This is a genomic window from Shinella sp. GW821-FHT10F02, assembly GCF_058809275.1.
Window position 1 is genome coordinate 1 of record NZ_JBXASL010000016.1, and the last position, 45,431, is coordinate 45,431.

Annotated in this window: 45 protein-coding genes, 2 tRNA genes and 3 pseudogenes; 24 read left to right on the forward strand and 26 right to left on the reverse strand. The window is 61.3% G+C overall.

Going from position 1 to position 45,431, the window contains the following annotated elements:
- The first annotated feature begins 191 nt into the window (after positions 1 to 191).
- From tnpA to AC1RWL_RS31300, 3 genes and pseudogenes are all read left to right on the forward strand, one after another.
- Positions 192 to 626, forward strand: coding sequence for an IS200/IS605 family transposase (gene tnpA, locus AC1RWL_RS31290; protein WP_493097399.1), 435 nt, complete (start codon positions 192 to 194; stop codon positions 624 to 626).
- Positions 627 to 960: 334 nt separating this feature from the next.
- A pseudogene (locus AC1RWL_RS31295) lies at positions 961 to 1,281 on the forward strand (transposase); the annotation flags it as partial.
- Positions 1,282 to 1,625: 344 nt separating this feature from the next.
- The gene (locus tag AC1RWL_RS31300) at positions 1,626 to 1,787 is read left to right on the forward strand and encodes a hypothetical protein (protein WP_493097400.1); all 162 of its coding nucleotides are present in this window, start codon (positions 1,626 to 1,628) and stop codon (positions 1,785 to 1,787) included.
- Between the two features lie 1,434 nt (positions 1,788 to 3,221).
- On the opposite strand, the gene AC1RWL_RS31305 is transcribed toward AC1RWL_RS31300, so the two are convergent.
- Positions 3,222 to 3,311 (reverse strand) — tRNA-Ser (locus tag AC1RWL_RS31305).
- A gap of 367 nt (positions 3,312 to 3,678) precedes the next feature.
- Here AC1RWL_RS31305 and AC1RWL_RS31310 point away from each other — a divergent pair.
- The 5 genes from AC1RWL_RS31310 to AC1RWL_RS31330 all read left to right on the forward strand — a co-directional run bounded on the left by AC1RWL_RS31310 (position 3,679) and on the right by AC1RWL_RS31330 (position 7,222).
- The gene (locus AC1RWL_RS31310) at positions 3,679 to 3,891 is read left to right on the forward strand and encodes a hypothetical protein (RefSeq protein ID WP_256115902.1); all 213 of its coding nucleotides are present in this window, start codon (positions 3,679 to 3,681) and stop codon (positions 3,889 to 3,891) included.
- 199 nt (positions 3,892 to 4,090) lie between these two features.
- Positions 4,091 to 4,615 (forward strand): DUF992 domain-containing protein, encoded by a 525-nt coding sequence (locus AC1RWL_RS31315; protein WP_256115900.1) that lies wholly within the window; start codon positions 4,091 to 4,093, stop codon positions 4,613 to 4,615.
- A gap of 86 nt (positions 4,616 to 4,701) precedes the next feature.
- Complete coding sequence (locus AC1RWL_RS31320) at positions 4,702 to 4,965, forward strand: hypothetical protein (RefSeq protein WP_493097401.1); 264 nt, start codon at positions 4,702 to 4,704, stop codon at positions 4,963 to 4,965.
- A gap of 26 nt (positions 4,966 to 4,991) precedes the next feature.
- Positions 4,992 to 5,339 (forward strand): hypothetical protein, encoded by a 348-nt coding sequence (locus tag AC1RWL_RS31325; protein WP_439630935.1) that lies wholly within the window; start codon positions 4,992 to 4,994, stop codon positions 5,337 to 5,339.
- Between the two features lie 95 nt (positions 5,340 to 5,434).
- Positions 5,435 to 7,222 carry a cation:proton antiporter domain-containing protein gene (locus AC1RWL_RS31330; protein ID WP_493097402.1) on the forward strand — a complete coding sequence of 596 codons (1,788 nt, stop codon included), beginning with the start codon at positions 5,435 to 5,437 and terminating at the stop codon, positions 7,220 to 7,222.
- Here the strand turns inward: AC1RWL_RS31330 and AC1RWL_RS31335 are convergent, their stop codons facing one another.
- From AC1RWL_RS31335 to pcsA, 7 genes are all read right to left on the reverse strand, one after another.
- Positions 7,223 to 7,930 carry a FadR/GntR family transcriptional regulator gene (locus AC1RWL_RS31335; protein WP_435268503.1) on the reverse strand — a complete coding sequence of 236 codons (708 nt, stop codon included), beginning with the start codon at positions 7,928 to 7,930 and terminating at the stop codon, positions 7,223 to 7,225.
- 200 nt (positions 7,931 to 8,130) lie between these two features.
- Positions 8,131 to 9,201: a BMP family ABC transporter substrate-binding protein gene (locus AC1RWL_RS31340; RefSeq protein WP_435268464.1), complete on the reverse strand. Its 1,071-nt coding sequence runs from the start codon at positions 9,199 to 9,201 to the stop codon at positions 8,131 to 8,133.
- Between the two features lie 41 nt (positions 9,202 to 9,242).
- Positions 9,243 to 10,163, reverse strand: coding sequence for an ABC transporter permease (locus tag AC1RWL_RS31345; RefSeq protein ID WP_492649619.1), 921 nt, complete (start codon positions 10,161 to 10,163; stop codon positions 9,243 to 9,245).
- Positions 10,163 to 11,257, reverse strand: coding sequence for an ABC transporter permease (locus tag AC1RWL_RS31350; protein WP_256115893.1), 1,095 nt, complete (start codon positions 11,255 to 11,257; stop codon positions 10,163 to 10,165). The genes AC1RWL_RS31345 and AC1RWL_RS31350 overlap by 1 nt, the downstream gene beginning before the upstream one ends.
- The gene (locus tag AC1RWL_RS31355; RefSeq protein ID WP_493097403.1) at positions 11,247 to 12,821 is read right to left on the reverse strand and encodes an ABC transporter ATP-binding protein; all 1,575 of its coding nucleotides are present in this window, start codon (positions 12,819 to 12,821) and stop codon (positions 11,247 to 11,249) included. The genes AC1RWL_RS31350 and AC1RWL_RS31355 overlap by 11 nt, the downstream gene beginning before the upstream one ends.
- A 50-nt stretch (positions 12,822 to 12,871) precedes the next feature.
- Positions 12,872 to 13,843: a quinone oxidoreductase family protein gene (locus AC1RWL_RS31360; RefSeq protein ID WP_493097404.1), complete on the reverse strand. Its 972-nt coding sequence runs from the start codon at positions 13,841 to 13,843 to the stop codon at positions 12,872 to 12,874.
- A 21-nt stretch (positions 13,844 to 13,864) separates the two neighbouring features.
- The gene (pcsA, locus tag AC1RWL_RS31365) at positions 13,865 to 14,587 is read right to left on the reverse strand and encodes a phosphatidylcholine synthase (protein WP_256115890.1); all 723 of its coding nucleotides are present in this window, start codon (positions 14,585 to 14,587) and stop codon (positions 13,865 to 13,867) included.
- Positions 14,588 to 14,836: 249 nt separating this feature from the next.
- Between pcsA and AC1RWL_RS31370 the strand changes: the two genes are divergently transcribed.
- Positions 14,837 to 16,033 carry a UbiH/UbiF family hydroxylase gene (locus tag AC1RWL_RS31370; protein WP_493097405.1) on the forward strand — a complete coding sequence of 399 codons (1,197 nt, stop codon included), beginning with the start codon at positions 14,837 to 14,839 and terminating at the stop codon, positions 16,031 to 16,033.
- On the opposite strand, the gene AC1RWL_RS31375 is transcribed toward AC1RWL_RS31370, so the two are convergent.
- Together AC1RWL_RS31375 and AC1RWL_RS31380 are read right to left on the reverse strand one after the other, a co-directional pair.
- The gene (locus AC1RWL_RS31375; RefSeq protein WP_493097406.1) at positions 16,001 to 16,963 is read right to left on the reverse strand and encodes an AEC family transporter; all 963 of its coding nucleotides are present in this window, start codon (positions 16,961 to 16,963) and stop codon (positions 16,001 to 16,003) included. The two genes, AC1RWL_RS31370 and AC1RWL_RS31375, sit on opposite strands and share 33 nt — an antisense overlap.
- 42 nt (positions 16,964 to 17,005) lie before the next feature.
- Entirely contained in the window at positions 17,006 to 17,755 is a 750-nt protein-coding gene (locus AC1RWL_RS31380; protein ID WP_256115887.1) for a cytochrome c biogenesis CcdA family protein, read from the reverse strand.
- Positions 17,756 to 17,987: 232 nt separating this feature from the next.
- Between AC1RWL_RS31380 and AC1RWL_RS31385 the strand changes: the two genes are divergently transcribed.
- Positions 17,988 to 18,063, forward strand: a tRNA-Lys gene (locus tag AC1RWL_RS31385).
- Positions 18,064 to 18,226: 163 nt separating this feature from the next.
- Here AC1RWL_RS31385 and AC1RWL_RS31390 read toward each other — a convergent pair.
- The gene (locus AC1RWL_RS31390) at positions 18,227 to 18,421 is read right to left on the reverse strand and encodes a DUF2934 domain-containing protein (RefSeq protein ID WP_493097407.1); all 195 of its coding nucleotides are present in this window, start codon (positions 18,419 to 18,421) and stop codon (positions 18,227 to 18,229) included.
- Positions 18,422 to 18,537: 116 nt separating this feature from the next.
- Between AC1RWL_RS31390 and AC1RWL_RS31395 the strand changes: the two genes are divergently transcribed.
- Positions 18,538 to 18,723, forward strand: coding sequence for a hypothetical protein (locus AC1RWL_RS31395; protein WP_493097408.1), 186 nt, complete (start codon positions 18,538 to 18,540; stop codon positions 18,721 to 18,723).
- 84 nt (positions 18,724 to 18,807) lie between these two features.
- Here AC1RWL_RS31395 and AC1RWL_RS31400 read toward each other — a convergent pair whose 3' ends face one another.
- The 6 genes from AC1RWL_RS31400 to AC1RWL_RS31425 form a co-directional block, all read right to left on the reverse strand.
- Complete coding sequence (locus tag AC1RWL_RS31400) at positions 18,808 to 19,896, reverse strand: calcium-binding protein (RefSeq protein WP_493097409.1); 1,089 nt, start codon at positions 19,894 to 19,896, stop codon at positions 18,808 to 18,810.
- A gap of 696 nt (positions 19,897 to 20,592) precedes the next feature.
- Positions 20,593 to 21,045: a BA14K family protein gene (locus tag AC1RWL_RS31405; RefSeq protein WP_493158600.1), complete on the reverse strand. Its 453-nt coding sequence runs from the start codon at positions 21,043 to 21,045 to the stop codon at positions 20,593 to 20,595.
- Positions 21,046 to 21,454: 409 nt separating this feature from the next.
- Entirely contained in the window at positions 21,455 to 21,676 is a 222-nt protein-coding gene (locus AC1RWL_RS31410) for a hypothetical protein (protein ID WP_493097411.1), read from the reverse strand.
- Positions 21,673 to 21,879, reverse strand: coding sequence for a hypothetical protein (locus tag AC1RWL_RS31415; RefSeq protein WP_493097412.1), 207 nt, complete (start codon positions 21,877 to 21,879; stop codon positions 21,673 to 21,675). The genes AC1RWL_RS31410 and AC1RWL_RS31415 overlap by 4 nt, the downstream gene beginning before the upstream one ends.
- Before the next feature lie 6 nt (positions 21,880 to 21,885).
- Positions 21,886 to 22,038 carry a hypothetical protein gene (locus tag AC1RWL_RS31420; RefSeq protein ID WP_493097413.1) on the reverse strand — a complete coding sequence of 51 codons (153 nt, stop codon included), beginning with the start codon at positions 22,036 to 22,038 and terminating at the stop codon, positions 21,886 to 21,888.
- The gene (locus AC1RWL_RS31425) at positions 22,035 to 22,298 is read right to left on the reverse strand and encodes a hypothetical protein (RefSeq protein ID WP_493097414.1); all 264 of its coding nucleotides are present in this window, start codon (positions 22,296 to 22,298) and stop codon (positions 22,035 to 22,037) included. The genes AC1RWL_RS31420 and AC1RWL_RS31425 overlap by 4 nt, the downstream gene beginning before the upstream one ends.
- A gap of 88 nt (positions 22,299 to 22,386) precedes the next feature.
- Here AC1RWL_RS31425 and AC1RWL_RS31430 point away from each other — a divergent pair, with 88 nt between their 5' ends.
- On the forward strand, positions 22,387 to 22,629 hold the full coding sequence (locus tag AC1RWL_RS31430) for a transcriptional regulator (RefSeq protein WP_493158602.1): 243 nt from the start codon (positions 22,387 to 22,389) through the stop codon (positions 22,627 to 22,629).
- A 10-nt stretch (positions 22,630 to 22,639) separates the two neighbouring features.
- Positions 22,640 to 23,029 (forward strand): hypothetical protein, encoded by a 390-nt coding sequence (locus tag AC1RWL_RS31435; RefSeq protein ID WP_493097415.1) that lies wholly within the window; start codon positions 22,640 to 22,642, stop codon positions 23,027 to 23,029.
- A gap of 84 nt (positions 23,030 to 23,113) precedes the next feature.
- On the opposite strand, the gene AC1RWL_RS31440 is transcribed toward AC1RWL_RS31435, so the two are convergent.
- The gene (locus AC1RWL_RS31440) at positions 23,114 to 24,628 is read right to left on the reverse strand and encodes a Y-family DNA polymerase (protein ID WP_493097416.1); all 1,515 of its coding nucleotides are present in this window, start codon (positions 24,626 to 24,628) and stop codon (positions 23,114 to 23,116) included.
- Positions 24,546 to 25,304 (reverse strand): ImuA family protein, encoded by a 759-nt coding sequence (locus AC1RWL_RS31445; RefSeq protein WP_256119103.1) that lies wholly within the window; start codon positions 25,302 to 25,304, stop codon positions 24,546 to 24,548. The genes AC1RWL_RS31440 and AC1RWL_RS31445 overlap by 83 nt, the downstream gene beginning before the upstream one ends.
- Before the next feature lie 218 nt (positions 25,305 to 25,522).
- On the opposite strand from AC1RWL_RS31445, the gene AC1RWL_RS31450 reads away from it, so the two are divergent.
- Positions 25,523 to 27,592, forward strand: a complete 2,070-nt coding sequence (locus tag AC1RWL_RS31450; RefSeq protein ID WP_493097417.1) for an ATP-dependent helicase — start codon at positions 25,523 to 25,525, stop codon at positions 27,590 to 27,592.
- Between the two features lies 1 nt (position 27,593).
- Positions 27,594 to 28,682 carry a DNA polymerase IV gene (dinB, locus tag AC1RWL_RS31455; RefSeq protein WP_493097418.1) on the forward strand — a complete coding sequence of 363 codons (1,089 nt, stop codon included), beginning with the start codon at positions 27,594 to 27,596 and terminating at the stop codon, positions 28,680 to 28,682.
- Between the two features lie 145 nt (positions 28,683 to 28,827).
- Here dinB and AC1RWL_RS31460 read toward each other — a convergent pair whose 3' ends face one another.
- Entirely contained in the window at positions 28,828 to 29,724 is an 897-nt protein-coding gene (locus AC1RWL_RS31460) for a LysR family transcriptional regulator (protein WP_493097430.1), read from the reverse strand.
- A 101-nt stretch (positions 29,725 to 29,825) separates the two neighbouring features.
- Between AC1RWL_RS31460 and AC1RWL_RS31465 the strand changes: the two genes are divergently transcribed.
- A complete protein-coding gene (locus AC1RWL_RS31465) occupies positions 29,826 to 30,815 on the forward strand; it encodes a zinc-dependent alcohol dehydrogenase family protein (RefSeq protein ID WP_493097419.1) in 990 nt (329 codons plus the stop codon).
- A 146-nt stretch (positions 30,816 to 30,961) separates the two neighbouring features.
- On the opposite strand, the gene AC1RWL_RS31470 is transcribed toward AC1RWL_RS31465, so the two are convergent.
- On the reverse strand, positions 30,962 to 32,590 hold the full coding sequence (locus tag AC1RWL_RS31470) for a sensor histidine kinase (protein ID WP_493097420.1): 1,629 nt from the start codon (positions 32,588 to 32,590) through the stop codon (positions 30,962 to 30,964).
- 216 nt (positions 32,591 to 32,806) lie between these two features.
- Between AC1RWL_RS31470 and AC1RWL_RS31475 the strand changes: the two genes are divergently transcribed.
- The gene (locus tag AC1RWL_RS31475; RefSeq protein WP_493097421.1) at positions 32,807 to 33,082 is read left to right on the forward strand and encodes a hypothetical protein; all 276 of its coding nucleotides are present in this window, start codon (positions 32,807 to 32,809) and stop codon (positions 33,080 to 33,082) included.
- On the opposite strand, the gene AC1RWL_RS31480 is transcribed toward AC1RWL_RS31475, so the two are convergent.
- Positions 33,079 to 33,288 carry a hypothetical protein gene (locus AC1RWL_RS31480; protein WP_256116816.1) on the reverse strand — a complete coding sequence of 70 codons (210 nt, stop codon included), beginning with the start codon at positions 33,286 to 33,288 and terminating at the stop codon, positions 33,079 to 33,081. The two genes, AC1RWL_RS31475 and AC1RWL_RS31480, sit on opposite strands and share 4 nt — an antisense overlap.
- 73 nt (positions 33,289 to 33,361) lie before the next feature.
- Positions 33,362 to 34,087, reverse strand: a complete 726-nt coding sequence (locus tag AC1RWL_RS31485; RefSeq protein WP_493097422.1) for an endonuclease/exonuclease/phosphatase family protein — start codon at positions 34,085 to 34,087, stop codon at positions 33,362 to 33,364.
- Between the two features lie 87 nt (positions 34,088 to 34,174).
- On the opposite strand from AC1RWL_RS31485, the gene AC1RWL_RS31490 reads away from it, so the two are divergent.
- Positions 34,175 to 35,107: a UPF0104 family protein gene (locus AC1RWL_RS31490; protein WP_493097423.1), complete on the forward strand. Its 933-nt coding sequence runs from the start codon at positions 34,175 to 34,177 to the stop codon at positions 35,105 to 35,107.
- Here the strand turns inward: AC1RWL_RS31490 and AC1RWL_RS31495 are convergent.
- The gene (locus tag AC1RWL_RS31495) at positions 35,005 to 36,546 is read right to left on the reverse strand and encodes a phospholipase D-like domain-containing protein (protein WP_493097424.1); all 1,542 of its coding nucleotides are present in this window, start codon (positions 36,544 to 36,546) and stop codon (positions 35,005 to 35,007) included. The genes AC1RWL_RS31490 and AC1RWL_RS31495 overlap by 103 nt on opposite strands.
- A gap of 162 nt (positions 36,547 to 36,708) precedes the next feature.
- Here AC1RWL_RS31495 and AC1RWL_RS31500 point away from each other — a divergent pair.
- From AC1RWL_RS31500 to ligD (AC1RWL_RS31525), 6 genes and pseudogenes are all read left to right on the forward strand, one after another.
- Positions 36,709 to 36,840: pseudogene (locus tag AC1RWL_RS31500) on the forward strand (non-homologous end joining protein Ku); the annotation flags it as partial.
- 85 nt (positions 36,841 to 36,925) lie between these two features.
- Positions 36,926 to 37,099, forward strand: a complete 174-nt coding sequence (locus AC1RWL_RS31505; protein ID WP_493097425.1) for a DUF1810 family protein — start codon at positions 36,926 to 36,928, stop codon at positions 37,097 to 37,099.
- Positions 37,100 to 37,227: 128 nt separating this feature from the next.
- Positions 37,228 to 38,010, forward strand: a complete 783-nt coding sequence (gene xth / locus AC1RWL_RS31510; RefSeq protein WP_493097426.1) for an exodeoxyribonuclease III — start codon at positions 37,228 to 37,230, stop codon at positions 38,008 to 38,010.
- A gap of 722 nt (positions 38,011 to 38,732) precedes the next feature.
- The gene (gene ku / locus AC1RWL_RS31515; RefSeq protein ID WP_493097427.1) at positions 38,733 to 39,626 is read left to right on the forward strand and encodes a non-homologous end joining protein Ku; all 894 of its coding nucleotides are present in this window, start codon (positions 38,733 to 38,735) and stop codon (positions 39,624 to 39,626) included.
- 11 nt (positions 39,627 to 39,637) lie between these two features.
- The gene (gene ku / locus AC1RWL_RS31520; RefSeq protein ID WP_493097428.1) at positions 39,638 to 40,450 is read left to right on the forward strand and encodes a non-homologous end joining protein Ku; all 813 of its coding nucleotides are present in this window, start codon (positions 39,638 to 39,640) and stop codon (positions 40,448 to 40,450) included.
- Positions 40,447 to 41,502 (forward strand): annotated as a pseudogene (ligD, locus tag AC1RWL_RS31525) (non-homologous end-joining DNA ligase). Before ku (AC1RWL_RS31520) ends, ligD (AC1RWL_RS31525) begins: the two are co-directional and overlap by 4 nt.
- A gap of 6 nt (positions 41,503 to 41,508) precedes the next feature.
- Here ligD (AC1RWL_RS31525) and AC1RWL_RS31530 read toward each other — a convergent pair.
- Together AC1RWL_RS31530 and ligD (AC1RWL_RS31535) are read right to left on the reverse strand one after the other, a co-directional pair.
- Positions 41,509 to 41,886, reverse strand: a complete 378-nt coding sequence (locus AC1RWL_RS31530; RefSeq protein WP_493097429.1) for a DUF4112 domain-containing protein — start codon at positions 41,884 to 41,886, stop codon at positions 41,509 to 41,511.
- A 37-nt stretch (positions 41,887 to 41,923) separates the two neighbouring features.
- A complete protein-coding gene (gene ligD / locus AC1RWL_RS31535) occupies positions 41,924 to 44,560 on the reverse strand; it encodes a DNA ligase D (RefSeq protein ID WP_493097431.1) in 2,637 nt (878 codons plus the stop codon).
- Positions 44,561 to 45,431: the final 871 nt, after the last annotated feature.

Sequence of the window (45,431 nt, forward strand, 5' to 3'; positions counted from 1 at the left end):
AGCGTGACGACGAAGAAACCGCATTGATCGTCAAGCGCTAGACCTGATCGAAGCCGCCTCCCGGGGCGGCTTCTTTCTTATAAGAGAAGTAAACCTCCACCTGCGGTGGAGGACTGGACGAGTTCTACATCGTAGTTGAGAGACCTCCGGCTTGGACCGCTTGCTTTGCGGCGACATAGAACGGAGGTTTTATGGAAGAACGATCGCAATCGCACGCGACGTCGGACTGCAAGTACCATGTTGTTTTTGCGAGTAAGTACCGGACGAAACGCCTTTACGAGGACGTGAGACGGGAGTTGGGTGAGCTTTTGCACAGGCTTGCTCGACAAAAGGAATGCGAGATCAAGGAAGGGCACCTTATGCCCGACCACGTGCATATGCTGATATCGATCCCCCCGAAGTATTCGGTTTCGCACATAGTGGGTTTTTTGAAGGGCAAGACCGCCCTTTACATTGCCAACAAATATGCGCGCAAACGGCGCTACAAAGGCTATCACTTTTGGGCGCGTGGGTACTTCGTGTCTACGGCTGGCTATGACGAGCAGGTCGTCAGACGTTATATCCGTAATCAGGAAAAGGCCGACAAAGCTTCCGACTTTGCCGACCTCTTTAATCGTAGCTACTAACTTATAGCAAAACCGCTTCTAGCGCAGCGTTTCAAACCTCCACCTCTGGTGGAGGTCATGATTTAAAGCAGATTTATTGTGCGGCGCGGCAATCATATCGTACCGAGAGTTTAGGTTTCATGCGCCAAGGCCTACTCCCTACCCGGTACACCCGAACGCCTAGAAGCGCTCTTCGGTGCGATCCTTGTTGGCCTTGACCCCCACGAGTTGATCTTTTGCAAGGCTTTATGCGAAGAGAACTTCGCCCTCTGCCCGAACGATCCTCTTCCCGACTGGAGACTGCCGGAGTTGGAGTAGGGGCAAGAAAGGACTTGCGCGGGCGACGCTGTCTTAGGGTCAGGTCAGCGATTACACCGGCGCTGCCGCCTTGCTTGATGAGCTTCTCAAGGCCAAATGGCTGCTGGCTGACCGTGGCTATGATGCTAACTGGTTTCGTGACGCTTTACAGTCCAAAGGGATCACTCCCTGCATTCCGGGTCGGAAAGCCCGGAACAAAACCGTCAAATACGACAAGCGCCGCTACAAACGGCGCAACCGGATCGAAATCATGTTCGGGCGTCTAAAGGACTGGCGGCGTGTCGCTACGCGCTACGACAGGTGCCCAATGGCCTTCTTCTCCGCCAGCGCTCTCGCCGCAACCGTTATCTTCTGCCTCTCATCAACGAGTCCTGAGCCTAGAGTGGAATTCGTATGCCATTCTCAATTGTTCGGACTGCAGGCACGAAGCCCTCAGCCTCGACCCACCGGTCGCCGATGCGCACCAGTGCCTTGCCGTTGAGCTGCACGGTCTGCGCGTCTACAGTGCCGGATATGCCCGGATGCGGGGCAACAGAGGGTCATGCCGATCATGTCATGCTCCTTGCTTGCGCTTAGCGCTCGGGCCGAGAGGTGAGGCCCAGACGAAGGTTGCGTTGTGGTGCTATAGCGCCTACATACTGCCTACCGGCTCGCGCGGGCCTCGTGGCGTCCATGCCTAGCCGAAATCCCAAGGAGAACATCATGGCATCTTCGAACGGCGCATCAGCGCCCGGCCAACCTTATGACGCCAAGACACTGGCGAAGAAGCATCGCATCTCAGTTGAAGACGCAACGAAGATCATCGCCTTGCATGGCGCTGATCGCAAAGCAGCAGACAAAGCGGCTCGTCGCATTGCGGTGTGATTGTGCCGCCTTTTTCTGAAACGAAAGCCCAATCAAAAGGCAATCAAATCTTCAACCCATTGAATAGGCTGTGATAATCGCTCAACTAAAGGAAAATCCCGTGATTGGGTCAAATGCGAAAGCCCACCACCGGGGATGAAACCGGAGTGGGCTCTGGCTCGATACACGCCTGCCTACAGGCTTACGGAAGGCGGGTGCGGCTCCAATGGTAAGCCCACCATGCAAAGCCATATCTGATGCCGTGATCCGGCGGCCCGAACGCGTACTGAGAGAGCTTCTCGTCGGTGTGCCATATCCGAAGGGCGAGGCGCATAAGTATACAGGCAAAAGCATTCGCCATACCCTCTCCTGTTACAGCTATGCCGCGCGCCGATATGTCGTTGAATAAACTAAGAATTCTACCATAGGTCGGTGAAAAACAGTGTTTATCCGCGCGCGGTGTTACGGCTATGCCGTATGGAGTCGGGAAAGATGGGCATTTCACCCATCTTTCTACAACGCTCGGACCCGAAGTTCTTATCAACCTTAGCCGGAGCTTCCCCGTGTCTTGCCACGGCGCCTTCCCGATCTCGTTGCATTGGTTGGCCGCTACGTGCTGCTTCGTCCAGCGCCCTCGTGAAAGGTTCTTCGGCTGGATAGGCGCGCAACATACGGAAGAAGTACTTCTTCCACGAAAAATGCTTTTGGGAGCATCCACACGCGCGGCTTCCGTTTCAACAAGCTGTACACGCCGATCGCATGAACGTCTAGATTTGTGCTTTCCTGCCAATCTTCGTCAGCACCCCGCTCGACCCAGTTGCCGACCAGGGTCTCAAGCAACGTATCCTTTGGGAGTTGCTTCGTGATTGGACGCCGTCGCCCAGTGACCGCGCCGCTCATCCGAGAATCCCCGTGTCCGCGGTTGCGTTGGCCCTGGCATTGTCATCAATCGCGCTGGTTCCCACAAGGCATCGGCATCAGATCGGCGGTTCAGGCTGCGACCAACTACTTTAACCGGCGGAAGATCGTCAGCTTTGGTCAGGCGGTAGACGCTGGCGCGGGAAATCGAGAGGTAGAAGCCGCCGCTGGGATAGACAGCAATGCGGGTCTCTCAGGCTTTGTCATGTTGTGGCTCCATTTTTGAAAAGCCAGCGTGCCATCCAAGCGAAAATCCTAAAATAGCTATATAAATCATACGGTTGTATTTCGTACCCAAACAGATATGTATGTCATGAAATGACATACACTGCTAAACTATTGCAACTACAGGTGTTTGACAGAAGGTGAGTTCGATATGTTCTCTATGAGACGCTTCGATCACGTTTTGTTACAAGCGCTCTGCGCTTGTAAGCAACGTTACAAGTCACAAAGCCAAGAATGGTGCGTTTCGCGGTAGGGTAACGAGAGGGATGACGCTCTGAAATAAGAAAATTACTCAATCAAAACAGAGAGCCTTGGCGGAAGAGGTGGGATTCGAACCCACGGTAGACTCTCGCCTACGCCGGTTTTCAAGACCGGTTCCTTAAACCACTCGGACACTCTTCCCCGTCGATGAAGGTGCTCTTTTCCCGGTTTTCGGAAAAGCTGCGACACCGGGTTTCGGGCCGGTTTGCCGCCCCTTCAGGCGATGCGGCTTTTTAGCAGTTTTGCCTGTCTCGTCAATGTCGGATGACGAGCCCTTGATTTGAACACAATGGCCCCCTATATCACCGTCATCGGCCTTGCTGATGAGCGCTGGAAAGCTTCTGTCGCTCGCGATGGCCGCATCACCTAATGCTTTTGACCACGGATGTACTGGCACGGGTGAACAGGTGATGATGAGGAAGGTCGGTGCGGTTTCGCCCCGGCCTTTTTTATTGCCGGAACAATCGGCGGCAGGAACTGTTTTGGTCCGTCACCAAGGAGGCTGGCCATGGAACAGACATCCACCGCAAAACTCGCCGCAGACTATCTCCGCCTCGGCGGCCGACGGCTCGCCAAGATCGACGACAACCATGTCAGCACGCGGCAATGGAAACACGAGACGCGCGCGGCGGAGGCCTACTGGAACGCGCATATCGCGCCGCTCGATGAGAAGCGCCGGGACGAAGTGATCACCCATCTGCCGACGATCAACGAGGTGTGAGCGCGCGAGTACGCGCTCCCTGCCCCATATGTTGTTGAAAAGCCTCAACCGGCGGGCACTGGCCGCATGCGTACGCACTATTTGTTAGCAAAAAGTTACTTGCCCACACTCCGCCACGATCTTCACCATGAGATGCGGCTGCGACCGGAACCAAAGCACCGGATTCGCCATTATCGTGCCAGTTAGAAGGAGTGCACAGATGAACAAGAAGCTTGGAACCGTCCTCGCGCTGAGCCTTGCGCAGGCTCTCGCAACCACGGCTGGCGCGGCAGACATGGTGATCCGCGAGGAAGCACCGGTCTCCGTCGACCGCGGCGATCGCGATGGCGTCAAGATCGGCATGCTGACCTGCGATGTCGGCGGCGGCGTGGGTTACGTGCTCGGCTCGGCGAAGTCCGTCGATTGCGTGTTCTCGTCGACCCGCGGCGAGCATGACACTTATTCCGGCGTGATCCGCAAGATGGGCGTCGACCTCGGTTTCACCACGCAGGGCCGCATCGTCTGGGCGGTCTTCGCGCCGACGGCCGGCTACCATCAGGGTTCGCTCGGCGGCCTCTACCAGGGCGCGACGGCGGAAGCCACGCTCGGCTTCGGCGTCGGCACCAACCTCTTGGTCGGCGGCACGTCCGGCTCGATCCACCTGCAGACGATCAGCGTCAGCGGTCAGATCGGCCTGAATCTTGCCGCCACCGGCACGTCGGTGACACTCACGCCGCAGGGCTGACACACGAAACGGGCGGCTTCGGCCGCCCTTTTCCATCTGGATGCGCGGCGGCGATCTGCTAGATTTCGAGGCAGAAGGAGATCATCATGGTCCGGATAGCCCTCGCCTGTCTCGCCGCCCTTTCGCTTGCCGCTTGCACTGCAGGCTATTCCGGCGGCGTCGAGCCCATTCGCGGCAGCATCACCTATAATGGGCAGTCGCGCACGAAACTCACCAAGGCGCCGATCGGCAGCACGTTCGAACACACGTTCAACGACCAATATGGTCGCCCGGTCGTCGAAACCTATCGCATCCAGCCCGATCGTTCGTTACTTCTCATCCACCGCTACGTGCGAATCGAGTATTTCTGACGCGACGACGGCAACGGAGACGGACCATGCTGGAAAGCACCGACATCGAACTGGAAGACGAACGGCTGAAGCAGCTCGACATTCTGGCCGAAGAGCGCGCCATGACGCCAACGGAACTGCTCGCGCATTACACCTCCGGCTCCTTCGGCTTCCATGAGGCGGTGCACACGACCTCGATCGTGCTCGATCTCGTCGACGACCAGCTTCTCCACCACCCTGCCATTGCCGGCAATACGGAATGGTTCCGCCTTGCGGCGCGCGCCAGCGAATCGCTGTTCAACCTCTACCAGGCGATGGGGGCGGCCCAACTCGCAACGAAAGCGGCGGATGAGGGCATGCGGCCGGAAGAGCTGAACGCCAGCAACGACGACTGAAGCGCGTCGCGTTCTTTCGGATTCGCGTCTTGCGCGGGGCGGCCGGCCGCCCTACCCTATCCTCTTGAATTCCCACGGAATCAGGATAGACGCGCTTGCCCCATGCGACACCGCTGATCGCCACGCTGGTTGCCGGTATCTGCCTCGCCTTCCTAGCGGGGCTGGTCGCCCATCGTTTTCGCCTGCCGCCGATAGCCGGCTACCTTCTGGCCGGCGTGGTCATCGGTCCCTTCACGCCGGGCTTCGTTGCCGATCAGAAACTGGCAAACGAACTGGCGGAAATCGGCGTCATCCTGCTGATGTTCGGTGTGGGCCTGCATTTTTCGCTGAAGGACCTTCTCTCTGTGCGGGCGATCGCCATTCCGGGCGCGCTCGGCCAGATCGTCGTCGCGACCTTCTTCGGCCTGTTGCTGGCGCTTGCGATGGGGTGGTCGGCGGGCAGCGGTTTCGTCTTCGGCCTGTCGCTCTCCGTCGCCAGTACCGTTGTGCTCCTGCGCGCGCTGCAGGAGCGCCGCATGGTGGAGACGGAAAAGGGGCGCATCGCGGTCGGCTGGCTGATCGTCGAGGACCTCGTCATGGTGTTGACGCTCGTGCTCCTGCCGCCGCTTGCCGGCGTGCTGGGCGGCACGGCGCAGACTGCGGATGTCGATCCGGACCTGACGCGGGCGCTGGGGATCGGCGCTGTCTGGACGGCGGTCGGCGTCACGGCGCTGAAGGTCTCGGCCTTCATCGCGCTGATGCTCGTCGTCGGCCGCAAGGTCATTCCGATGATCCTGCACTACGTGGCGCATACCGGCTCGCGCGAGTTGTTCCGGCTTTCGGTTCTGGCCATTGCGCTTGGCGTCGCCTATGGCTCGGCAAAGCTCTTCGGCGTGTCCTTTGCGCTCGGTGCTTTCTTCGCCGGCATGGTGCTGGCGGAATCGCAGCTCAGCCAGCAGGCCGCGCGCGAAACCCTGCCGCTGCGCGATGCCTTCGCGGTGCTGTTCTTCGTCTCCGTCGGCATGCTGTTTGACCCGGTCAACCTCGTCGAGCGGCCACTGGCCATCCTCGCGACCTTCGTCACCATCGTCTTCATCAAGTCGGCGGCTGCCTACCTCATCGTCAAGGCTTTCGGTTATCCACGCACGATCGCGCTCACCATTGCCGCAAGCCTGGCGCAGATCGGCGAATTCTCCTTCATTCTGGTGGTGCTCGGCGTGGGCCTGGACTTGCTTCCGGCCGTGGCGCAGGACCTCGTCGTCGCCGGCGCGCTGTTCTCCATCCTCGTCAACCCGCTGCTGTTCATGGCGGTCGACCATTACGGCGCAAAGCTGGATGCCGCAGAGGAAACGGAGGGCGGCGAGGATGCGGCTGCACAGCCGGAGGAACCGGACGAAGACGAGCCGGAACCGACGACGCTCAGCGATCACGCGGTGGTGGTGGGCTATGGCGGCGTCGGCAGGCGCATCGTCGAGCGGCTGCGCGGGGCCGGCATTCCCCTTATCGTCATCGAGGAGCGGGCGGGTGTTGCCGAAGCGCTGCGCGAACAGGGCATCGAGGCGATCGGCGAGCCGGCGGGCAATCGCGGCGTGCTGGCGCAGGCGAACATCGCGGGCGCGCGCTGGTTGATAGCCGCCATTCCGGACGCCTTTGCGGCCGGCACGCTGATCGAGCAGGCGCGTTCTGCGAATGGCGCACTCGCCATCGTGGCGCGCGCGGCCTCTCGAGCCGAGGCGGACCATCTGCGGCAGTTCGGCGCCAATCACGTCATCATTGCGAAAGACGAGCTTGCCGCCGCCATGTCGGAGCAGTTGCTTGCCTTGGACGCGGAAAAGGGGCATCGGGTGACCGATGGCGGCAGCGCGCAGGGTGAACTCGATCTCCCCGCACCCTCCCCGACCTGACTAGTTTTCGTGACGCAGCGCCTGGACGACGCGCTCGCGGCCGACCCTGATGACATTCTCCATGGCGCGGCGCGCACCGTCCTCGTCCCGCTTGTCGATCTCCTCGACGATGCGGATATGGCTGGTCGAGACGTCGCCGATCTTGCCGCGGTCGGCGGCGGGCGAAGAGAGCTTGAAGGCACCGACGAGCCCGGCCTCGATCAGGCTGCCCAGCGTGCGCAGGAAGGGGTTGCGCGAGGCTTCGAGCACCGACAGGTGGAATTTCAGGTCCGCTATGGCGAGCGTTTCCGCCGTATGCTCCGGATCGCCCATGGCGACGGCAAGGCGCATCATCTGGCTGATATCGGCCTCGGAGGCATGGCGTGCCGCAAGGGCCGCCGCATGCGGTTCGAAAGCCAGGCGTACTTCGGACAGATGCAGCAGAAAATCCTCGTTGACCCCCACGGCGAAGTACCAGGTGAGGATATCGCTGTCGAAGAGGTTCCATTGGGTGTTCGGCGTCACCCGCGTGCCGATGCGCGCGCGCGGCACGACGAGGCCCTTCGCGGCGAGCGTCTTCATCGCCTCGCGCAGGACCGTGCGGGAGACCTTGAAGCGGGCGGCGAGATCGGCATCGCCCGGCAAGGTCGCGCCGACCGGATACTCGCCGGCGATGATGGCTCTTCCGAGCTCGTTGACGACCTGCGCGTGGCTGGTGCGCGTGTTCATCCCGCTGATCACGGTCTCAAGCAAACCCCTGCGCAAGTATGTCCCCTCCTGCGCCCCAAAACACCCATTTTGTTCCGGGGCCGTCTGGCAGGTATAAAGTGCGTCGCCGATTCCGCAAAGTCCGTTCGCGTCATCCCGCTTTCACAATGAAAAAAGGCGCCTCTTGCGAGGCGCCCCTGTATCGTCGTGGGTCGGGAAGCTTACTTCGGCAGCTGGTCGTCGACGCCGGCGATGTAGAAGTTCATGCCGAGCAGCGTGCCGTCGTCGGAGACGGCGCCGTCAGCCAGCCAATCCGAGCCGTCCTGCTTCTTGATCGGGCCGGTGAAGGGGTGCAGTTCGCCGGAGCGGATCTTGGCTTCCGCTTCTTCCGCGAGCTTCTTCACGTCGTCCGGCATGTTGGTGTAGGGCGCCATGGTGAGGATGCCGTCCTTCAGGCCGTCCCAGACCTGCTCTGACTTCCAGGTGCCGTCGAGAACGGCCTTGGTGCGCTTGATGTAGTAAGCGCCCCAGGTGTCGACGATGGCGGTCAGCTGCGTTTCCGGGCCGGCCTTGATCATGTCGGATGCCTGGCCGAAGGCCTTGATGCCGCGTTCGGCGGCAACCTGCATCGGCGCGGTCGTGTCGGTGTGCTGGGTCAGGATGTCGACGCCCTGGTCGATCAGCGCCTTGGCGGCGTCGGCTTCCTTGCCGGGGTCGAACCAGGTGTTGGCCCAGATGACCTTGACCTTGAAGTCCGGGTTGATCGACTGCGCGCCGTGCACGAAGGAATTGATGCCCATCACCACTTCCGGGATCGGGAAGGAGGCGATGTAGCCGGCAACACCCTTCTGGGACATCTTTGCCGCGATCAGGCCCTGAATATAGCGACCTTCATAGAAGCGCGAATTGTAGGTCGCGACGTTCGGGCCGGATTTGAAGCCGGTCGCATGTTCGAACTTCACGTCCGGGAATTTTTCTGCGACCTTGACGGTCGCGTCCATGAAGCCGAACGACGTGGTGAAGACCAGCGCGCAGCCCGAACGCGCCATGCGCTCGATGGCGCGCTCGGCATCCGGGCCCTCCGGCACGTTTTCCAGGAACGGCGTTTCGATCTTGTCGCCGAATTCGGCCTGGAGCGCCTGGCGGCCGATGTCGTGCGCCTGCGTCCAGCCGCCGTCGGTCTTGGAGCCGACATAGATGAAGCAGATCTTTGTGGCGTCCTGGGCATTGGCGGCGGCGGCAAAGCCGAGAACGGCGGCCGAGGTGGCGAGAGCGAGAATGATTTTCTTCATTTTATCCTCTGTGGTTAGAAGTGGTTGTTTTTCTTGTTTTCCTATCGATCGGGCACGAAGGGCTTGCCGAGCGAGGCGGGCGTGTTGATCAGCGTGGTGCGCCGATTGTGCGATATCAGGACGAGCACGATCACAGTGGCGGCGTAGGGAAGCGCCGACAGGAACTGCGAGGGGATGCCGATGCCGAATGCCTGGGCGTGTAGCTGGCTGATCGAGACCGCACCGAAAAGATAACCACCCGCAAGCAACCGCCAGGGCCGCCACGAGGCGAAGACGACGAGCGCCAGCGCAATCCAGCCGCGCCCCGCCGACATGTTCTCCACCCATTGCGGCGTATAGACAAGCGAGAGCTGCGCACCGGCAAGCCCGGCGCAGGCGCCGCCGAACATCACGGCGAGATAGCGCGTGCGGATGACATGGATGCCGAGCGCATGGGCCGAGCCATGGCTGTCGCCGATAGCGCGCAGCTTCAGGCCCGCGCGGCTTTTGAACAGGAACCAGTTGACGCCGATGACCAGCGCGATCGACAGGTAGAAGATCAGGTCCTGCTTGAAGAGTAGCGGCCCGAGGAACGGAATGTCGGCGAGCAGCGGGATGACGATCGGTTGCAGCTTGATGCCCGACATGCCGACATAGGGCTCGCCGATCTGGCCGGAAACGCCGAGGCCGAGAATGGTGAGCGCAAGGCCGGTCGCCACCTGGTTGGCGACGAGCGTCAGCGTCAGGAAGCCGAAGAGCAGCGAAAACACCGCGCCGCAGGCAATGCCGGCGAGAATGCCGATATAGGGCGAGCCCGTCGCCTGCGTGGCGGCAAAGGCCAGCACGGCGCCCATCACCATCATGCCTTCGACGCCGAGATTGAGCACGCCCGACCGCTCGGTGACGAGTTCGCCGAGGGAAGCCAGCACCAGCGGTGTTGCGGCGGTGATGACGGTCAAGAGGATCGCTTCGATGATACCCATCAGTGCGCGCTCCCTTCCGTGGTCTGGCCGAACCGCGAGAAGACCAGCCGGATCTTGTACTGGATCAGCGTATCGCAGGAGAGCACGAAGAACAGCAGCAGCCCCTGGAAGACGCGCGTGACCTTGTCGGAGACGCTGAGCGTCAACTGCACCGCCTCGCCCCCCACATAGGTCAGCGCCAGGAACAGGCCGGCGGCGATGATGCCGAGCGGATTGAGCCGGCCGAGGAAGGCGACGATGATGGCGGTAAAGCCATAGCCGGGCGAAATGATCGGCTGGAGCTTGCCGATGGTGCCGCTGACCTCGGAAATGCCGGCAAGCCCGGCAAGCGCGCCCGAAAGAAGCATCGAGAACCAGATCATGCGTTTCGACGAGAAGCCGGCAAAGCGCCCTGCCCGCTCCGACTGGCCGAGCACGGTGATCTCGAAGCCTTTCAGCGTGTAGCGCATCATGATCCACAGCCCGACGGCGGCGATGATGGCGAAGGCGAAGCCGAGATTGGCGCGGCCCGAGGAGATGAGTTCGGGGAGGATTGCTTCCGGCACGAAATCCCGCGTCACCGGGAAATTATAGGCGTCTGGACTGCGCCACGGCCCGCGCACCAGCCAGTCGAGGAAGAGCTGGGCGATATAGACCAGCATCAGGCTCGTCAGGATCTCGTTGGTGTTCATATGCGCCTTGAGGAAGGCGGGAATGGCGGCGTAGAGCGCGCCGCCGATCATGCCGAAGATCAGCATCAGCGGCAGGACGAGCGAGGAATGCCAGTCATGGAAGACGACCGGCACGATGGCGCCCGCAATGGCACCGGCGATGAACTGCCCTTCGGCGCCGATATTCCAGTTGTTCGAGCGGTAACACACCGAAAGCCCGGCGCCGATCAGGATCAGGGGTGCTGCCTTGATGGCGATCTCGTGCAGCGACCAGATGTCGAGCAGCGGCTCGATGAAGAAGGAGTAGAGTGCCGCGACCGGGCTCTTGCCGATGAGAGCGAACATGATGCCGCCGGCCACCACCGTCAGCGCCAGCGCGAGGAAGGGCGACAGGATGGAGAAGAGCGTCGAGGGATTGGCGCGCTTTTCGAGTTCAATGCGCATGGGCCACCTCGCCGCCTTCCGTCTTGCCGTACATGCCGCCCATCAGCAGGCCGATCTTTTCGCGCGTCAGGTCGTGAGCCGGATAAACATCCGACAGCCGCCCCTCGCTGACGACGGCGATTTCCGTCGCCACCTCGAAGATTTCGTCGAGATCCTGGCTGATCACCAGCACCGCCGAGCCCGATTTCGCGAGATCCACCAGCGCCTGGCGGATGCGGCTTGCCGCCCCCGCATCGACGCCCCAGGTCGGCTGGTTGACGATCAGCACGGCTGGCTGGCGATCGAGCTCGCGCCCGACGATGTATTTTTGCAGGTTGCCGCCGGAAAGCGAACCGGCCGCCGGGTCCTCGCCGCTTTTCCGCACGTCCATCGTCTCGGAAATACGCTTGGAGGCGATGCGCACGACGGCGTGCTTGATAATGCCGAGCACACCGCCGGCAAGGAAGGTTTTCCGGTCCGACTGGTTGCGCGCCAGCACGAGATTGTCCGACAGCGGCAAAGACGGCACTGCGGCGTGGCCGTGGCGCTCCTCGGGCACGAAACCCGCGCCCATCAGCCGCCGCGCCGTGATGCCGAGATTGCCGGCGGCCTTGCCGCGAATGGCGACGGCGGAGGCTTCTGCCACCGGATATTCGCCGGAGAGCGCATCGAAAAGCTCGCCCTGCCCGTTGCCGGCAACACCGGCGATCGCCAGAACCTCGCCGCCGCGCACCTTGAGACAGACATTCTTCAGCGTAACGGCAAACGGTGTGCGCGCCGGCACGCTCAGATGATTGGCTTCGAGCAGCACCTCGCCCTTGGTGTTGGTGCCCGCGGCCGTCACCGAGGCGACGTCGCTGCCGACCATCATGCGGGCAAGCGAGGCCGGCGTTTCCTGGCGCGGGTCGCAGGCGCCGGTCACCTTGCCATGGCGCAGCACCGTCGCGCGGTCGCAGATGCGCTGCACCTCTTCCAGCCGGTGGCTGATATAGAGCACCGAGCGGCCTTCCGCCTTCAGCTTGGCGAGCGTCTCGAACAGCCGGTCGGCCTCCTGCGGCGTCAGCACCGAGGTCGGCTCGTCGAGGATGATGAGTTCCGGGTTCTGCAACAGCGCGCGCACGATCTCGATGCGCTGGCGTTCGCCCACCGAAAGGTCGGCGACATGCGCCTTCGGATCGAGCGGCAGGCCGTAAAGGTGCGACAGGCGCGAGGCCTCTTCCGCCACCTTGGAGAGCGAAATGCCGGGGCTCAGCGACAGCGCGATGTTTTCGGCGACCGTCAGCGCCTCGAACAGCGAAAAATGCTGGAAAACCATGCCGATGCCGAGGCGGCGTGCAGCGCCGGGGCTCGGGATGCGCACGGGCTCGCCCTTCCACAGGATCTGCCCGCTGGTCGGCGAAAGCACGCCGAAGAGCATTTTCACGAGGGTGGATTTTCCGGCGCCGTTCTCGCCCAGCAGGGCGTGGATTTCGCCGGGCCGGATATCGAGATCGATGCCGTTGCATGCGGCAAACGAACCAAAAAGTTTCGTCAGGCTGCGGACAGCCAGCAACGGGCTGCCCTCGGACGCTCCAACGGCTGACACTCTGCCCCTCTTTCCTGCGGTCTCAGCCCTTGCCGCCCATTCGGGTCGTGTCAGGGAATGAGCAACGTCGTTCCACTCGTTTTTCTTGCTTCCAGATCCGTGTGCGCCCGTCCTGCCTCGGACAACGGATAAGTCTGATTAATATTGATACGCACTTTGTTGCTTTGCACAATATCAAAGAGCGAGTTTGCACATGCATCGAGCGCCTCGCGCGTCGGGATGTAGGCGAAGAGCGTCGGCCGCGTCGTGTAGAGCGAGCCCTTTTGCGACAGCAGGCCGAGGTTGAAGGCATCGACCGGGCCGGAGGAATTGCCGAAGCTGACGAACAGGCCGCGCGGCTTCAGGCAGTCCAGTGACTGCGGGAACGTGTCCTTGCCGACGGAATCGTAGACGACGTCGACGCCCGCCCCACCGGTCAATTCGCGCACCCGCGCGACGAAATCGTCCTTGCCGTAGTCGATGACATGGTCATAGCCATGCGCGAGCGCGAGGTCGATCTTCGCCTGCGAGCCCGCCGTGCCGATCACCGTGGCGCCGAGCGCCTTCGCCCACTGGCCGGCAATGAGGCCGACGCCGCCCGCCGCCGCATGGAACAGCAGCACGGTGCCCGGCTTCACCTGATAGGTCTGAAGCAGCAGGTACTGCGCCGTCATGCCCTTCAGCATCATGGCGGCCGCGGTTTCGAGCGAAATGCCCTCCGGCACCTTCACCAGATGTCTGGTCGCGACATTGCGTTCCACCGCATAGGCGCCATCCGCCGAGGCATAGGCGACGCGGTCGCCGATGGCGAAATCCGTGACGCCTTCACCGAGCGCGGTGACCGTTCCGGCGCCTTCTTTGCCGGGAACGAAGGGAAGCTCCGTCTTGTAGAGGCCGGTGCGGAAATAGACGTCGATGAAGTTGAGGCCGATGGCGGCCTGCCTGATCTGCACCTCGCCGGGGCCGGGTGCGGCAAGCGGCACATCCTCCAGCGTCAGGACTTCCGGTCCGCCGAGACTGCGGATGACAATCGCCTTGGTCATGCTGGTTCTCCCGAGAATTGGCTACCGCCCGAGGCTGGGAAAGGCCTGCAGGACGGCGCCGATGACATAAAGATAGAGCCCCGTCGCCACGACACCCCAGACCACCCAGGCCGGCGTATCGAAATGCAGCAGAAGCGCGTAGCCGCTGAGCAGCGCCCACAGGAAGAAGACGCCGAGATTGATCGCCCTCAGCCGCTCGACGCGCACGGGATGCAGGAAATTGATCGGCATGAAGGTGAGGAAGACGGAGACGAAGACGATGATCGACGCCGTCAATTCGCTCGCCTGGATGACGAAGAGCGTGAACACCACCATGTTCCAGACGACGGGAAAGCCGGAGAAGAAATATTCATCCGTCTTCATGCCCATGTCGGCATAATAGATGGCGCTGGAGACGACGATGGCGCCGGCCGCCACGAAGGACCACGGTTCGCCGATCATGCCGCTCTGGTAGAGCGCAAAGGCCGGCAGCAGCACGTAGGTCACGTAGTCGATGACATTGTCCAGCGTATCACCGGACCAGTTCGGCAGCACTTCCTTGACCCGCACCTTGCGCGCGATCGGCCCGTCGATGCCATCGACGACGAGCGCCAGGCCCAGCCACCAGAACATGTCGACGAAACGGTGTTCGGCCGCCGCCACGACGCCGAGAAAGGCGAGGAACGACCCGGATGCCGTCAGGATATGGACGGAAAAGGCACGGATTTCCGCGTAGGGCACGCGCTTGTAGTTGAAAAACTTCATCGCCTTTGGCTGTCCATCCCTTGAGGGGCTTTCATCGGCCGCGGTTCGCCGAACACGCCCTCTTACGCGGTCACTGCCGGTAATATGCATTGATTGCCCGGCATCGCCAGTGAAAATCGGCTGCCTGCCGGGCGGTTCCGGCGCCTGCGCCGATTCATCCCATGGAAATTGCCTCTTTGCGGGCCTAGTCTTCCCGCAGTAGAAGCAGCCAAATCTGTGGGTAACGCTTCGCTGTCTGAGAGGTCGGTCATGAAGGAATTCGATATCGCGATCGTCGGCGCCGGCCTTGCCGGCAACCTCGCGGCCCTCGCGCTTGCCGATTCGGGGCGAAGCGTCGCGCTGATCGCCCCGCCCACGCGCGCCGCCGATGGCCGCACAACGGCGCTGATGGACCAGTCGATCGCCTTCCTGAAGACGCTTGGCCTGTGGGACGAAATCGCGCGCCATGCCGCGGCCCTCGAAACCATGCAAATCCTCGACGGCACGACGCGGCTCCTGCGCGCCCCGCCGGTCGCCTTCCGCTCCAGCGAGGTCGGCCTTCCCGCCTTCGGCTACAACATTCCGAATGCGCCCTTCCTCGACGTGCTGAACACGCAGATCGCCGCCCGCGAAAACATCGTCCGGCTGGAAAGCGGCGTGACGGCCGCCACCGCCTTCGAGCACGGCGTCGAACTCGGACTGGACGATGGCGAACGCGTTACGGCACGCCTCGTCGTCGGGGCCGACGGCAAGAAATCGAAGATCCGCGACAGCGCCGGCATCGCCGTCAGCGCCTGGTCCTATCCGCAGGCCGCCCTCGTGCTCAATTTTGCGCATGAGCGGCCGCACGGCAATGTCTCGACGGAATTCCACACGGAAAGCGGCCCCTTCACCCAGGTCCCCCTGCCTGGCCGCCGTTCCAGTCTCGTCTGGGTCCTGCCGCCGAAGGAAGCGGCGCGGCTGCGCGAACTCCCTGTCGCTGACCTCGGCCGCGCCGTGGAAGAGCGCATGCAATCCATGCTCGGCAAGGTCACCGTCGAGGGCACGCCGCAGAGTTTTCCGCTCTCCGGCATGACGGCCCGGCATTTCGGCAAGGGGCGTTTCGTGCTGGTGGGCGAAGCCGCCCACGCCTTCCCGCCGATCGGCGCCCAGGGCCTCAATCTCAGCCTGCGCGACATCATGGCGCTGAAGGACCTCATCCAGGAGGGCGATGACGGCATCGGCGAGCGTTTCGACCGCAAGCGGCAGGCCGATATCCGCACGCGTACCATGAGCGTCGACCTGCTCAACCGCTCGCTTCTGTCCGATTTCCTGCCCGTGCAGTTCCTGCGCTCGGCAGGCCTGCACCTGCTCTCGGCACTCGGGCCATTGCGCAGCATCGTCATGCGCGAGGGTATCGAGCCCGGCGGCTCGCTGAAGGCATTTCGCGACGGTTTACGGGAACGGGTCGCCCGCAAGCAGGCCTGACTTGATCAGGTAAAGCAGGATCGTCACCGTCGCGACGGACAGCACCGTCGTGATCAGAATCGTCGCGGAAGCCCGCTCTTGCCACACGCCATATTGCTGGCCGATGACGAAAACATTCGTTGCCGTCGGCAGTGCCGCAAGCAGCACGGCGGTGAACACCCAGACCGGATCGAAATTGCCGGCAAGCCCAAGCACGACATACATGGTGACCGGCAGCAGCAAAAGTTTCGCCGGCACGATATAGCCGATCTCCATCGGCACACGCTTCAAGGGCCTCAGCGCCAGCGTCACGCCCATGGCAAAGAGCGCGCAAGGCGCTGCTGCCTGCGCCAGGTAGTCGATCAGCCGTTGCAGCGGCGCCGGCGGCTCGAAGCCGGCAAAGGCCGCGACAAAGCCCGCGGCCGTGGCGATGATGAAGGGATGCGTGACGATCTTGTGTACGATGCCGCCGGCAATCTGGATCGCCGGCCGCTTTTCCCCGCCGGCCAGCGCCATCAGCGCGGGTGCTACCATGAAGTGCAGCATGTTCTCGAAGCAGAAGACCAGCGCCACCGGCACCGCCGCCGGCTCCCCGAAGGCCAGCAGCGCCAGCCCCGGCCCCATATAGCCGATATTACCATAGGCCGCCGCTAGCCCCTGGATGGTCGCCTCGCCGATCGTCGCGCGCCGCAGCCAGAGCCCAACGGCGAAGACGAGGCCGAAGACCAGGTAGGTCGCGCTGATATTGGCGACGATGAAATCGACGCGTGTCAGCTGCTCGATCGGCGTCTTGGCCACCAGCTTGAAGAACAGCGCCGGCAGCGCGATGTAGATGATGAAGGTGTTGAGCCAGCCGAGCGCCTCGACCGGCTGCCGGGTGATCTTCGCGACCACGTAACCGAGCAGGATCATGCCGAAGAACGGCAGGACCAATCCGATGATGTCAGCCATGCGCCGTCGTCGATTCCCGCTTGCCGAGGATGATGTTTCGACCTAGCCGATTTGCGAGAGAATGGGAAACGTTTGCTGGAACCAGATGGCGACCGCGCTGATATAGCCGAAGATGAAGGCCAGGCCGGTGAGGATGAGCAGCACCCCCATCGCCTTTTCCACCGTGCCGAGATGGCGGCGGAACCGCACGAGGAAGCGCATGAAGGCGCCGGAAAAGCCGGCCGCGATCCAGAACGGCACCGCAAGCCCCAGCGAATAGACCGCCAGCAGCGCCGCCCCGTCGCCGACCGTCTCGCGCGCCGCCGCCACGCCGAGGATCGCCCCCAGCACCGGCCCGATGCACGGCGTCCAGCCGAAGGCGAAGGCGAGCCCCATGATATAAGCGCCCGACGCCGTCGCCGGCTTGCCGCCGCCCTGGAACCGCGCTTCGCGGGCAAAAAGCCCGATGCGCAGCAGCCCAAGGAAATGCAGCCCCATCAAGATGATGATGACGCCGCCGATCTGCGCGAGAATGTCGAGATGCCGCCGCAGCACCATGCCGATCGTCGAGGCGCCGGCCCCAAGCGCCACGAAAACCGTGGCAAAGCCGAGCGTGAAACAGAAGGCGGCCAGCAGCACCGCGCCGCGCGTATCCCGCCGCACCGCCACTGCATCGTTGCCACGAAACTGCTCGACCGAAATGCCCGCCATGTAACAGAGGTAGGGTGGCACAAGCGGCAGCACACAGGGCGAAAGAAACGAGAGCGCCCCGGCCAGGAGCGCGCTCAACAGGGAAATATCGGCGATCGACAAGGGCTACTCCGCGACGGCAAGCCGGAACCGGCCGAGCCCACCAACATGGCCTCGCCCGCTCCCGCATTTGCGCCTTCTGATATCCCCCGTGCCCCCCTCCTGCCAATCACCTTTTGGAGAACGCGGCGAAATGCAGCAAAACCTGTTTTTCGCCGCATTTTCCGGGTTGACCCGGCAAACCCTCCTGCATATGTTCCGCGCACTTCCGCGGGGCTCCATTTGCGCCGCCTGGGAGCGCGTAGCTCAGCCGGTAGAGCAACTGACTTTTAATCAGTAGGTCCAGGGTTCGAATCCCTGCGCGCTCACCACCGAAGTCTCAATGAAATCAATGTTGTAGACTAGGTAATTCAAGGTAACTCTTACGCGGATTTAGCGCCCTTTACCTCGGCTTCGCGAGCATTTACGGCACATGATTGGCACACGGCATATGGAAGGCCGCCCTTCTCTCACGAGTCAGGCGGCAGTGACAACTCAATGCGTCCGCTTCGCCGCCAGTAGGCCGACAACATTACCCTGATCTCTCCGCGCGGCCTCGGCAGCTTCCTCCTCCTGGATTTCCCGCTCTGCCTGCAGCCAGTGGCCGAGCGTCCGGCCATCGAGTGAACCTTCCTGCTGCCACAGTTCGAAAGCCCTCGCCTTGATCCGCCTGTCGCGTTCGTCCTGCATTTCGTGATCTCCTAATGTTGGATGAGATGAATGTGCAGGAGATCGGGTTGTTCCTTTGTGGTCGGGAACATCGTCGACCTGCTTCCGTTGCAGCTTGACCAACAGGAGGACGAGCAATGGCGATTGAGAACGCACCGACCGACAAGGGCAAGGAAGGCGCAAGAGGCCTTCACAAAGCCACACGAGCCGAGGAGCGCAAGATCGAGGCCGAGAAGGGCTCAGACCTCGCTAAGGGCGCCGATCGCTTCGAGGAACGCTCTAGGAGCTCAGACGGGAGGAGTGCCGGCGAAAAGCAGAAGTGAACCGGCAGTTTTGAAAAAGGGGATACCGGGCGGCGTATATAGTGCGGCTGTTGCGCTAGAAGGGGCCTATTTCCAGCCACGAGCCTAAAGTAGAAAGTCCGTCCGGGGCAGCCTAACGGCATTATCGAGGTGCAAGGTGAAGTTGGCGCTTCCATCTCCATCGGTGTCACCATAGACATATGTGTCTGACGCGAACCTTTCGTAACGAAGTTCGCCAGCTTTCTTGTGAAACGAGCCGCTTCCAAGGTAGACTAACGCCTGGTTGCCTGGCTCCTTTGTGTTAGCGTCTATCGCAGACAGGTCGATGACATCCTTTTCAGGCTGCGAGAAGTCGAAAATTGTGTCGGTACCTGATTTTGACTTGTACATGTCTGCTGGAGACTTGAAGACGAAAACGTCCTTGCCGGCGCCTCCATAGAGATCGTCCGCTCCGTTCCCTCCGTATAGCTTGTCGTTACCGCCCCCTCCACCCAAAAGGTCGTTTCCCGCACCGCCGGTCAAAGCGTTCGCTGCCGCATTCCCGTACAACTTGTCAGAACGACCCGAACCACTGAGGTTCTCAATCAAAAAGTAAGTGTCGCCTTTGGCGTCGTTAGTGTTTAGAGCAGCATTCTCGAGGCTTGCGACTACACCCTTCGATGTTCCGGCATAGGATGCCGTGTCCCTTCCCGCGCCGCCATTTACCAGGTCCGCCCCAGAGCCGCCGGTAAGTATATCATCGCCAGCGCCGCCATAAAGTGTGTCATCACGGAATCCCGCCTTCAGCGTGTCGTTCCCACTATAACCATTTATGATGGTAGTCCCGTACTGTGACTGGACAACGCTTGCGTCGATTTCATCGTTTCCACGCAGCAGGTAGCTCAAAAGAGACCGGCCATTTCCGTTTTCAATCAAATCAAGGACCTTGCCAACATCGGCGTTGAGACCTGTAAAATTAATAAAAGTATTTGACGCATCTCGATAGAAATAAACGAACTCACGAATACTACCAGAAATACTACCATGCCCATCTATCGTGAATTTTCCATAGTATACATATTTGTAACTCGTCGACTGATTCTGGTTAAGGAGCGTTATCGCCGTTGCATTAAGATCCGTGATCTCACCGAGAATCCACTTCTCAATATAGTCGGGCCTGAAGGTGCCATCCTCCGTAGTGATTACTGTAGCCATATTAAAACTCACTTGCATTCAAGGCTTTTAATGTCTTTATCCATGTCGCGGTAGAAATCATCCAGTCCACCAGATGTGCGAAACTCATCTGCAACCTGGTAAATTTCGATAGGCGTGAACCCGTGAGCGTTTATGAGTTCTCGGGCGTTGTCGGTGTCCTCGTTTAATGATTTTATCTGCACTAGCCACGGGTTTTACGGTCCCCCACCTGACCACCCATACTCGCTAGTAAAATGCTCCCGTTCTCGGAAGTCCTCAACGGCCCGCGCGACTTCGTAGACTTCCCGCTCATACGCGGTGCAGGCAACTGCATCGGTGACCACGCCGGTTGCTGGAATTGCAGCAATTATCCCGATAATCCATCCGCGCATGAATTCCTCCCTCAAGGTGCACCATCCTCGCACCGCACTGTGAGGTTGTCGAGGGGTGTCCCCAAACCTGGGTAACCCTACCAACGCAGTTTTGCACCGAATGATTTCAGGGGGGCGCGCTCTTGCGGGGCCGGATGGTTCGCCATATTGGCGAAACCTTTACAACGAAAGGCCGCCCGCCTCATAGAAGTGGACGCTTTGTAGACGGCCAGCGTCCGTCTTCTATCGGCGATTGTGTGTTGCAGCCTAAGAAAACGAAAGCACCGGAAATCAAAAAGGGCCGCGGAATTCCGCGGCCCTCGAATGTCTGCATCACGTTCAAGCATTAGTACGGCGAGACGCATCGCGCTCTGGCGCCTGCATACGGCACATATGTATCGTCGGACGCCCGGTACGTCCTATAACGGTTGGCGCACCATTGAGCGTGCGAGCTGCCGTACGACGGCTGGCTGCTTACTGCGCCACCGATGATCGCGCCGGCACCGAAGGCAGCGAGCGGGTACCACCAGCCGTCGCTGTTGCGGCGATAGCCTGCGCGGCGGTCGCGATAGCCCCGATGGCCATTCCAATCCCGCCGTTCGGCACGCCAGGTGTCCCCGCGACGATTGTCGCGTTTGTCCCATCGCTGGGGCCGCTTCTTCTTATACTGAACCTGCTCCACGCTCGAGCCGATCTCCAACCGAAGCGGGCTAATGGGCGCGGCGTAGACCGGGGCCACGGACGTCATGGCCACCATGCAGCCCACAATGCCTACCGCCATTTTGGAAAAAATATTCATCATCATAACTCCTATCTTCAATTCGGCTGACAATAGAGGAGCGCAATGAACCTAAGGTGAACGGTGCGAATGAGGTGTTGGCGCCACAACGAAAAAGCCGCCCGCCTTGGTAGGGCGAGCGGCTTCAAATGCCAGCGCTCGGTGGGCGGCGGCCTCCCTGGTAAGAAAAAAGCCGCGCTCTACCCCCTGGGGAGCGCGGTGAGCTGCTCGCCGCAACATGCGCGAAAAGGCGAGCAGGAAACTTGTGGGTGCCGCCGCATTCTGGACGTGTCCAGTCGACCAGGGCAGCGGCACCCGGCGCGACGTTGTTACCAAGCTACGCCGCGCCGCCCGTCTTCACGGACCGGGCAAGGTCCTCCTGCCGGACACGCGGCCGGCGGGAGGCGGCGCTGAACTCGCGCCGAGAAACTTACTTCTTGATTAGGTGGTCCCAGCCGCCGGCGCGCAGGAAGCACTCGCCGAAGCCGGAACGTTGCGTCACATCATCGACGCTGAGAGTGACGGTATCGCTTTGCTCACGCATTGCCGCCCAAGTCTGCTCGAAGACCCATGCTGCGAAATCGACCATGCGCTCTGGATCAGTGCGGAGTTCGGCTATGTATTTCTGTCCATTCGCCCGCCAATCGGTCATGCCGCCACCTCCAACTCTGCGATTTCCCCGCGTTCCAGTTCGGCCGCAGCCAACGCCGACATGTGTCTCAGAGCGGCTGCCCGCATCATGCCGGCGATTATCTCAAACCACTCGGCCGCTCCGCTGATGGTGTCTACCAGTTCCTGGCCGATGCCTGGCGTGCGGCAGCAAGCTGCTGCCATGTCATCCTTGGTGCGAAACATCGTCTTTTAAGCGAAGTAGGCGGCGATGAACGGCCCGTCGTTCGCCGCCTCGGTCAGGTTGGCGGGCGTCATCTCGGCTTCCATGCCGGGCACCCAAGGCTCGAACGCCATGGCGGCCAGTTCGCGGACCTTCTCCACGGTCTCTGCGTTGTCGCTCATGCTGCCACCGCCATCTGCACTGCATTACGGCGCGTTTTCGTGGACCTCGCAGGGAGCGGCTCAAGGAAGTCCCCCAGCAATGTGCGGACGGGCCGACCGGCGGTATCGCCGGTCAGTGCTACTTCGTAGATTTCAAGGCCGTTGGCCGATCTTAATCTGCCGATGACGATTGCAAACCGGTCGTGGCACCGGACGAGTTGACCGACCACGAAGCGGAACTTGGCCGTGTAGCTTCGTCTTAATCTGGGGGTCTTCGACATTGCTGGGTGTCTCCTTGTCTTGATTAGTTTCGCTCAACACGATAACAATTACCATTAACTGGGGACGCGTCAAGCGATTTTTATCATAGTGAGCGAATTTAATCACATTTCGGGCAAGCAGATCGCTGCGGCTCGCGTGCTGTTGGGCTTGGGGCAGGTCGAACTGGCGGACTTGGCCAAGATTTCGGCGCCCACATTGCGGCGCATGGAAGCGGCACCTGGCGAGCTTCCAGGGATGCGCAACAACATCGCTGCCGTTATCACCGCCCTACAAGGGGCCGGCATCGAGTTCATCGAGGGTGGGGTACGGAAGCGGGGTCGGCGGGAGTAGCGTAGCCGCTATGCCGAACATCGTTGACGATATGGTCTACTTTCTGGAGCGGCAGGAAGACGGAAGGTTTAACATTGAAGGCGAGCATGCTCTGTCCGATTTGGGTAACACCGTTCCCTGTTTTGGCGACCGCATCAACCTCACCATTCACGGCGTTGGCGCATCTACCATGGAAGTCGTCGACCGCCACTTCGTCCGCCACCTCGACGACGCTTCAGATTCGGAATGGATCGCTTGGTTCATAATCGTGCAGTCGATCGATCTGCAGGAGGCCGACGACCTTTTCGAGGTCATCTCCGAACATTACAACAATTTTGTTCGGGATAGCCGCTTCCGCCAGTCTACGAACCCTTCGCTCCACCTAAACTGCCGAAGTCCAAGCGCATCAGCCATAAGATGAAGGATCCGGATTTCTGGACGCCGGAACGCAAGGAAGCGCCGCGCAGGAACGAGAAATGACTCGTGACCTGGAGCTCGGCATATCTCATCCGAACACCCCATGCAGGAACCAAAAGTGCGATCCGGTTTCGGGGTCGATGCCATCGCCGGCGCGAAAGACCCAGTAGCGCTCGCCCTGCTCGTCCTCGACGACGAAGTAATCGCGCACGGCATGGAACTCGCGCGGCCGAAGCCACCATTCGCCGAAGATGCGCTCCGGTCCGTCGGCGCGCACGACCTTCCGACGCTTGCCGTGCCAGGTGAAGACCGCTGGCGGCTGGTCCGGCAAAAGGGCGATGACCTCGATACGTTCGGGGTTTGCAAACAACCGTGGCGGTCGCGGCCACTTGTTGGCCCAGGTCTGCCCGGTGGCAGGCGCCGTCGGCGAAATCCTCCTGACGGAACGCTCCGGCACGTCGGAAGCGACGGGCGTAACCCGGAAAAGCCGGTGGCCGCGGTTGCCGAGGATGTCGACGAGCGGCGTGATGTCGGCGACCTCCTCTTCAATGAGGGAAGACGCCACCTGCCGCTCCTCAAGTGGCTCGGCAAAGACAGCGACCAGAACCATCTTTTCGATACCAAAGCCCGGTTCGATGGTTTGGATACGGTCGCAGAGCAGTTTCGAAAGACGCGCCGGATCGCGGACCGGCTTTGCCAGGCCGGCGCGAAGATACTGGCGGGTGTTGTCCACGCGATGGATGATGAGGTCGCAGCGTCGCGCGCCAAGGCCGTTTTCCGCCAGCCGAGCCGACAGTTGCCCAACCAGTCGGCGGACATATCTCGCGATGGTGTCGGGCGCCCCGATGGGCTCGGCGAAACTTTTCGAAGCCTCGACAAGCTCCGGGATGCGGATCGGTTCGATCGGCTCGGCGACCCGGCCAAACATCTGGTCGAGCCGACGGGCAGGTTCCGGCCCGAACCGTAACGTCAGGGGCGCCCGCGGCATGGCGGAGAGCTTGCCGATCGTGTCGATCCCGAGGACCCGCAAACCCTGGATAATCTCCGATGATAGCCGCAAGGCCACAAGCGGCAGATCGATCACCGTCCTCATGACGTGACCAACCGGAACAACCGTCGTCTGCGCGGCCAGCAGCCGGGCGAGCGCGTGCGTTGCACCCCATGTCTCCGCAACGGCCGCCCGCGCCGTCAACCCATGGGCGTGCAGCCTGTTGACGAGACCGGAAACGAGAAGCTCCTCACCGCCCTGGAGATGGTCGGCCCCTTCGGTATCCATCACCAGGCCATCGCTGCCATCGACGGCGACGATGGGGCTGTATTGTCGGAGCGCCCATAGAGCCAGCTTTTCGAGCACGGCTGCGTCCTCGGCCGGCGCCGCGTCGACCATCAGGAGATCGGCAACCATCGCTTGCGCCTTGCTGGCCGGCATCCCCACCCGCAAACCAAGTTTGAGAGCGATCGGATCTGCGGCGGATATCCAGCGCTTTGAGCCGCTGCGCGCTATCACGACAAGCGGCTTGTCAGCCGGCAAGGGCTCCGAAGCGTGCCGTCTGATCCGATCGATCGGCAGAAGTGGGAAGTAGACAGATACGACCCTTGGCATCGGGAGCTCCAATTTCAAACTCGGCGCACTCACCCGCCTTTACACGCATCAATTCCGCCAGCCACCGGGACCTCCCAACGCCCGCTGCTGGCAATCTTTCTGACGGCAGGGTGCTGATGCGCCACCGCGTCGTCGAAGCCGTCGGCTGCCCATAGTCCGAGGCCTCGTTCTGCCTTCGCCATCGTCTCAGCACGATGCCCATGCATCCGCTCTTCTCTGCCGCCAGTTGCAGCCGCCGCGAGGCATTCATCGGCAGGCGGACAAGTTCGGCGACCACAGCCGATAAACCGCCAAAGGACAGCCCCTCCTCGACCGCCGACAGGACGCCTTCATCCCGATCGCTTTCGCAGAACACCACGCGATCCGGATGCAGCCCGGCTTGCGAGACCGCGGGGAAAAACAGGTCGCGGCGCGTCATGCACCACAGCACCCTGCCCTTGGTTCGCGCAGCAATCCCCGCCACGAAGAGTGCAGCCGCAGCGCCATCGACCGTGCCGCCTCCGCCGCCGGCAATCTCATGAAGCGCCCCGAAGGCCAGCCCGCCACCTGGAAGGGCCTGGTCCATCTCTGGAACAGCGAATGGCAGGACGGATCTTGCGCGCGCTTGCCCGCCTTCGAGCTGGCCGATACGCTCTCGAAGCTCGGCAAGCACAGGGTTGAGGGCACGGTTCGACACGACGGAATTGACGCTCCTTCAGGGGTTTCCAGCCGTTATTTAAGCTGATATGTTCCTTTTTTGTTCCTAATGCCGTTGCAAGTCAATCCACTCGAAACGGCGTTGCCGGCCATGAAGGCTGCCTTTGACAAGTCGATTTTGTGGATTCCACAAGGCCGATCAAAGGGATGGGGAAAAGGAACGGCACAGGAATTTTTTCTTAGGAAAATTTAGGGCAGATGACGGCAGCCTATCTCGAAAAACTCAACGACCGGCAGCGCGAGGCGGTCGAGCATGGCATTGGCCAGCCGGACGGCGCGATCGGCGGCCCGCTGCTTATCATCGCGGGTGCGGGCTCGGGCAAGACGAATACCCTTGCCCATCGCGTGGGCCATCTCATCGTCAATGGTGCCGATCCGCGCCGCATCCTGGTGATGACCTTTTCTCGCCGGGCCGCTTCCGAGATGGGGCGCCGCGTCCAGCGCATCTGCCGGCAGGTGTTCGGAGACAATGCTGCGGTCATGACGGACGCCATGGCCTGGGCCGGCACCTTCCATGGTATCGGCGCACGGCTGCTGAGGATGTATGCCGAACAGATCGGCCTCAACGTCGATTTCACGATCCATGATCGCGAGGACAGCGCCGATCTGATGAATCTCGTTCGCCATGAGCTTGGTTTCTCGAAGACGGAAAGCCGCTTTCCGACCAAGGGAACGTGCCTTGCGATCTACTCGCGCGTCGTCAACTCCGAGAGTTCGATCAACGAGGTCCTGAAGGCATCCTACACCTACGTGCTGGGCTGGGAGGAGCAGTTGAAACAGCTCTTCGCCGCCTATGTCGAGGCCAAGCAAGCGCAGAACGTGCTCGATTACGATGACCTGCTGCTTTACTGGGCGCAGGTCATGTCCGACCCGGACCTGGCCGACGATATCGGCAACCGTTTCGACCATGTTCTTGTCGACGAATATCAGGACACCAACCGCCTGCAGGCTTCCATTCTTCTGGGGCTGAAGCCCGGTGGGCGCGGTCTGACAGTGGTCGGCGACGACGCCCAGTCAATCTATTCCTTCCGCGCCGCGACCGTGCGCAACATCCTCGACTTTCCGAACCAGTTCTCGCCAAAGCCGGCCGACGTCATCACGCTCGATCGCAACTATCGCTCGACGCAGCCGATCTTGGCTGCCGCCAACGGCGTCATCGACCTTGCTCGTGAGCGCTTTACGAAGAACCTCTGGACGGATCGGGAATCCGAGCAACGACCTATGCTCGTGACCGTGAAGGACGAGACGGACCAGGCGAACTACATCGTCGAGCAGGTCCTGGCGAACCGCGAGGACGGCATGACGCTGAAGGAACAGGCCGTCCTGTTCCGCGCTTCTGATCACAGCAGCACCCTTGAGGTTGAGTTGACAAGGCGCAATATTCCCTTCGTGAAATTCGGGGGGCTCAAATTCCTAGACAGCGCGCATGTCAAAGACCTGCTTGCTATCCTGCGTTTTGCCCAGAACCCCCGCGATCGGGTAACGGGTTTCCGCCTTCTTAAGCTATTGCCGGGGGTCGGCTCGCAGACGGCAGCGAAAATCCTCGACACGATCAGCCCTGATCCAGAGCCTTTGCTATCACTCGCCGAGATCCCGCCGCCGCCCAAGACAGGCGAGGCCTGGCCCGCCCTCATTGCGCTGCTTTTTGGCCTGAGGAAGGCCGATGGCGGGTGGCCGGGCGAGATTGCGACGGCGCGGTCGTGGTACGAGCCACACCTTGATCGTATCCATGAAGATGCTGACACCCGCAAAGCCGATCTCCTGCAGCTCGAGCAGATCGCCGGAGGTTATCCAAGCAGGGAAAGGTTCCTGACCGAGCTGACGCTCGACCCCCCAAGCGCAACCAGCGACCAGGCGGGCGTTCCGCTTCTTGACGAGGACTATCTGATCCTCTCGACGATCCATTCGGCCAAGGGTCAGGAATGGCGGGCCGTTTTCATGCTTAATGTCGTCGACGGCTGCATTCCCTCCGACCTCGGTGTGGGCACGACCGCGGAGATGGAGGAGGAGCGACGCCTGCTCTATGTCGGCATGACGCGAGCGCGCGACAATCTTTCGCTCGTCACGCCTCAACGGTTCTTCACCCATGGTCAGAACGCTCAGGGTGACCGCCATGTCTATGCTTCGCGGACCCGGTTCATTCCGGTGACCCTGCTGCAATATTTTGAGGTGACGAGTTGGCCGAAGGTCTCCGCCGCAGCCAGCGAGCGCAGCGCACGTCAGATCAGGATCGACGTGGGTGCCCGCATGCGGTCCATGTGGAAGTGAAATGAGCGATGAGGCCCAGACGATAGTCAGAAAGATCATCCATGTCGACATGGATGCCTTCTATGCGTCTGTCGAACAGCGCGACAATCCGGAGCTTCGCGGCAGACCCGTAGCCGTCGGCGGGTCGGCCGCGCGCGGCGTTGTTGCTGCCGCGAGCTATGAAGCCCGCGCCTTTGGCGTTCGCTCGGCGCTACCCTCGGTGACGGCGAAACGGCGCTGCCCGGACTTGATCTTCGTGCCTCCTCGCTTTGACGTCTACCGTGCTGTTTCCAGCCAGATCAGGGAGATTTTCGCGGAACACACTGACCTGATCGAGCCGCTGTCACTTGACGAAGCCTATCTCGATGTCACGGACAATAAGCTGGAGATACCCGTCGCAACCGAGATCGCCACCATGATCCGGGCGCGCATCAAGGAGGTCACCGGCCTCAACGCCTCCGCCGGCATCTCCTATTGCAAGTTCCTGGCCAAAATGGCGTCGGACCTCAACAAGCCCAACGGCCAGGCGGTGATCACGCCGAAGAATGGACCGGCCTTCGTTGAGGCGCTCGCGGTGAAGAAGTTCCACGGCGTTGGACCGGCGACCGCCGCGAAAATGGAGCGGCTTGGCATTACGACCGGGGCTGACCTCAAGGCGAAATCGCTCCCCTTCCTGCAGGAGCATTTCGGGAAGTCTGGCGGCTGGTATTACAGCATCGCCCGCGGCATCGATCACCGGGCCGTCCAACCGGATCGCCCGCGCAAGTCCGTCGGCGCCGAGGACACGTTCGTGGTCGACCTGTTCGATCTGGAGGCCGCCCGCGCCGAGATAACACCGATCGCTGCGAAGGTCTGGCGTCACTGCGAGAGCAAGGGCCTCAATGGCCGGACGGTCACGCTAAAAGTCAAATATACCGACTTCCAGATCATCACCCGCAGCCGAACGATGACCAATCCGATCGGCACGGCAAATGACCTGGAGGGCGTGAACCAATCACTTCTCGAGCCCCTATTTCCGACTGCGAAAGGTGTTCGTCTCCTCGGCATCACAGTTTCTTCCTTTATCGATGACGAGGTGAGCGAGGCAAACCAACTCGAACTGCAAATCTAGTTACGCGCGAATCCAGGGTGAGGTCGAAATCCGCTCCCGCTGCCTTACATTGCCTTTGCCTCGTGCAACGACAGTGTAAAACCGCCAGCCAATCGGAGGAGCCATGTGCGATGATTATCGTCTGATGGGGGGAAAAAGCGGGATTTCACATCTTGTCGGGTAGAGATTTGGCCAATTCGTCGATCGCCAGCCGCACGCTGAATGGCAAATGCGCTGTCCTCATCCATACCGCATGCACAGGATACAGAAACGGCCTCTCGGTCGGCAGCACATTGATGAGAGTTCCAGCCTCCAGCCTGTCCTTTACAAGCCACAGTGGCAGCCACGCCAGGCCTTCGCCATCGGCCGCTGCATCGGCGATCGCGTTTAAATCGTCAAGACGCAGACGTCCGGTAACGAAGACCTTAGCATCCGGCTCGGATCCACGTGGAAAAACCCATGGAGCGACAATTCCTGAGCGGCGGTAGAGGATCACCACATGCGCCGCGATGTCAGAAATCGTCTCCGGCGTCCCGCTTTCCTGGAGATAGGCGGGCGATGCGACGACGATCATCTTCTGCGTAGCAATCCGTCGGGCGATGTGATCCGTCCTGTCCGCCAGTTCCCCGGTACGGACTGCGAAGTCATAGCCCTCTTCCGCAAGGTCGCTGATGCGATCGGTAAAGGATAGGTCAATTTCGAGCCCTGGAAAGCGGCGCGTCAGCTGCAACAGTATGGGCGCCACGCAGCGTCTTCCGAAATGGACGGGCAAACTCACCCTCAGTCGGCCACGGGGTTGTTTCAGATTCCCGGCGACCAGGGCGTCGGCGGAATCCACCTCAGCAAGGATCGAGCGGCATCGCTCGTAGTAAGCTTTGCCGGGCTCCGTCAAATTTTGCTTTCTCGTGGTGCGATGCAGCAGGGTAATGCCGAGCCGCTCTTCGAGAAATTTTACGTGCTTCCCCACCATCGGGCCGGAAATCTCGAAAGCGTCCGCAGCGGCAGCGAACGACCCGAGGTCCACCGCCTTGACGAAGACTGCCATGCTTGTCAAACGATCCATATTCGCAACCATTGGTTATTTCTGACATAAAGTAGTCGTCATTTATCGCGCATCTCTCATCATTCATAAATCACTCCAAATCAATATTTCGGAGTGAACATATGGCACGCGCTATCGTCTTCCATCGGCACGGCGGACCGGAGGTCCTGCAGATCGAGGAAATCGACATTCCAGAGCCCGGCTTCCGCGAGGTTCGCATCCGCGTAAAAGCCTTGGGGCTGAATCGCGCCGAAACACTGATACGGACGGGTGCTTATATCGAGACACCGACGTTGCCAGCTCGGTTGGGGCTTGAGGCATCCGGCATTATCGACGCCGTCGGCGCAGGCGTCGGCGGGTTCTCGCCGGGCGATGCGGTCAGCATCATACCTCCTATATCGATGACGACCTATCCCACGCACGGTGAGTTTGCTGTCCTTCCCGCCAACCATATCGTCAAGAACCCTGCGAATCTGGGCTGGACGGAAGCCGCTGCCCTCTGGATGCCATACCTGACCGCCTACGGCGCCCTCGTGGATTTGGCACAGCTGCAACCGGGCGAACCCATCGTCATAACGGCGGCGTCGAGCAGCGTCGGCATTGCGGCGATCCAGATTGCACGCAAGATCGGCGCTGTCCCTGTTGCGCTGACCCGCACATCGGCGAAGCGGAAGGCGCTGCTGGATGCCGGAGCGGAATATGTGGTCGCCACCGCCGAGGAACCGCTTTCACAGCGGCTGCGGCAGATTTCGGGCCGTAAGAGTATCCGGGTTATTTTCGACGCGGTCGGCGGACCGATGGTCATCGCACTGTCGGATGCCATGTCGGAAGGCGGGATCCTAATTGAGTATGGCGGCCTCGATCCGCTCCCGACACCGTTTCCCATGCTTTCGGCCTTATCAAAGACCCTGACCCTGCGGGGTTACCTGGTGCACGAACTCATTCGGGATTCCGGTCGGCTGGAACGCGCCAAGGCTTTCATTGTCGATGGCCTGGCCTCCGGTGCGCTTGCCCCAATGATCGCCAGGAATTTCGCGTTCGCCGAAATCGTGGAAGCTTATCGCTATCTCGAGTCCAACGATCAGGTCGGTAAGGTCGTGGTCACTCTTTAGACAGGGGGGCTTGTCGCGCACCAGAAGGGCACGATGCGCTGATAGTCGGTGTTTCAAGAGACAGAGATAGCGCGGGTAAGGGGCTCCTCTCAAGCATGCCTGGCATGTCCCAACGACACCGCTGCTGCAACGCTGTAGGCGGATTCTTAGCCGGTCATCTCTCGGTCAAAGACGAGCTTGAATATCAATCCTCCGGGCGCGAACTGAAAATCAGCGATTGGTCGGCACCCACTCGGAAAGGCGCCCCGAATAAGGCGCGAACCGAAGCCTTCCCGGCTCGGCGCAACAACCGGGGGGCCTTCTGTTTCGATCCAGCTCAGTTCGATCCGATCTGGGGTCCCGCGCCACTTAATATCGATTCTACCCGTATCGTTCGACAGCGCACCGTACTTCGTCGCGTTCGTCGCCAACTCGTGGATCACCAGTGACAGAGACAACACCATCTGCGAAGGCAAGGGGATTGGGGTTCCGGCCGCTGAGATGCGGCTGGTGGATGCGCCAATGTGCGGAGCCAGTGCGCGGTCCACGACGTCGCCCATGGATGCCTCGTCGACGCTGTCTGAAAAGAGCAGGTCGTAACCGTTCGCGAGCGCCATAAGCCTGTCGGAAAACTGGGAGTATTCCGCTGGCGCAACCGGACGGAAGGACTGGCGCGCAATCGCTTGGACAACCGTCAACGTATTCTTGATGCGGTGCCTTAGTTCTCCGACGAGCAGGTCCTTGTCCGTCTGGAGCCGCTCCGTCCGTCGTTGCCGGTCGTGGAGCTCGTCCAGTAGGCTGTCCAGAGCAGACCCCACGCGGCGAAGCTCATCTTTCCCGGCCATGCCAGTTCGTGCGTTGACCTCCCCCTTTCGCCAGCGCTCAAGGACGTCGAGAATACCGAAAATCGGACGCAATATGAACCTGTTGCCCACGAAAGCCGAGGCCGCAAAAGCGAGGAGAGCGCCCGCCAAGATCGACGCAATACCGATTGCGGTGGACCGATTGATCGGAGCAAAAGCTTCATCTCTCGACGCTCCCGCACTGACATATAGGCGGTTGAAGCGACCGCGGATCGGCTCGTAGCCGAGAATACGGCTGGTTCCATCCTGACTGACGACTTCCATGACACCGGGCTGCGCAGCATGAATTAGCGGCTGGAAGGCCTCAGGAATCCGGGTCCCGACGAAGCGCTCGGGAAACGGATCGCGCGCAAGGATTACCCCATCTCGGTCCGCAATCGTTACAGCACTTCCCTTGAGGACCCCACGCTCCTTGAGCCTTTGGTCGAGCCACTCCAGCCGAACGCCGGTGACCAGGACGCCGATCACCGTTCCGTCCCGACGCAACTGCATGGCCACAGGGAGCACGGCACTCTCTGAGAGGCGGCTGATGGTATAGCTGCCAATCACAAATTCGGAAGATACCAACGCTTCCTGGAAATAAGCACGATCGGAGAAATCGCGACCGGCGGGAGTTCCTAGGCTGTCGCAGACGAGCTTCCCAGATATGTCGAGAACGAAAATAGTCCGGATCGGCGCGACTTGAGCTGCGATCCGTTTTAGCGCGGGGCCACAGGCGTCTCGATCCAAAGCCTCTACTGAAGGCAATGTTGCGGTCGCGATCAACAGGCTATGCATCCCCTCAAGGATGCGTTCGACCTCGGACGAAGCCTGCCGCGCGGCCTGGGCGGCTTGCGCTCCCACTTCTTGGTCGCGGAGGTGTCGCGTAGAGAACTCGTTGTAGCCAAGAAGGGCTACAACCGGCAAAAGCGCCGCAACCGCTACGGCTGCCAACCTTCGTCTCATCCCCGACCCCGTTTGCATTCTTCATGCTCGTTTGGCGACAACATGCGCGAAAAGCCAGGGATTTCAAAAGGAATTTTAGCCGCCGCGCAGAAGAAGGTGGCATGATATGTGAACGGCCGGGCGTGGTTTCGCGCCCGGCCTGCCAGCCTCAAACAAGCTTGCTGCGTAATGCTTTCTCCGGGAGAGATTCCGGAGATACAGGACATGGAGCAAGCGCGGTTCAGGATTGTCGGCGGCACGGACATCAACCCGCCCGATCGAACAGTGCCGACGGCCGAGGATGTGCTACGGGAAGCGCTCCGCCGGCTTGCCGCAGGCGATAACGATCCTCATCGCCTGCGCGCGCTGGCCACCGGTCGCCCGGTGCCCAGCGCCACGCGCTACCGCATGATGCAGATCGAGTTCGTTGCCAGCACGCTTTCCGCGCTCCGGCCCATTCCGGCGGACTTCGCCGACGACCGCTACTGGCCCGGCGGCTAACGCAGCCAGATCGCGAGGTCGGAAGCCTTGCTTGCCCGGCGGCTCTTCAGCCCGAGTTTCTCCCAAGCGAATTTCTGGGCCGCGGCCTGCGCCGCCTCCTTGCTCGGATAGGTATCCGGCAGCACATAATCCTTGCCTTCGCAGGACAGCAGCGCCCGGCAACTCAAGACATCGAAATGCAACTGGATATTCGCGTGTTGTTCCATCTTGCCCTCCCTTCAAGGCAGGGGGTGAAATGGCCTTGGCGTGCGGAAGTTCCCGAACACACGCAATTTGCCCCTATTCGATTTCCAGATCGGCGCAGAGCGGCAGGTGATCGGAAGCGCGGCGTGCGAGCGGGCTGTTGTGCACAAAAGTCTTTTGTACCCGGATGCCCGCGCCGACGAAGATATGGTCGATACGCAGCAGCGGCAGGCGGGAGGGGAACGTTGCCCTGGGCTTACCCCCCGACGCGATCTGCGCATCCGTGAGACGCCGCGCCAGCATGCGATAGGAGGCGGAGCGGGAGATCGCGTTAAGATCGCCGACGAAAATGGTGCGCGACGTTTCCGCCATCTCCGCGCCGAGCCAGCCCGGTCCCATCAAGGCCTCGGTCTGGCGCACGCGTTCGGCGCCGAAAAGGCCGAGATGCGTGACGAAAATCTGCAACGTCACCTCCCCGACCGGCACCTCTACCCAGAGCGCGCCCCGCGGCTCGCCGCGTGACGGCAGGCCGGCTGCCTTGACGAGACGGGTCGGCAGCGCGGTCAGCAGCGCATCGCCGTAACGTTCTTCTTCCAGATGAAGGGCGGGATGGAAGTGCGAGACCATGCGCAGATGATTGGCGATCGTCTGGGCCTGATCGATGCCGCCGCTGCGGGCGCGCGCCACGTCCACCTCCTGCAGCGCGACGACATCCGCCTCGCATTCCGCAATAACTTCGGCGATGCGGCCGGGATCGAGCTGGCGGTCGGTGCCAAAGCAGCTATGTACATTGTAGGTCGCGATCCTCAGGCGTCTGCCCATGCCGTTCCTTTCGATATTTCGCACCCCCGGGAACACGAAAAGCCCCGTTTTCGTTCCGCCGTGACAGATTCAGGAAAGATCGAGCGAATGAAACGAGCCCATATCCTCCACGCGCTAGTCGCCTGCGCGGTCCTCGTCGCCGGCTGGCTGGTCTACCGGACCTTGAGCCAATATTCGTGGGCGGATATCACCGGCTCGATCGCGGAGATTCCGGGCACGAATTTCGCATTCGCGCTCGGCTTCGCCGCCTGTTCCTATTTCTGCCTGACGCTCTTCGACTTCCTCGCTCTGCGCTATGTCGAGAAGCCGCTCGCCTATCCGCGCGCAGCGCTTGCCTCCTTCACCAGTCTCGCGATCGGCCACAATGTCGGCGTCGCCGCACTCAGCAGTGGCGCCGTGCGTTATCGCTTCTATTCCCGCTGGGGCCTGACCGCGGAGGAGATCGCCAAGCTGATCGTTTTCTGTGGCGTGACGGTCGGCCTTGGCCTTATCACGCTGGCCGGTCTCTGCCTGATCCTCCTTCCGGGCACCGCCGGCAAGGTGGCCGGGCTTGGCACAGCGGCCTCCGTCGCACTCGGCGCCTTCTGCCTGGCGCTCGGCGCCGGCTATCTGGCGCTTTCCGCCTTCGTGCGCGGAGAAGTCAAGGTGCGGAGCTGGCGCTTCGCCCTGCCGACGCCGCGCATCGCGGCCTTGCAGATTGGCGTGGGAACGCTGAACTTCGCCTTCGTCGCTGCCTCCTTGCACCAGCTTCTTGCCGGTGCGGCCGGTTATATGGAAACGACGGCCGCCTATGTCGTGGGCAACCTCACCGCGCTCGTCAGTCATGTACCGGGCGGGCTCGGCGTGCTGGAGGCGACGATCGGCTTCCTGCTCGGTGGTTCGGCGTCGATCGGCGCGCTGATCGCCTTCCGCGTCGTCTATTTCTTCATCCCGCTGCCGCTCGGGCTCGTTTCGCTGCTGGCCAGCGAAGCCTTGCTCGGATCGAACGAGGACGCCGGCCTGCGCAACAGCCCAAGCTGACGGCGGAGGGAATCCACTAACGTGGAGAACGGCCACCAGGGCGCGACCGGATCGACCAGCCCGGTGCCGAAAACCGGCTCGGTGGCGCCTTCGCCTTTTGCCTCGTTGAACGTACGCAGGCCGCGTGCGCGAGTGTTGAAGGCGTCGATGGCCGTGACGAGCGAGCCTTCTGTCCGGACCGCAGCCCCAAAGGTTGCGGGGTCCACGTCGAGATGCTCCGCCAGTAGCCGGTCCCTCAGCGCGACAATGCTTCGCCGTTCCGCTTCCGTGCGCGCTTCGATTGCGATGTCCAGTTCCGTATCCAGCCCCTCACTCCGCTGGTTGAGGTTGGAGGAGCCGATGCGCAGGAAGATGTCGTCGACAATCAGGGCTTTCGAGTGGATGACGATCTCCTGCTCCGTGCCATCAAATTTCGGCACGACGGGATAGAAGGCGCGCATGCGGCCGAATTTATCACATTGGTGAAGCCGCCGGACAAAACGATCGCGGTTTGCGCCGAGCACCATGCGTTCGATCATGCCATGCGAACTCAAGGTCGAGATCACCACGACCTCCGGGCCATCGGGGTCTGCAAGCTTTTCGCACAGCACGTCGCACACCTTCTTCGAGGCGAAATACTGGCTTTCGATATAGATATGCTGGCGCGCTGCCGAAAGGGCCGCAAGCGTGAGGTCCATCGCCTCCGTACAGCAGGTCCGGCCGCGCAGGGCCGGTTCGGTGCGGGCAAGGGCGACGGTGCTGTTCGACATGTCGGCGACGATGCCGTCGAGGCGCACGGTGGAGTCCGTCCCGCCGGCCGCCACCGCTTCATCCGTCGCAAACTGCCAGCGGCCGCGCGCAATGTCGCCGGCCAGCTGTGCGGCGTCGCCTTCCAGCGCCACCTGCATGTCATGCACCGGCTCGTAGCGCTCGCCGGATGGCAGCGCGCGGTGGGTATCGTCGACGCGGTGCTCGCTGGTGTCCCAGCGCTTCGCCGTAAGATCAATGCCGCCGACAAAGGCCACGCGGTCGTCCACAACCACCATCTTCTGGTGGTGCGATCCGCGCAGCGGATGCCGGTTGTCGAAGGCAAGCACGATGCGCGGATGCGAGGACCACCGCCGCTTGCGGAACATTTTGAGCGATTTTCCCGAATATATCGGCCCCATCGACCAGATCAGCACCCGGATCGTGAGCCCCGGCCGCGTCTCGGCGAGGTTCAGCAGGAAGGCGCCAAGGGTCGGCGATTGTGGATCATCGGGCCGAAGCCGGATATCCGGATTGAAGTCCCAGCCGATGATCCACACCTCGCGCTGCGCCTGTTCCAGCACGCTTTCCAGCGCCCTGAAATAGGCCTCGCCATCGACGAGCACGCTCAGCCGGTCGGCTTTCGCCGTCCGCCAGACATTGCATCCGGGGCGGATGATGGCCGACGGCGTGTCTTCGGTGGGGACGCGCAATGGAAACTCTTCAATTCGCACGATCTGCTGCCTTGCCTTGGTAACGTCAATTCGTTCTGCGCGGAAAGTCTTGGAAACGACTTTGGTTCCCGATGCTCAGGAATGCCGGAACAAATAGCGCCGGCCGGCATTGCTTCCGCTTTGGAGCGGGAGTGCGACAGCGTGGCGCCACGAGCGAACTGGAAGGGTTTTTTGAAGGTGGCAGAGCTCGTCTGCCCGGTCGCCCTCTACACGGCAGCCTCGACGAACGAGCGGATCTCCTTCCACATGCTGAACCGTGCGACGGGAATGCGCGCCGCTGACGGTAGATGCAGACAAGAATGGGATCGGCGCGCGCGGCCGTTCGTGTGACCTATGCGCGCCTCACCCCTTCTCAGAAATGACGAAGGGCGCTCGACCCCTTCGGGGAGCGCCCTCCCCACCCCGGCCGACAACGTCGACGACGCTGTTTGATGAGGCTTCAGGCCACGAAACCCCACAGTTCCGCGCTGCGCTGGAATGCTATTTCGGGGGCGAGCCGGATGAGCGTACCCTGGAGCTTCTGCGGCGATAAAGTCCGATTTCGAAATAGATGGCACTCGGTTGCGACTCGGCCCGACCTTCGGTAGCTCGGGCGCAACTGGAACCTTTGAGATTCCCGGCGCTTTCCTCTCCGGACAATCACCGCTTCCGGAGTTCCTCGTGAAGATCGCCACCTATAACATCAATGGCATCAACGGCCGCCTTCCTGTCCTACTTCGGTGGCTGGAGGAAGATGCGCCCGACATCGTTTGCCTGCAGGAGCTCAAATCGCCCGACGAGCGCTTCCCGCGGCGCGAACTCCAGCGAGCCGGATACGAGGCGGTCTGGCACGGACAGAAGAGCTGGAACGGCGTCGCGATCCTCGCGAGGGGCAGAACGCCTGTCATGACGAAACGCGGCTTGCCGGGAGATCCGGACGATAGCCACAGCCGCTACATCGAGGCCGCTGTTGACGGCATCCTGATCGGGTGCCTTTACCTGCCAAACGGCAATCCCGCACCCGGCCCGAAATTCGATTACAAGCTTCGCTGGTTCACGCGGTTGCAGGCTTATGCGGCGGAGCTTCTCGCGCTCGATCTGCCGGTGGCGCTGGTCGGCGACTATAATGTGATGCCGACCGATCTCGATGTTTATGCGCCCGAGCGCTGGCGCGACGACGCCCTGTTCCGGCCGGAGGTAAAAAAAGCCTATGCCGATCTCGTCGAGCAGGGCTGGACCGACGCGATCCGGTATCTCCATCCTGATGAGCGGATCTACACGTTCTGGAAATATTGGCGGAAGTCCTTCGAGCGTGACGCAGGCCTGCGCATCGACCATTTCCTCCTCAGCCCCGCGTTGGCGCCCTGGCTCAGAAAGGCAAGTGTCCGCCGCACGCCGCGGAGCTGGGAGCACACCAGCGACCACGCGCCAGTGATGATCGAGGTTGAGCCGCCATCGGAATGACCTCAGGCCGAATCATCGCGCGCGAGCCTGCGCTCGCGCGCCCTCGCCGTTCGCCGAGCCTCGCGCAAATTCCTCGATCGTCGGCAGCCACCAGCCGCGCCGGCGCTCGTCGTCCCCAGGCTCTGTCCGTGACGGCCAGGTGTGCACCAGTTCTTCAAGTGTCGCCACGCGCCACATCCCCCAGACGCCATTCGCGGCAACCTCGGGATAAAGGTCGGCTATGTCCTCCCTGTCTGCCACCTCCCCGGTTATATCGCTGACGATGACAATGCCGATGGCACTGTCGCAATCGGCCGTCCCTCCGGCGGCAGGTCGTCCGCGGGCAGTGGGATGCGCCTGCGGCGGCGCTCGGCCGAACGGCGCCTCGCCCTCTTCTCCTCCTCGGCGCCTTTGCGTGCTTCGGCGCGTTTGCGCCGTTCCTCCGGCTCGCTCCGCTGCGCCTCCTCCTCGATGGCCTCCCATCGATCGAGGAGATCGTCATAGGAGGCGAACGGTATCGATGAGTTCACGCATGGTCATGGCATTCTCCCTTTCGGTTGCGGTTTGTGAAGAACGCGCGCTATCAAAAAAAAGATGCAGTGAATCAAAGGCATATTCGAGACTCGCAATAAGCGAGGGCGGTAAAGCCTAAGGTATTGATTTCGGATTCATTTTGACTCGGAACAAATTCGCTCGTGATTCGCTTGACTCGCTTTGGTTGCGTCGAGTCGGGGAGTTTCAACATGGCCGGTCATCGTGCCCAGTGGAAAGGCGTCATCAAGTTTGGTGAGGTCAGCTGCAATGTCGGCCTCTATACAGCCGCCAGTACCGCCGAGCGCATCGCGTTCGATACGATCAACAAGCGCACCGGCAATGGGGTCAACCGCATTTTCATCGATAGCGATACGGGCGACCCTGTCGAGCGCGAGGAACAGACCAAAGGCTTTGAGGTTGAGAACGGCCAGTACATCATGATCGATCCAGAGGAGGTCGCCTCCACCATTCCGGACAGCAACAAGACCCTGGAGATCGAGGCCTTCATCACCTGCTCCGACGTCGACGACGTCTACTTCGACAAGCCATATTATCTCGTGCCGACGGACCGGGTCTCCTTGGATGCCTTCACCGCGCTGCGCGACGCCATGGAAAAATCCAAGGTGGCTGCCGTCGCGCGCACGGTCCTCTTCCGGCGCATGCGCACCGTGCTGATCCGAACGCATGGCAAGGGCCTGATCGCCACGACGATGCAATACGACTACGAGGTCCGATCGACGGAAAAGGCCTTCGAGGAAATGCCGAAGCTGCGGATCAAGGGCGAGATGCTGGACCTTGCCAAGCACATCATCGCTACCAAAAAGGGAACCTTCGATCCGGCCGCGTTCGACGACCGCTATGAGGCGGCCGTGGCCGAACTGGTGAAAGCGAAGATCGAGGGTAAGGCCTTGCCGAAGCGCAAGGCGGTGAAAGTCTCCAAGCCCGATGATCTGCTGGCGGCGCTGCGCAAAAGCGCCAAGATGATCAACGGCACTGATGACAAACCGAAGCGTCCGGCGGCGAATGCAAACAAGGGCGCTGGCCGACCGGCGGCACGAAAGCCCGCATCGAAGCCAACTGCCGCTCGGCGTAAAGCCGGTTAGGGAGATCTCCGATGGCACCGCGTCCCTACTGGAAAGGCTATCTGAAGCTCTCGCTCGTTACCTGCCCGGTGTCGATGTCGCCGGCCACCTCCGAGAACGAAAAGGTCCGGTTTCATACGCTGAACAAGGCGACCGGCAATCGCGTCGTCTCGCAATATATAGATTCGGTCACCCGCAAACCCCTGAGGGACGAGGACGAGGTCAAGGGCTATGCCCGCGGCGAGAACGACTATGTCATCCTTACCGACGAAGACCTCGACGCCATCGCCCTCGATACCGTCAAGACTATCGACATCGAGAAATTCGTGCCCCGCGATAGCATCGAGTGGGTCTATCTCGACAAGCCGCATTACCTCGTGCCCGACGATCCGGTCGGCTATGAAGCCTTCGCTGTCATCCGCGACGCCATGGCCGCCGACGAGGTGCTCGGCATATCGAAACTGGTGATCGGTCGGCGTGAGCGGGCGATCGTGCTCGAACCGCGCGGCGAGGGTATCGTTCTCTGGACGCTCCGCTTCGGCGACGAGATCAGACCCGAGGAGTCGTATTTCGACGTCATCGACGACGAGGCGGATCCGGATCTCATTCCGCTGGTCCAGAAGTTCATCAAGCAGCATACGAAGGCCTGGTCGCCCGATATGTTCTCGGACCCCGTCCAGGATGCGCTGCTCGACGTTCTCGCCAAGAAGAAGAGAGCGCTGCGGCCATCAAAAAAGGGCAAGACCAAGCAGGAAGGCGGCGCCGCTGCCAGCAACGTCATCGATATCATGGATGCGCTGCGCAAAAGCCTGGCCGCCGGCGGCAAGGGAAAACGGGCGTCATGACGCCGAAACGCCGAGCCGCCATTCCCCTTTACGACGAATCCAGCGCAACGCTCAAATCCGGGCCGGTGCGTAAACGCAATCCTGAACAACCGAGCCTGCCCTTCGATCCGATGCCCGATCGCGTCGAGCCTTGCCTCGCCCTTCTCCGGCCGGCGCCGCCGGAAGGACCGGACTGCATATTCGAACTCAAGTGGGACGGATATCGCCTCGCGATCCACATTGAACCAAACGGCGTGCGGATCATCACGCGGGGCGGCCACGACCGGACCCATAGCTTTCCCCAAATTGCCGAAGCTGCACGAAAGCTCGGCGTCGGGACGGCGATCCTCGATGGTGAAGCCGTTGTCGTCAACGGCAAGGGACACTCCGACTTCGGGGCGCTGCAGCGCTCGCTCGGCGGGCGCGGCGGCAAGCGAGCGTCGACCGAGGCGGTCTTCTTCGCCTTGACCTCCTTTATTTCGCTGGCCACGATCTCACCAATACCGAGCTTTCCGTGCGCCGGCATCTGCTGGAGGATTTCCTCGACGGCGCCACCGGCGCGGTTCAGCTATCGGAAGAGGCGCACGCGACGGCGCCGATCTTCTGGCGAACGCCTGTTCGATGGGCCTTGAGGGCATCATTGCCAAACACTGGGACCGGCCATACCGTTCGGGTCGCACAGGCGACTGGATTAAGATCAAATGCGTCCAGAGCGAGAGCTTCATGATCTTCGGCTACGAGCAGTCCGTCTCGGCGCGCGGCGGCATCGGTAGTCTGCTCCTTGCCGCCCGCCGCGGCGACGTTTGGGTGTCTCTGGGCTCGGTCGGGACGGGATTCAAGAGAGAGGATGCCAAGTATCTGCGCGAGACGCTCGACAACCTGAAGAAGAAAACGCCGGCCGTTCCACTGAAGGGTAAGACTACGTCTTCGCCGTGCCCACCGTGATCGCCGAGATCGAATTCCGCGGCTGGACCGACGATGGCAACCTGCGTCACGCTTCCTATAAAGGTCTGCGCGAAATCCAGGACAATGCCGCGGTGTTCCATATGACCACACTGGCTGGCAGCAGCTGACCTCCATTATCGGTCGAGGTCGGTGTGATCTAGACCGAAGTGGTCCAACACAAGCTGAAGATTGCGGCCGTTGGATTTGAAATAGACATCGAAGACATCGCCCAGCACTGGCACGCTTCCCGCGACCGTGTCGAAGCCGACATTGACCAGCATCTGCACCAGCTTGTCGTTCGACACGCCGAGACGGCGGGCCTCGTTGATGATGAAGAGGCTGACGGCTGCTCCTGCGAAATCGCCGATGCCCGGGATCAAGCCGAAGACCGAGTCCGCGCCAAGCGATACGCGCGTACCGGGAATGCGGAGCGCCGTGTCCATCAACCGCGCGAGTCCGCGTATTCGCCGGAGGCGCGCCAAATGCTCGGTGGGAATAGAAGCCTTTTCCATTCTTCCTATGTGTCCTTTGGACCGTGCGGTTTGAATGTCATGCCACAACCTTGCGCTTGGCGAGCCGCTTGATGGCCTGCTCGAGAGGGCGTTTTGCGTCGGAATAGTCCTCCCAGGCGCTCGTTTTCGTCAGCAGCGCCGGAGCGGTCCGCACGGTGAACCGCTTCGGGTCAAGGTCGGATTTAACCTGCGTCCAGGTCAGCGGCATCGACACGGTTGCGCCCGGCCGCGCACGCGGAGACAGAGGCGCCACGGCGGTAGCCATGCGATTGTTGCGCAGATAGTCGAGGAAGATGCGACCTTGGCGCAGGCTCTTACTCATTTTGATCAAATAGAGATTTGGATTATCGCGTGCCATCTCCTCGCAGACATCATGGGCAAACCCTTTCGCCTCAGCCCAGGAGAGGGGCTTGCGGGCGCTGACGGCGAGCGGTGTCACCACATGCAATCCTTTGCCTCCGGTCGTCTTGCAGAGACTGATGAGGCCGAGATCGTCCAGCCGGTCGCGCATCTCACGGGCGGCCGCCACCACAGCCGAGAATGACACGTCGGGACCGGGATCGAGGTCGAAGACCAGCCGGCCCGGCACCTCGGGTTTTCGTGGTTCGCAGTTCCACGGATGCAATTCGACGCCACCGATCTGGGCAATGGCGATCAGGCCTTCGACGCGGTCGACCTGCAGATAAGGCTTCTTGTCACCGAAGACCTTGACCAGTTCCAGCAGGTTCGAGGTACCGGGCATGGCGTGACGTTGAAAAAACTGTTCGCCGCCAAGGCCGTCCGGCGCGCGGATGATCGAGCAAGGACGGCCTTTGACGTGCTCGATGAGCCAGGAACCGACCGCCTGATGATATCGCGCCAGATCCTCCTTGGTGACGGCCTCGCCATCGCCCGCATCCGGCCACAAAGGCTTATCCGGATTGGAGATGAGTACGCCCATGACCTCCGCCTTGGCGCCCTTGCCACGCAAGAGTTTGTCCGTCGCCGACGCGGGCTCACGCGTTTCGGTTTTTGCGGGCGAAGCCGGCCTTTCCGCCTCTACCTCGGCGGCTGGCTTGTCTTCCCGCAGGCCCTTGAACGCGGCTTGGCGAACCTGCCCATCCGCAGTCCAGCCCGCGAACTCGATCTCTGCGACCAACTCCGGCTTCACCCAGAAGACCTCCTTCTCCTTAGTCGGCGCGCCGATCCCGGTGAACGGAGATCTCGTTGCCTCCACAGCCGTGAGCTTCGGCAGCAGCGCCTCGACCTTCCTGGCGCCATAGCCCGTGCCGACCCGGCCGACATAGACGAAATGCTTGCCGCGATTGACGCCAACGAGTAGGGACCGGAACTTGCCGTTTGTCTTGGCGTAGCCGCCGATGACCACTTCCTGCCCGGCGCGGCATTTCGCTTTCGCCCAAGTGCGGGTGCGGCCGGATTGGTACGGCGCATCCGCCTCTTTCGAGACGATCCCCTCTAGGGAAAGCTTGCAGGCAGAGCGGAGAACCGCATCGCCGCCGGTCTCGAAATGCTCCGCATAACGCAGGCGCTCATCATCGGTGGCGTCGGCCAGCAACTCTTGCAGCCTCGTTTTCCGCTCGGTCAAAGGCTTCGGCCGCAGATCCTCGCCGCCATCGAACAGCAGGTCGAACGCGAAATAGACCAGATTGCCGGTGGAGCCTTCCGACAACGCGGCCTGAAGCGCTGCGAAATCGGGAGCGCCGTTCTCGTCGAGCGCGCAAATCTCTCCATCTATAATGCAGTCGGGCAACTGGGAGAAAGCTTTCGCGATCTCCGGATATTTGGCCGTCCAGTCCAGCCCCTTGCGGGTCTTCAGGGTGACCTTACTACCGGCGACACGCATCTGGATACGGTAGCCGTCGAATTTGATCTCGTGCAGCCAGTTCGCGCCGGCCGGCGGGCGCTCCAGCGTTTCGCAGAGCTGCGGTGCGATGAAGTCCGGAAGATCGACGGCCGTCGATGTCGCCAAATCGTTGCGAGATTTCTTTTTAGTCTCGTCGGCCGCGAGACCCTTTTTGCTGTCCCAGACAGCATGGGGCCTGACGTTACCGCTCGCCATCATAAACGACTTCGGCTTGCGGCCCTTGCCGCTGGCGATCTGCTCCATCGTTCGTCCAGAAGCCACTGAGGTCATGTTCTTATCTAGGATGGCAGCGCCGTTCTCTTCAACGGAATGATCGTCACGATGCTTGATAAGCAGCCAGTTGGTGCGCTTGCCGCCGTCGCGATCGTTTCGCATCCGCACGAGCGCGAAGCTCCCGTGCAGGTGCTTACCATGCAGTACGAATTTGAAATCACCCTTCTTCAAAGCTTCTCCTGGAGACTTGGTGCCATCGGGTTCCCAATAGCCGCGATCCCACAGCATAACCGTACCGCCGCCATATTGGCCCTTCGGGATCGTGCCTTCAAAGTCGCCGTATGCGAGTGGGTGGTCCTCGACTTCGACGGCCAACCGTTTGTCATGGGGATCGAGCGATGGCCCCTTGGTCACCGCCCAGGATTTGAACACGCCGTCGAGTTCGAGGCGAAGATCATAATGCAGACGCGTGGCGTCGTGCTTCTGGATAACAAAGCGCAGCCGGTGCGAGGATTTGACGGTCGTCGAGCCACCCGGCTCCTGCGTCCGCTTGAAATCCCGCTTCTTCTTGTAGGTTGAGAGCTTGTCACCCGCCATGTCGACTTCGACCCGTTTCGCTTCGCCGCGCGCGCCGAGCATGTCCGTGGTTTAAGAGTAACTAATTAGGAACGATTTCGATCAGCCGATAGTTCCACCACCAACAGGTGCCCCGAAAATAGAGCTCGATCGCGCCGATGTTGGATTTGCTCACTCCGCAGCAATGCCTAGCCTTCTGCACAGAGCTCGACCTCCACGTAGTAAAAAACTTATCCCCGCGCCGGTAACCCCGGAGGTCGGAATGTAGCTATAGAAGCCGGAGATGCCGGCTTCCGCACGCCGGCCCTCCGGCGTCGTGATTACGACGGAACCGATACCGGAGGTCAGAAAATACCCCGCATCAATCGGCTGATCCCGATGGGCCAGCACTATACCTTCGGGAAGACAGCGTGCTTCAACTCTGGCGCCAACATCTCAAAGTCGATCTCCGGCAAGAGCTGCCGGAGATTGTTGGCAGGCGCGGAGCGCATTGGAGCGCGGCCGTGTTCACGCCTCCTACTTTCGAGCCGAAGTACAGACGAGGCCTTAGTAACCACACATTCAAGGATGATGCCGACTATCCATTGACTTTACGCCTTCCCACATAACCAGCGAGGACGAGAGCAGGAGGGTCACGATATAGGAGATCATGGGACGCAAGAGCGGCCGGCCCAAACCTCCGGGCCGGCCGTTTCATGAATATGACACGAATATGGCCTTCCGAGCCATCAACGCCTGTAGCGCAGACGTTCCTGTTCGATTTCCGCCGGACCATGAGGTTCCTGCGTGTCATCGAAGCGCGTCCAACCGCCCTCGGCATAGGCCGCGCGCCGCTGCTCCGGATCCACCCAGTTCGACTTGCGAAGGATGGCTTCGGCTTCGGCCTGGAGGC

Excerpts from the sequence above, each read along its gene's own strand:
- tnpA (WP_493097399.1), top strand. The coding sequence starts at position 192 with ATGGAAGAACGATCGCAATCGCACGCGACGTCGGACTGCAAGTACCAT.
- AC1RWL_RS31300 (WP_493097400.1), top strand. The coding sequence starts at position 1,626 with ATGGCATCTTCGAACGGCGCATCAGCGCCCGGCCAACCTTATGACGCC.
- AC1RWL_RS31310 (WP_256115902.1), top strand. The coding sequence starts at position 3,679 with ATGGAACAGACATCCACCGCAAAACTCGCCGCAGACTATCTCCGCCTC.
- AC1RWL_RS31315 (WP_256115900.1), top strand. The coding sequence starts at position 4,091 with ATGAACAAGAAGCTTGGAACCGTCCTCGCGCTGAGCCTTGCGCAGGCT.
- AC1RWL_RS31320 (WP_493097401.1), top strand. The coding sequence starts at position 4,702 with ATGGTCCGGATAGCCCTCGCCTGTCTCGCCGCCCTTTCGCTTGCCGCT.
- AC1RWL_RS31325 (WP_439630935.1), top strand. The coding sequence starts at position 4,992 with ATGCTGGAAAGCACCGACATCGAACTGGAAGACGAACGGCTGAAGCAG.
- AC1RWL_RS31335 (WP_435268503.1), bottom strand. The coding sequence starts at position 7,930 with ATGAACACGCGCACCAGCCACGCGCAGGTCGTCAACGAGCTCGGAAGA.
- AC1RWL_RS31340 (WP_435268464.1), bottom strand. The coding sequence starts at position 9,201 with ATGAAGAAAATCATTCTCGCTCTCGCCACCTCGGCCGCCGTTCTCGGC.
- AC1RWL_RS31345 (WP_492649619.1), bottom strand. The coding sequence starts at position 10,163 with ATGGGTATCATCGAAGCGATCCTCTTGACCGTCATCACCGCCGCAACA.
- AC1RWL_RS31350 (WP_256115893.1), bottom strand. The coding sequence starts at position 11,257 with ATGCGCATTGAACTCGAAAAGCGCGCCAATCCCTCGACGCTCTTCTCC.
- AC1RWL_RS31360 (WP_493097404.1), bottom strand. The coding sequence starts at position 13,843 with ATGACCAAGGCGATTGTCATCCGCAGTCTCGGCGGACCGGAAGTCCTG.
- pcsA (WP_256115890.1), bottom strand. The coding sequence starts at position 14,587 with ATGAAGTTTTTCAACTACAAGCGCGTGCCCTACGCGGAAATCCGTGCC.
- AC1RWL_RS31370 (WP_493097405.1), top strand. The coding sequence starts at position 14,837 with ATGAAGGAATTCGATATCGCGATCGTCGGCGCCGGCCTTGCCGGCAAC.
- AC1RWL_RS31375 (WP_493097406.1), bottom strand. The coding sequence starts at position 16,963 with ATGGCTGACATCATCGGATTGGTCCTGCCGTTCTTCGGCATGATCCTG.
- AC1RWL_RS31390 (WP_493097407.1), bottom strand. The coding sequence starts at position 18,421 with ATGCAGGACGAACGCGACAGGCGGATCAAGGCGAGGGCTTTCGAACTG.
- AC1RWL_RS31395 (WP_493097408.1), top strand. The coding sequence starts at position 18,538 with ATGGCGATTGAGAACGCACCGACCGACAAGGGCAAGGAAGGCGCAAGA.
- AC1RWL_RS31400 (WP_493097409.1), bottom strand. The coding sequence starts at position 19,896 with ATGGCTACAGTAATCACTACGGAGGATGGCACCTTCAGGCCCGACTAT.
- AC1RWL_RS31405 (WP_493158600.1), bottom strand. The coding sequence starts at position 21,045 with ATGAATATTTTTTCCAAAATGGCGGTAGGCATTGTGGGCTGCATGGTG.
- AC1RWL_RS31410 (WP_493097411.1), bottom strand. The coding sequence starts at position 21,676 with ATGACCGATTGGCGGGCGAATGGACAGAAATACATAGCCGAACTCCGC.
- AC1RWL_RS31415 (WP_493097412.1), bottom strand. The coding sequence starts at position 21,879 with ATGTTTCGCACCAAGGATGACATGGCAGCAGCTTGCTGCCGCACGCCA.
- AC1RWL_RS31420 (WP_493097413.1), bottom strand. The coding sequence starts at position 22,038 with ATGAGCGACAACGCAGAGACCGTGGAGAAGGTCCGCGAACTGGCCGCC.
- AC1RWL_RS31425 (WP_493097414.1), bottom strand. The coding sequence starts at position 22,298 with ATGTCGAAGACCCCCAGATTAAGACGAAGCTACACGGCCAAGTTCCGC.
- AC1RWL_RS31435 (WP_493097415.1), top strand. The coding sequence starts at position 22,640 with ATGCCGAACATCGTTGACGATATGGTCTACTTTCTGGAGCGGCAGGAA.
- AC1RWL_RS31440 (WP_493097416.1), bottom strand. The coding sequence starts at position 24,628 with ATGCCAAGGGTCGTATCTGTCTACTTCCCACTTCTGCCGATCGATCGG.
- AC1RWL_RS31450 (WP_493097417.1), top strand. The coding sequence starts at position 25,523 with ATGACGGCAGCCTATCTCGAAAAACTCAACGACCGGCAGCGCGAGGCG.
- dinB (WP_493097418.1), top strand. The coding sequence starts at position 27,594 with ATGAGCGATGAGGCCCAGACGATAGTCAGAAAGATCATCCATGTCGAC.
- AC1RWL_RS31460 (WP_493097430.1), bottom strand. The coding sequence starts at position 29,724 with ATGGATCGTTTGACAAGCATGGCAGTCTTCGTCAAGGCGGTGGACCTC.
- AC1RWL_RS31465 (WP_493097419.1), top strand. The coding sequence starts at position 29,826 with ATGGCACGCGCTATCGTCTTCCATCGGCACGGCGGACCGGAGGTCCTG.
- AC1RWL_RS31475 (WP_493097421.1), top strand. The coding sequence starts at position 32,807 with ATGGAGCAAGCGCGGTTCAGGATTGTCGGCGGCACGGACATCAACCCG.
- AC1RWL_RS31480 (WP_256116816.1), bottom strand. The coding sequence starts at position 33,288 with ATGGAACAACACGCGAATATCCAGTTGCATTTCGATGTCTTGAGTTGC.
- AC1RWL_RS31485 (WP_493097422.1), bottom strand. The coding sequence starts at position 34,087 with ATGGGCAGACGCCTGAGGATCGCGACCTACAATGTACATAGCTGCTTT.
- AC1RWL_RS31490 (WP_493097423.1), top strand. The coding sequence starts at position 34,175 with ATGAAACGAGCCCATATCCTCCACGCGCTAGTCGCCTGCGCGGTCCTC.
- AC1RWL_RS31505 (WP_493097425.1), top strand. The coding sequence starts at position 36,926 with ATGACGAAGGGCGCTCGACCCCTTCGGGGAGCGCCCTCCCCACCCCGG.
- ku (WP_493097427.1), top strand. The coding sequence starts at position 38,733 with ATGGCCGGTCATCGTGCCCAGTGGAAAGGCGTCATCAAGTTTGGTGAG.
- ku (WP_493097428.1), top strand. The coding sequence starts at position 39,638 with ATGGCACCGCGTCCCTACTGGAAAGGCTATCTGAAGCTCTCGCTCGTT.
- AC1RWL_RS31530 (WP_493097429.1), bottom strand. The coding sequence starts at position 41,886 with ATGGAAAAGGCTTCTATTCCCACCGAGCATTTGGCGCGCCTCCGGCGA.
- ligD (WP_493097431.1), bottom strand. The coding sequence starts at position 44,560 with ATGGCGGGTGACAAGCTCTCAACCTACAAGAAGAAGCGGGATTTCAAG.